Genomic DNA, 55,458 nt, shown 5'->3' on the forward strand with positions numbered 1-55,458 from the left:
CCGGAGGGGCGAGGGGATTGCTCAGTGCTCGCATTAATTTGTGGGGAACCCTCAGCCCCATGGGAGAGGGTCGGGGTGAGGGCATCAGACCGCACCTCTCCCCCAAATTTGATCCCGTCACACAATTTTCATAAAAACGCTTGCCGTGAATTTGCAGTTTATTGATAATGATTATCATTGTTACATTGATTGTTATTTATAAACATTATGTCACCGACCGATAACAGCGCGGCAACGCCAGTAAAAACACACACAGCGCCGTCCCCTGCTCCCACCGATCGCCGAATCGACAGCAAAAGCCTGTTGGGTGAGGAGGGACGGGTCATTATCGAGCATGACGGCCAGCACTACCTGCTGCGCCAGACCAATGCCGGAAAACTGATCCTGACTAAATAATCCAGACAACACATTCGCCAGCCACCCAGGTGATCCCCAGGCAGCCAGCGCTTTTCAATTCTTATGGAGAGTTGCTATGCCACACCTGCAATCCGCGTCTTTACGCCCGTCTCTTCTGGCGCTGGCAATTGTCAGCACCCTGCCGGGCGTTGCGTTTGCCGCCACAGACGATATCACCGTTACCGCCACCGGCAACGCCCGCAGCGCCTTCGAAGCCCCCATGATGGTAAGCGTGATTGACGCCACCGCGCCGGAAAAGCAGACCGCCAGCTCCGCCGCTGACCTGCTGCGCAAGGTGCCCGGCCTGACGCTGGACGGCACCGGGCGCACCAACGGTCAGGACGTTAACCTGCGCGGTTACGACCGACGTGGCGTGCTGGTGCTGGTGGATGGCGTACGCCAGGGCACCGATACCGGACACCTGAACAGCACGTTCCTCGATCCGGCGCTGATCAAACGTATCGAAGTGGTACGTGGCCCTTCCGCCTTGCTGTACGGCAGCGGCGCGCTGGGCGGCGTAATTTCATATGACACCGTCGACGCCAGCGATCTGCTGGACGCAGGTAAAAATAGCGGCTATCGCGTGTTTGCTACCGGCGCGACGGGCGATCGCAGCATCGGGATGGGCGCCAGCGCCTATGGCCGCACCGATACCCTGGACGGTGTGGTCTCCTGGTCCAGTCGCGATCGCGGCGACATTCGCCAGAGTGACGGCGCGAGGGCGCCAAACGACGAATCCATCAACAATATGCTGGCGAAAGGCAGCTGGAAAATTGATCCGGCTCAGACGCTGAGCGGCTCCCTGCGCTACTACAACAACGACGCGCAGGAGCCGAAAAACCCGCAGACCACGGATGCCAGCAGCAGTAACCCGATGACCGATCGTTCCACCATTCAGCGCGATGCCCAGCTTGGCTACCGCATTGCGCCAGCCGGAAACGACTGGCTGAACGCCGATGCGAAAATTTACTGGTCCGAAGCGCGGATCAACGCCCAGAACATCGACGCCAGCGGCGAGTTCCGTAAGCAGACCACCAAAGGCGGCAAAGTGGAAAACCGCACCCGCCTGTTCAGCGACTCTTTTGCCTCGCACCTGCTGACCTACGGCGGGGAATACTACCGTCAGGAGCAACACCCTGGCGGCGCGACCACCGGCTTCCCGGACGCTAAAATCGACTTCAGCTCCGGCTGGTTGCAGGATGAGATCACCCTGCGCGACCTGCCGGTAACGCTTCTCGGCGGGACGCGTTACGACAACTACCGCGGCAGCAGCGACGGTTACGACGACGTGGATGCGGATAAATGGTCATCACGCGCCGGGTTAACCGTGAGTCCAGCCGACTGGCTGATGCTGTTCGGCTCTTACGCCCAGGCCTTCCGCGCGCCAACGATGGGCGAGATGTATAACGACTCGAAGCACTTCTCTATCGGCAGCTTCTACACCAACTACTGGGTGCCGAACCCGAATCTGCGTCCGGAAACTAACGAAACCCAGGAGTTCGGTTTTGGGCTACGTTTTGACGATCTGCTGCTCGCCAACGACGCGCTGGAGTTCAAAGCCAGCTACTTCGACACCAAAGCGAAAGATTACATCTCCACTACCGTCGATTTTGCGGCGGCCACCACCATGTCCTATAACGTACCAAATGCCAAAATTTGGGGCTGGGACATGATGGCGACCTACGCGACCAGTCTGTTCAACCTGGACGTGGCCTACAACCGCACACGCGGGAAAGATACCGACACGGGCGAATACATCTCCAGCATCAACCCGGACACCGTCACCAGCAAGCTGGATATCCCCGTGGCGCAAAGCGGCTTCTCCGTGGGCTGGATCGGCACCTTCGTCGAACGTTCAACGCACATCAGCAGCAGCTACAGCGAGCAGCCTGGCTACGCAGTGAATGATTTCTACGTCAGCTATAAAGGTCAGCAGCAGTTCAAAGGCATCACCACCACCCTCGTGCTGGGGAACGCCTTCGACAAAGCCTACTGGTCACCACAGGGCATCCCGCAGGATGGCCGCAACGGCAAGATCTTCGTCAGTTATCAATGGTAATTCCCTTCGGGGCAACGATTCAGAAGGATAAGATTATGGATCACTACACACGCTGGCTTGAGCTTAAAGAAGAACATCCGGGTAAGTACGCCCGTGATATCGCCGGATTAATGCACATCAGCGAAGCAGAGCTGGCATTTGCGCGCGTTGGACACGACGCCTGGCGGCTGCGCGGTGAAATCCGTGAGATTCTGGCAGCGCTGGAGTCGGTGGGGGAAACCAAATGCATCTGCCGTAACGAATACGCCGTTCACGAGCAGGTCGGGGCGTTTACTCACCAGCACTTCGGCGGCCACGCCGGGCTGGTGCTGAATCCGCGCGCGCTGGATCTGCGTTTGTTCCTCAACCAGTGGGCGAGCGCGTTTCACATAAGTGAAACGACCTCCCGCGGCGAACGTCAGAGCATTCAGTTCTTCGATCATCAGGGCGACGCTTTACTGAAGGTCTACACCACGGATCACACCGACGTTGCCGCCTGGGGCGACGTGCTGACCCGTTTTATCATTGCCGATAACCCCACTCTGGCGCTAAAGGCTGTCGAGGCCCCTGCGCATTCCGACGGTGCTGATGCAGGCTCGGTGGAGAAAGAGTGGCGCGCCATGACCGACGTGCATCAGTTCTTTAGCTTACTGAAGCGCCATAACCTGAGCCGCCAGCAAGCGTTTCGTCTGGTGAGTGACGATCTGGCCTGTAAGGTGGATAACAGCGCGCTGGCACAACTGCTGGAGACGGCGCGACAGGACAGAAACGAAATCATGATCTTCGTCGGCAACCGCGGCTGCGTGCAGATCTTCACCGGTGTGGTGGAAAAACTGACGCCCATGAAGGGCTGGCTGAACATCTTCAACCCAACCTTTACCCTGCATCTGCTGGAGGAGACTATCGCGGAGACGTGGGTTACGCGTAAGCCCACGGCAGACGGACACGTTACCAGCCTGGAGCTGTTTGCTGCGGACGGCACTCAGATCGCCCAGCTCTACGGGCAGCGTACCGAAGGCGAGCCGGAGCAGAGCCAGTGGCGCCGCCAGATTGACGCTCTGACGCCAGAAGGGCTGGCCGCATGAAAAACTGGTTTGCCCTGCTCTGCGCCCTGCCGCTGGTCGCCGTCGCCGCGCCGGAGAGAATTGTCGCCCTCGGCGGCGACGTGACGGAGATCGTCTACGCTCTCGGCGCGGAGTCTTCTCTGGTTGCGCGCGACAGTACCAGCCAGTGGCCGCAGGCGACAAACGCGCTGCCTGACGTGGGGTATCTCCGCCAGCTGAATGCGGAGGGAATTCTGTCCGTACGCCCGACGCTGGTGCTGGCAAGCGACCAGGCGCAACCCTCTCTGGCGCTGAAACAGGTTGAACAGAGCCACGTCCGGGTGGTTACCGTTCCCGGCACGCCTGACCTGCGCACGATTGACGAAAAAGTGCGGGTGATAGCTCAGGCGACGCATCATGAGGTGCAAGGGGAAACCCTGCGCAACTCACTGCGTCAGGCGCTGGCGGCTCTGCCCTCAACACCGCTCAACAAGCGGGTGCTGTTTATCCTCAGCCACGGCGGAATGACCGCAATGGCGGCCGGGCAACAGACCGGCGCGGATGCGGCAATACGCGCCGCCGGGTTGCAGAACGCCATGCAGGGCTTTACCCGCTATCAGCCGCTCTCCCAGGAGGGGGTAATGGCCAGCCAGCCGGATCTGGTGGTGATTTCGCAGGACGGTCTTAACGCGCTGGGCGGCGAAGAAAATCTGTGGAAACTGCCCGGCCTGGCGCAAACGCCAGCGGGACGAAGCAAGCAGATGCTGGCTATTGATGATATGGCCCTGCTGGGCTTCAGCGTCCGCACGCCGAAAGCCATACAACAGCTGCGTGCCAGAGCGGAGCAATTGCCCTGATGTCCCGGCGCATCACGTTATCGTTATGGCTTCTGGCGGGGTTGCTTACCGTCATGACGTTCATGGCCACCGGTTTTGGGGCGTTACGCCTGCCGGTGAACGTGCTGTGGAGCGGCAGCGATGAGACGCTACGCCAGATCTGGCTTACCATCCGTCTGCCCCGCGTACTGCTGGCGCTGGTGATTGGCGGATCGCTGGCGCTCGCCGGCTGCGTCATGCAGGGGCTGTTCCGCAATCCACTGGCCGACCCGGGCCTGCTCGGGATCAGCAGCGGTGCGGCGCTGGCCGTCGCCCTGTGGGTGGTGCTCCCGCTCTCGCTGCCCGCGCTGATGATGCTTTATGCCCCGATGCTGGCGGCATTTTTTGGGGCGCTGGCAGCCACAGGCGTGATCTTCCTGCTCAGCAAGCAGCGTGACCCCTCTCTGTCACGTCTGTTGCTGGTGGGTATCGCCATCAATGCCCTGTGCGGTGCGGCAGTGGGTGTGCTTTCGTGGGTCAGCAATGACGCCCAGCTGCGTCAGCTTTCACTCTGGGGAATGGGTAGTCTCGGTCAGGCGCAGTGGTCAACGCTGCTCGCCGTGACCTCGCTGATGGTGCCTGCCGTTCTGGCGATCTGGCGTTGTGCCAGCGCATTAAATTTACTGCAACTGGGTGAAGAGGAAGCGCATTATCTTGGCGTGGACGTTGCCCTTGTACAGCGAATATTACTGTTATGCAGCGCCCTGCTGGTCGCTGCGGCTGTCGCCGTCAGCGGCGTGATTGGCTTTGTCGGACTCGTGGTGCCGCACCTGATGCGCATGTGGCTGGGCGCCGATCACCGGGCAACCCTCCCCGGCACGGTACTCGCGGGCGCTTTACTGCTGCTGGTGGCGGATACGGTCGCGCGCACCCTGGTCGCCCCGGCAGAAATGCCGGTCGGCCTGCTCACCAGTATCCTTGGCGCTCCCTGGTTCTTATGGCTCATTTTTCGTCGTGGAGAACAGCATGGCTGAACGTTATACGGCTGAAAATCTGACTTTTACCCGGTCTGGCCGCACGCTGACAGATAACGTTTCGCTGTCACTGTCGCAGGGAGAGCTGGTTACATTGATCGGCCCCAACGGCGCGGGGAAATCCACGCTGCTGCGGCTGCTGACCGGCTACCTGAAACCCGACAGCGGCGGCTGTTCGCTGGCGGGAAAAGCGCTGGATGAATGGCATCCGGAGACGCTGTCCCGCTATCGGGCAGTGATGCGCCAGCAGTCTCAGCCTGGATTTGACTGGCAGGTGGAGGAGATCGTTGGAATGGGGCGTGCGCCCTGGACGCGTCACCCGGAACCGTCGATTGTGCGTGAGGTGTTGCAGCTGACCGGTTGCCTGCCGCTGGCCGGCAGGCGTTATCATTCCCTCTCGGGCGGCGAGCAGCAGCGCGTCCAGCTCGCCCGCGCGCTGGCGCAGCTGTGGCGTGACGGAACACCGCGCGGCTGGCTGTTTCTCGACGAACCCACTTCAGCGCTGGATCTCTACCACCAGCAGCATCTGCTGCGCCTGTTGAAATCGCTGACCCGTCAGGGCCATCTTCACGCCTGCGCGGTGCTGCACGATCTCAATCTTGCCGCATTATGGTCGGACCGGATCCTGCTGTTACACAACGGCAGGATTGTTTCTCAGGGCATACCGGAGACGGTTTTGCAGGCCGACGCGCTGGCACACTGGTACGGTGCGCAGGTGCACGTCGGCAGACATCCGGCGCACGCCGTACCGCAGGTTTTTCTCGCCCCTTAGCTTGAGCAGCTCACTTCCAGCCGCTTGCCCCAGTCCGGCGGGCGGCTGACATAGTCATCCACCCGGTCAGCAAACGGCGTGCGCAGGGCGATATGCAGCCGATGCAGCTCGGCATAATCCCCCTGCTCTGCCTGCTCAATAGCCCGCTGCGCCAGCCAGTTGCGCAACACCATCGCCGGGTTAACCGCCTTCATCCGCGCCTGGCGGGTATCGTCATCAATCTGTTCCTGCTGTAAACGCGCCCGGTAAGTGGCAAACCAGTCATCAAACGCCTGTCGATCGATGAACTCGTCACGCAGCGGTGAAGCGGCGCTCTGCTGCGCAGTCTGGCTTAGCATACGGAAGGTTCGGGTATAGTCGCTGCCTTCACGCGCCATGATGGCAAACAGCCCATTCAGCAGCGCGTTATCGCCTTTTTCCTGCGTCATCAGCCCCAGCTTGTTGCGCATTAACACACCATATTCCCGCAGCAAAACCTCCTGATAGGTATCGAGCGCATCGTTCAGGGCATCGACGTCGATAAACGGCGACAGGCTTTGCGCAAGCCGCTGAAGGTTCCACAGCCCCACCGCAGGCTGGTTGTCGAAACGGTAACGCCCCTGATAGTCCGAATGGTTACAGATGTAACCCGGTTGATAGTCATCAAGGAAGCCGTACGGACCGTAGTCAAACGTCAGCCCTAACAGGGACATGTTGTCGGTATTCATCACCCCGTGGGCAAAGCCAAAGGCCTGCCAGCGGGCAATCATTGAGGCGGTGCGCGCGACAATATCACGGAACCAGAGAACATAGCAGTCCGGTTCGTCTTGCAGGTGCGGCCAGTGACGTCGAAGGGCGTAGTCGGCAAGCTGGCGGACTTTATCCGGCTCGCGGCGATAGTAGAAGTGTTCAAAATGACCGAAACGCAGATGGCTTTCCGCCACGCGGATCAGCATCGCCCCCTGCTCTATCGTCTCACGGGCCACCGGCGTGTCGCTGGTGACAATGGACAGCGCGCGTGAGGTGGGGATCCCCAGGGCATGCATCGCCTCGGAAGCCAGACTTTCACGAATGGTTGAACGCAGCACCGCGCGGCCATCCCCCATGCGTGAGTACGGTGTTAACCCTGCCCCTTTCAGGTGCCAGTCGAGCGTTTCGCCATTCGGCAGAACCTGTTCACCCAGCAGGATGCCGCGACCATCGCCGAGCTGTCCCGCCCAGACGCCAAACTGATGTCCGCTGTAGACCTGAGCCAGAGGCTTCATGCCCGGAAGCAGCGTTTCGCCGCCCCAGACACCGGCGCCCTTTTCTGGCTGAAAAAATGTCGAAGGGATGCCAAGCGAATCCGCTAATGCATCGTTATGCCAGATAAGACGCGCGTTCTGTAAAGGCGTGGGCTTAAGCGCGGTGTAAAAGCCGGGTAATTCATCGTGCCAGTGAGCAGTAAAAGACAGGTTCATAAGTCCTCCTGCTTTAAGTGTAGAGGGTTTCCCTTGACGTAAACACGGGCGAAGAAAGGGGTTATTGCTGAACGAGGGTCGTTACGCGTTCTGCCGGGACGGCAGGCCACAGGGTTCCCTGCATTGCGCCAAAATTGAAGGGCAGCACGCGTTGTAAGATGCCGTGATCGTCAATTCCCGAGACCATGACCGACTGACAATGCGGCGCGATCTGCCAGAGAATGGCGCGCATAAATGGCTCGAAAGAGAGCGCCGAGACGCGCTGATGAATAAAGTTTTTATCCAGAATCACCCGTTTGAACAGACCATCATAAACCGGTTTAAGGGATGCAGCCCCTGCACCAAAGTTAGCCAGCACTAAGGGGAAATGGATCGCCATTCTTGCAAGCGTCAGATCGTCTTTCCCGTTATTTAAACCTGGATAGTTCTCATTAACAGTAAACTCAAGAAACGGATAACGATCAAGGATTGAAACAGCGTTCTCATTAGTTAATAAAAACTCAACAATTGCAGGTGTAATATTGATCCATGCAATTAACTGATGCTGAATAAAAAATAGCTTACAGGTATCGAGTAATTGCAGTTTTTCCTGAAACAGCACTAATTCATCTTCCTGAGAAAGATGAGGGATAACCAGTTCAGTCGGGATTCGTACGTCCGTACCCACGCCAGTAAAGTTAACCAAAATCTCTAAACCTTTAAGCAAACCTGCACTATCACGCGCCGGAAGGAGTAAAAGTTCAGACTGGTAAGCATTATCTAGCGTAATAATCATCGCCCTTGTCCTGCATTAAAGATGAGAGAGAACATCCTGGAGCAATTGCAGGCACAATTCCACTGTCTTGATTTTAATAAGATTAATTTCATTCTTTCCGTATTAATTTTCAGATTTTTCCCTGAATCTAAAATAATCTTATCCTGGTTATTGAATAATAGCCAGTTTTAGATAAAACAGGCACATGCTGACAAAAATAAGTGGGCAAAAATTTTACTTTAATCCACCCGCAAGAAAAGCCTGACGTCTATTTTCACCGCCAGGCCCTCCGCACTGCATCTTTATGCAGCGGTTAAATACGCCTGGCCTGCCAGAAATTTTTACGCCAGTAAACATTATCGAGAGAGGAGCGCATCACGCCGCGGCTGGTCGAGGCATGAATGAACTGATTATCGGTGTCATAAATGCCGACATGAAGGCCGCTTTCACCGGAACCTGTTTTAAAAAAGACCAGATCGCCGGGCAGGAGCTCGTCTTTATCAATTTCAGTGCCGATTTTCGCCTGCATACGCGTTTCACGCGGAAGCTGTAGGTCAAATTTATCGCGGAAAGTCATCAGCACAAATCCCGAGCAATCCACCCCGCCCCGGCTCATCCCGCCATAGCGATAAGGGGTGCCGCGCCAGTTGCTGAGCTGATCGTTCAGGCTGGCAATGACCGTAATGGAATCGGAAAGCCGTGGGTTAGGCGGAGGTGCACGATGGCTACTGCATCCTGCAAGAAATAGCGCCGCAACAAGGAGAAACCAGAATCGCATTTCAGACGAATCCTCTGCTTTTTTTGTTCTTTCGGTAATTTAGCGTGCATCTATGCGGCTGTGCAAGAAAGGTTATTCCTGCGCCGTGGAAATGAGCATCTTGTGGCCTTCAATATCCAGCCTCCGGAACGACATGTGGTAAGCACTCGCAAGATTGGGGGCCGTCAGCACGCTGTCGCGCGTTCCGCTGGCAATCAGTTTGCCACGCGCCAGCAACCACACCCGATGCGCGTGGCGCAACGTATGGTTTAAATCATGGCTGCTCATCACAATGGCGATGCCCTTGCGACACAGCGCGCTGAGCAGAGTATCCAGCGCTGCCTGCTGGGCAACGTCCAGTCCGCTCATCGGCTCGTCCAGCAGCAGCAACCGCCCGTGAGGATTTCCCACCGGATGAACCTGAAGGATGACGGCGGCCAGACGCACGCGCTGCCATTCGCCACCGGAAAGCTGGCTGGCCTGTCGGGTGAGCTTATCGTCTAACCCGAGCGCCGCAGCAACGTCATGGAGCAATGCTACCTGATTTCTATCAGGCAGGTGCAGCATCAGGTAGTGCCAGACGGGCATTGCAAAGGGCGGAACCTGCTGCTGAACCAGATAGCTTCGACGGGAGGCGAGTGTAGAGGGTAGCCAGTTGACGAGCGATTGCCCGAGAAAGGTAATCTCCCCTTCCCCGCGGGTCAGCCCCGCCATGCGCGCCAGCAGCGTGCTTTTTCCGGCGCCGTTAGGCCCAACCAGGTGAAGGATTTCACCTGCGTTGACTGCGGCGGTAACAGGCTCAAGACGTCCCTTCCCGGCAACGCCTGTGAGCTGCATCAGCAGCGTCATTATTTCGCCAGCGCCAGTTTGATTGATTCCATCACGATAGGATCTTCAGGCGTCATGTCAGGCGAGAAACGCTGCACGACCTGACCGTCACGGCCAATCAGGAATTTTTCGAAGTTCCACAGAATATCGTCCGGATAGAGCGGCGCGCGACCTTTGCTCGCCATACGCTCATAGAAACCACTCTCTTCAGGCGCAACGGCGGTCGGCGCCGCGGCCACCAGTTTGGCATACAGCGGATGACGATTTTCCCCGTTCACATCAATTTTGCTGAACATCGGGAACGTCACACCATAGGTTGTGCTGCAAAAGGTCTTAACCTCCTCTTCGCTGCCCGGCTCCTGGCCCAGGAACTGGTTGCACGGGAATCCGAGTACGATAAAGCCGTCTTTTTCCCAGGCTTTATGAATGTTCTCCAGCTGTTCATACTGCGGCGTAAGGCCACATTTCGATGCCACGTTCACGATGAGCAGTACCTTGCCCTTGTAGCCTTCCAGCGTGGTTTTCTCGCCGTCAATGGTAGTCACTTCGGTATTCAGAATATCAGACTGCATAGCATTCCCTCAGGTTGACTTACAGGTTGTGTTTTAACGTCCAGCTTTTAATAGTAGCCAGATAAAGACCGGTGCGCCCAGCGTTGCGGTCACCACGCCTATCGGCAACTCAGCGGCCGTCAGCGCAAGCCGGGCGATGATATCGGCAATCAGCAGCGTTGCCGCCCCGGCAACCGCCGAGGCCGGAAGCAGGGTTCGGTGGTCCGTAATACCGCACAGGCGCAGCATATGCGGGATCACCAGCCCAATAAAGCCAATCGCCCCCGCCAGCGCCACGCTTACGCCCACCATCCAGCCGATAGCGATAACCAGCACGTTGCGCCAGAAGCCAATCGGCATCCCGAGCTGGCGAGCAGACGTTTCGCCCAGCGCGAGAATATTAAGCGGCTGCGCCTGGAACGCCGTCCACAGGATGACCGGGATCAGGAGCACCATCAGCCACCCCTGACGCCAGTCAACGCCACCAAATCCCCCCATCATCCAGTACATTAACTGGCGCAGATCGAAAGAGGTGGAGAAGTAGACGGCCCATGTCATCAACGCGCTACAGATGATCCCCAACGCTACCCCGGCAAGCAGCAGCCGGCTGGTGGATAAATGGCGACGAGCAAAGCGCAGAAGGATAAGGGTTATCAACAGCGCGCCAAGGATGGAGCTGAGGCTAATCCCCCAGGCGGAGAGCTCGCCTCCCCCCAGCATCACGGCGGCGATAAGCCCGACGCCTGCGCCATTCGACACCCCGAGAAGTCCGGGTTCCGCCAGAGGGTTTTCAAATAATGCCTGCATGATCGTGCCGCACAGCGCCAGCGCAGCGCCGACTAAAAGCACAGCCAGCGTCCGTGGCAGGCGGATCTGCCAGACAAAGAGCTGTCCCTCAGGCGTAAACCAGCTTTCCGGTCCCAGCCACCGATCGCCCGCACACAGGCTGACGGTGGTGGCGACAATCATCAGCACCCCGAGCAGACACAGGCGGCGGAGATCGGAGCGGTGCTGAAGACGGGCAAGATCAAGCATAGACGATAGGTTATCCGGTTGAGATATCATTGATTTTACGGCGGGTTTAGCAAATAGCGCAAAGAAAAAAGGCCGCGTGAGCGGCCTTTTTAGTTAGTTCATATTACTCTGCTTTGGGCGTTGCGTTTTCGACACGGCTTTTTAACTTCTGTCCGGGTCTGAAGGTCACCACGCGGCGGGCTGTAATGGGAATATCTTCCCCCGTCTTCGGGTTACGGCCCGGACGTTGGTTTTTGTCTCGCAAATCAAAATTGCCAAAGCCGGAGAGTTTAACCTGCTCACCATTTTCCAGAGCACGACGGATCTCTTCGAAAAACAGCTCTACCAGCTCTTTGGCATCCCGTTTGCTAAGCCCAAGCTTATCAAACAGATATTCTGACATTTCAGCTTTTGTAAGCGCCATAGGTTCAATCCCTCAATGATGCCTGGAATCGCTCTTTTAATGCCTCTACACATTTGGCGACGGTAGCGGCAATCTCCTCTTCTTCGAGTGTACGGCTGGTATCCTGAAGGATAAGGCTAATAGCGAGGCTCTTGAAACCTTCTGCTACGCCCTTGCCGCGGTACACGTCAAATAAGTTTACGCCAACTACCTGATTTACGCCAACTTTCTTACATTCGGCCAAAATATCTGCTGCGGGCACATTTTCAGCGACCACAACCGCGATATCACGGCGGTTTGCCGGGAAGCGTGAGACGTCCTTTGCCTGAGGAATGACGCGGTCTGCAACCGGGTTCCACTCCAGCTCGAATACGATGGTACGGCCATTCAGATCCAGCTTACGTTCCAGCTCCGGGTGAACAACCCCAATAAAACCAACACGTTTGCCGTCTAAATAGATCGCCGCACTCTGGCCCGGATGCAGGGCTGGAATCGCTTCTGCGCGGAATTCAATTTCGGATAATTTACCGGTCAGATCGAGAATCGCTTCCAGATCGCCCTTCATATCGTAGAAATCAACCGTCCCTTTTGCCAGGTCCCAGTGCTCTTCATAGCGGTTACCGCTAATGGCGCCGGCCAGCATGAGATCCTGACGGATGCCTAAATTGGCCTGAGTATCCGGTACAAAGCGCAAACCGCTTTCGAAAATACGCACGCGGTTCTGCTGACGGTTCTGGTTATAAACGATAGTACCCAGCAGTCCCGTCCACAGGGACAGACGCATCGCTGACATCTCGCTGGAGATCGGGCTTGGCAGGATCAGCGCTTCCTGACCCGGGTGGATCAGCTGTTGCAGCTTAGGATCAACGAAGCTGTAGGTGATCACTTCCTGGTAGCCTTTGTCGTTCAGCATGGTTTTCACACGCTTCAGTGACAGATCGGCTTCGCGATGGCTGCCCATCACCAGACCCGCCTGCACCGGCTCGTCAGGGATATTGTTGTAGCCGTACACGCGGGCCACTTCTTCCACCAGATCTTCTTCGATCTCCATGTCGAAACGCCAGGATGGCGCAACGGCTTTCCACTCATCCTGACCTTCAGTCACTTCGCAGCCCAGACGCGTCAGAATGTCGGTCACCTGCGCATCGGCAACGTGGTGACCAATCAGACGATCCAGCTTGCTGCGGCGCAGAGTAATGGTCGCACGCTTCGGCAGCGCCGCTTGGTTGGTCACATCGATAACCGGACCCGCTTCGCCGCCGCAGATGTCGATCAGCAGGCGAGTCGCACGCTCCATCGCTTTGTATTGCAGCGCAGGATCCACGCCACGCTCATAGCGGTGAGAAGCGTCAGTGTGCAGACCGTGACGGCGTGCGCGGCCGGTGATGGAGAGCGGGCTGAAGAACGCGCATTCCAGCAGGACGTTTTGCGTCTCGTCGTTGACGCCAGAGTGCTCGCCGCCGAAGATCCCGCCCATCGCCAGCGCTTTGTTGTGATCGGCAATTACCAGGGTGTCGGCGTTCAGTTTCGCTTCGCTGCCGTCCAGCAGAACCAGGGTTTCGCCCTCTTTCGCCATGCGCACAATAATACCCCCTTCGATACGATCTTTATCGAAGGCGTGCATTGGCTGGCCCAGCTCCAGCAGAACATAGTTGGTCACGTCAACCACAGCGTCGATAGAACGGATACCACAGCGACGCAGTTTCTCTTTCATCCACAGCGGGGTTGGCGCTTTAACGTTAATACCTTTCACCACACGACCGAGGTAGCGCGGGCAGGCCTCAGGCGCGTCAACCTGAATCGGCAGCACATCACTGATGGTTGCCTCAACCGGAGCGATCTCCGGCTCGTTCAGTTCCGTCTGGTTCAGCACGGCCACGTCGCGGGCCACACCGATGATGCCTAAGCAGTCGGCACGGTTTGGCGTCACGCTGATTTCGATGGTGTTGTCATCAAGCTTCAGGTATTCGCGGATATCGGTACCCACTGGTGCATCCTGCGGCAGCTCGATAATCCCGGAGTGATCGTCGGAAATGCCCAGCTCAGAGAAGGAGCACAGCATGCCTTCAGACGGCTCACCGCGCAGCTTAGCCGCTTTGATTTTGAAATCGCCCGGCAGTACCGCGCCGACGGTCGCCACGGCTACCTTCAGGCCCTGTCGGCAGTTTGGCGCACCGCAGACGATATCCAGCAGACGGTCACCGCCCACATTGACTTTTGTTACGCGCAGTTTGTCGGCGTTAGGGTGCTGGCCACACTCAACCACTTCACCTACCACGACGCCGGTAAAGGCGCCAGAAACAGGATCCACGCCATCAACTTCCAGACCCGCCATGGTGATCTGGTTAGAAAGCGCGTCGCTGTCCAGCGTGGTGTTAACCCATTCGCGTAACCACAGTTCACTGAATTTCATTGTTCTTTCCTGCCCTTATTTAAACTGTTTGAGGAAACGCAGATCGTTTTCGAAGAACGCACGTAAGTCGGTTACGCCGTAGCGCAGCATGGTAAGACGCTCCATGCCCATACCGAACGCAAAGCCGGAGTATACTTCCGGATCGATACCTACGTTGCGCAGTACGTTTGGATGCACCATGCCGCAGCCCAGCACTTCCAGCCATTTACCGTTTTTACCCATCACGTCAACTTCCGCAGAAGGTTCAGTGAACGGGAAGTAGGACGGACGGAAACGAACCTGCAAATCTTCCTCAAAGAAGTTGTTCAGGAAATCGTGCAGTGTGCCTTTCAGGTTGGTGAAGCTGATGTTTTTATCAACAATCAGACCTTCCATCTGGTGGAACATTGGGGTGTGGGTCTGATCGTAGTCGTTACGGTATACGCGACCCGGCGCGATGATGCGGATCGGTGGAGCCTGCTCCTTCATGGTACGGATCTGAACGCCAGATGTCTGAGTACGCAGCAGACGGGTGGCGTCGAACCAGAAAGTGTCGTGGTCAGCGCGTGCCGGATGATGGCCAGGAATGTTAAGGGCATCGAAGTTGTGGTAGTCATCTTCAATTTCCGGGCCAGTCGCCACGGTAAAGCCGAGCTCACCGAAGAAACTTTCAATACGATCGATAGTACGGGTAACCGGATGCAGACCGCCGTTTTCGATACGGCGACCCGGCAGAGAAACGTCAATCGTTTCTGCCGCCAGACGCGCATTCAGTACTGCACTTTCCAGCTCAGCTTTACGTGCGTTCAGCGCCTGTTGTACCTGCTCTTTGGCTTCGTTAATCACTGCACCTGCTGCCGGGCGCTCCTCTGCTGGCAGTTCACGCAGGGTAGTCATCTGAAGGGTCAGATGCCCTTTCTTGCCCAGATATTCGACGCGGACATTGTCTAACGCGGCAACATCTGAGGCCTGGTTAATGGCGGCCGTTGCACTGGCAACCAGCTCTGCGAGATGTGACATGGTTTTCCTCATTATGTCGGTGCAGACACCGAATTGTTGGACGTAATCTCTCAAATTCAGGCACAAAAAAAGCCTCCATCGGGAGGCTTATCTGGCGCTGTTTTTCGTTTCATCTTTCACGCGCTAGCCTCCTGAAGTCAGGTGCTAAAGTAAAAGAAGAAGCGGAAAATAGCACCATTCATGCTTGCGTTACCTTGTAGGGTAAAAACCGTTAAGACCTTATTGAAAAGCCTGGACGGGTAAATGTCAATCTTCTGATAAGGCGATATGAAAAGAGGGAGCAAAGCCCCCTCTTTCAACTGGCTTATGCCAGTGCTGCTTTCGCTTTTTCGACCAGAGCGGTGAACGCTACTTTGTCGAATACTGCGATGTCAGCCAGGATCTTACGGTCGATTTCAACAGAGGCTTTTTTCAGGCCGTTGATGAATTTGCTGTAAGAAATACCGTTCTGACGTGCTGCTGCGTTGATACGCGCAATCCACAGTTGACGGAACTGACGCTTACGCTGACGACGGTCACGGTAAGCGTACTGACCTGCTTTGATAACAGCCTGGAAGGCAACGCGGTATACGCGTGAACGCGCACCGTAGTAGCCTTTAGCTTGTTTCAAAATTTTCTTGTGACGTGCACGTGCAATTACACCACGTTTTACGCGAGCCATGTGTGCTCTCCTGTATCTATTCTAAGTTAAAAAAGTTAAACGTTAACGACTTATGCGTACGGCAGGCACGCGATGACCAGGCCCAGATCGCCTTTAGAAACCATGGCTTTTGGACGCAGGTGACGTTTACGCTTGGTAGCTTTCTTAGTCAGAATGTGACGCAGGTTAGCGTGCTTGTGCTTAAAACCACCTTTACCGGTTTTTTTGAAGCGCTTAGCAGCACCGCGTACGGTCTTAATTTTTGGCATTTTAATAACTTCCACTTCGCATTGTTAAATAAACGAAACATAGGCGAACAAAACCTATGGGGCCCGAAGGCTCCACAGATTTTGCTGCTTGAAGGCCTTACTGTTTCTTCTTAGGAGCGAGCACCATGATCATCTGGCGGCCTTCGATCTTCGTTGGGAAGGATTCGACTACTGCCAGTTCACTCAGATCTTCACGGACGCGGTTAAGCACTTCCATACCAATCTGTTGGTGGGCCATCTCACGACCGCGGAAACGCAGCGTGATCTTGGCCTTATCGCCATCTTCCAGAAAGCGAATCAGGCTGCGGAGTTTTACCTGATAATCGCCATCGTCGGTACCAGGACGGAATTTGATTTCCTTAACCTGGATAACTTTTTGCTTCTTCTTCTGTTCCTTAGAAGATTTACTCTTTTCATAAAGGAACTTGCCGTAGTCCATAATACGACAAACTGGCGGTTCGGCGTTAGGGCTGATTTCAACTAAATCTACTCCAGCTTCTTCAGCTTTTTCGATCGCTTCTCTCAGACTCACAATCCCCAGTGGTTCACCTTCAAGATCTGTTAAGCGAACTTCCTGGGCGCGAATCTCGCCATTGATACGATTCGGACGTGCCGTTTGAACTCGTTTTCCGCCTTTAATACCTTATTCCTCCAGTTGTTGAAGACTGCGGCTGCGAATCTCTTGTTGCAGCTTCTCAATCACTTCACTTACGTCCAGGCTCCCCAGGTCTTTACCACGGCGGGTGCGAACGGCAACTTTGCCTGCTTCCACCTCTTTATCACCACAGACCAACATATACGGGACACGACGTAAAGTGTGCTCGCGGATTTTAAAGCCAATCTTCTCATTTCTCAAGTCTGCTTTTACGCGAATGCCCGCATTTTGTAGTTTCTGCGTCAATTCTTTAACGTAATCCGCCTGAGAATCGGTAATGTTCATCACAACTACCTGCACTGGCGCAAGCCAGGTTGGGAAGAAGCCCGCGAACTCTTCAGTCAGGATGCCGATGAAGCGCTCCAGTGAACCGAGAATCGCACGGTGAATCATAACCGGCACCTGACGCTCGTTGTCTTCGCCAACATAAGAGGCGCTTAAACGCTGCGGCAGGGAGAAGTCCAGCTGTACCGTTCCGCACTGCCATGCGCGATCGAGGCAGTCATACAGGGTAAATTCAATTTTTGGACCGTAGAATGCGCCCTCGCCCAGCTGGTATTCGAACGGAATACCGTTCTCTTCCAGCGCCACGGCGAGATCCGCCTCTGCGCGATCCCATGTCTCATCGCTACCGATACGTTTTTCCGGACGCGTTGAGAGTTTGACCACGATCTTCTCGAAGCCAAAGGTGCTGTACATATCGTAGACCATACGAATACAGGCGTTAACTTCATCACGTACCTGATCTTCAGTACAGAAAATATGCGCATCATCCTGAGTAAAGCCACGAACACGCATCAGACCGTGCAGCGCACCTGATGGCTCGTTACGGTGGCAGCTACCGAACTCCGCCATACGCAGCGGCAGATCGCGGTAGGATTTCAGACCCTGGTTGAAGATCTGAACGTGGCCCGGACAGTTCATTGGCTTGATGCAGTATTCACGGTTCTCAGACGAAGTGGTGAACATCGCATCTTTGTAGTTGTCCCAGTGGCCGGTTTTTTCCCACAGCACACGGTCCATCATGAACGGGCCTTTCACTTCCTGATACTGGTACTCTTTCAGCTTGGAGCGCACGAACGTTTCCAGTTCACGGAAGATTGTCCAGCCGTCGTTATGCCAGAACACCATCCCCGGCGCTTCTTCCTGCATATGATACAGGTCAAGCTGCTTACCGATTTTACGGTGGTCACGCTTAGCCGCCTCTTCCAGGCGTTGCAGGTACGCGTTCAGGGCTTTCTTATCGGCCCACGCGGTACCATAGATACGCTGCAACATTTTATTGTTGCTGTCGCCACGCCAGTAGGCGCCTGCGATTTTCATCAGTTTGAAGTGATGACAGAAGCGCATATTCGGCACGTGAGGTCCACGGCACATGTCGACATATTCTTCGTGATGGTACAAGCCAGGCTTGTCATCATGAGCGATGTTTTCATCAAGAATCGAGACTTTATAGCTCTCGCCGCGCTTCACGAAGGTTTCACGCGCTTCATGCCAGCTGACTTTCTTCTTGATGACGTCATAGTTCGTTTCGGCGAGCTCATGCATACGTTTTTCGAGCGCGTCGATATCTTCCTGTGTCAGGGTGTGGTCAAGGTCAACGTCGTAGTAGAAGCCGTTGTCGATAACCGGGCCGATCGCCATTTTGGTGTTGGGCCACAGCTGCTTAATAGCATGACCTAACAGGTGCGCACAGGAGTGACGAATGATCTCCAGACCTTCTTCGTCTTTCGCGGTGATGATCGCAAGCGTTGCATCGCTTTCAATCAGATCGGACGCGTCTACCAGTTCACCGTTTACGCGGCCTGCAATGGTTGCTTTTGCGAGTCCAGGACCGATATCCAGTGCAACATCCATTGGGCTTACAGCGTGGTCGAAATGGCGTTGGCTGCCATCAGGAAGAGTAATTACAGGCATTTTATATCCTTATTTGCAGTGATGCCCCACACATAAGAGCATATACAAAGAAAATAATCGTGATTAAACAGTAGATTACGAAACCATCTGACCAACAATCGTCAAATTGGTTCGTCATCATGCACCTGCCGATTCAGATAAATGCGGATTTACGGCAAGCAGCGTAATGGTAACACTATTAACAGGGCGAATGCACCTTCCCGCGACCGATTTGAACCGCTCATCCTTATGTCTGCGTTCATGAACTTTTGTTGACGGGGGCTCGCAATCCGAAAGTGCTGAGCTATTCTTGATCTGGTCCTTAAACATCGAAGGGGTATCACATGAATGTATCGAGCAGAACCGTTGTGATATTGAATCTACTTTCCGCTGCTGGTCTGGTATTGATACTGGCCGACAGATTCCACTGGTTTTAAGCCGAACCGCTGTTCTGGCATAACCTGTTGTCCCGGGTAAAGCGCTTTCTGGCGCAGACTTTGGTAGACTAAGGGTATCAACTGACAAGGATTGGGTTATGCCAACAAAAAGATTTGCCGTTAAGCACTGGAAAATGGTCGTGGTGTTAATCGCTATTTGCGGCGCGATGTTGCTGCTGCGTTGGGCCGCGATGATCTGGGGCTAATATTATGTCAGCGAAAACGTGCCGTGAATTTACTGAATAAATCTTAACTATCTTTACGATAATTTATGGTCAAAACCGGTACGTCATAATCCGGTTTTCGCCAGGCTGTGACAGCGTATATATTCCATCACATGTGGCAATTGAAATATCAGGACCACTCACCCGCCACCAGCTTGTGTACATCAAATGCATCATTCATTGACTGGCCGGTAGACTGGGAGCCAGGGGCAATGTTGGAGCCTGCTTCAACATCAGAGGCTTTAGCGATCCCGACTGGGCTGTTAACGTCACTGGCAGGTTGCGTCATATTATCAGCAGCAAATACGCCAAATGAAAGTGCGGAAAGCACCATCGCTGCTGTAGCGGTTTTGATTTTTTTCATAATTCTGTTCTCATACTTAATTAATGCAGAAATGCCTGAGGCGAGTTTTTTGCCTGTGCCGTAAGTGTAGATCTGGATCACACTTTTGCCTAGTCAAATTATTTATCAAATCGTGTCAAATAAACTGAATAAGGCCTGGTCGCCTAATTATGGAGAAATTATGAAGACGAAAGCATGCCTATTATTTCAAAACGCCGTTTAATATAAATAAGCACAGTTTCAAAAAATAAAAAACAGGCCGAGAATAGTCCCGGCCCGAAGAAATTACATTTTATAACCTAAAGAAATCGTGGTTCGGCGATCGGTATGTTCCGGCGCGGAATCAGGCGGTGATGAGTTCCAGGTTACGTTGTACGCCACCTTGAGTCCAAAGTGTTCGTTGATAGCCACGTTCAACGCACTTTCAGAGTTCAGCGTTGTATCTTCAGCACCAAACACCGACACACCCTGGGTGAATTTCGCGTTGTCAGTCATTTGCCATGCGTAGGTGCCTGATGCATAACCCAGCGGCTGGGTTTCATCTTCGCCGTTGGTGTACTCGTCGTAACGGACACCCGGACCGAATTCAAAACGGAGGCTGTGCACCGGTCCATTCAGGAACTGACGACCATAACCCGCAGTCATGACATCGCGCTGGCGATAGCCGTTGTAGCGGTCAGTAAGCCAACTCGCCTGCCCAAACAGGTAGTCATAATCTGTCATGTTGTAACGGCTACGCCCACCTACCGCGTATTTCTCAGAGGAGCGTTCATCGTTAGCAGACGTGTTGCTGGCATTGCCCCACAGCGACCAGGCCGTGGTGTTGCCGTACCAGGTCAGGGTGCTGTCTGCGGTCATGGAGGAGCTTTTCGTGTTACCGGATTGCGCCAGATACCCGGCATTCACGTTACCTTCAAAGGGTTTTTTGGCAGTGGAGGGATCGTCCATGACAGTAAAAACGGTATCATCGGCGGTTGCATTCAGTGACGCAAATACGCCACCCGCCAGCATCAGTGCTGCGGGTACTGTCTTCAAAAGCTTCATTTATTTTAGGAGTCCGTACAACATAAAAAGAGACCGTCACGGTCTCGGAAACTTTCTTGCGGATCAATGACAAGGCGACCATAGAAAGGTAACAAATTATAAAAAGCCGCAAATAACATAGCAATAATTTCTTCTTTCATTTTTTGAATAAGAACGATCCCAAAACGCGATTTAATGTATATACCCGGCCAAGGTTTTTTGTCAGCATTCATTTTTAAAATCATACTGTTATTTACGTTGCCTTCCTGCCAAACGGTGCCAGGCTTAAAATAACCCATGATAAAAGGAGGTCATGATGGCTTCGATTTACACGCTGACACTCTCCCCTTCCCTCGACTCTGCGACCATGACGCCGCAAATCTATCCGGAAGGTAAGCTGCGCTGTAGCGCGCCGGTGTTTGAGCCGGGCGGCGGCGGCATTAACGTGGCGCGCGCGATTACCCATCTCGGCGGAAAAGCAACCGCCATCTTCCCCGCTGGCGGCGCCACGGGTGAGCATCTGGTTGCGCTGCTGGCAGATGAACAGGTTGCCGTAGATACCGTTGACGCCAGAGACTGGACCCGGCAAAACCTGCATGTCCATGTTGAATCCAGCGGCGAGCAATATCGTTTTGTGATGCCAGGGGCGAAGTTGAGCGATGATGAGTTTCGTCAACTGGAAGAGAAAGTGCTGACCATTGAAAGCGGCTCATTGTTGGTGATCAGCGGTAGCCTGCCGCCGGGCGTCAAAACAGAAAAGCTGACGGCACTGGTTCAGGCGGTGCTCCAGCGCGGCATCCGCTGCATTGTCGATAGCTCAGGCGATGCCCTGAAGGCGGCGTTAGAGCCCGGACAACTTGAACTTGTCAAACCTAACCAGAAAGAGCTCAGTGCGCTTGTCAATCGCGAGCTCAACCAGCCTGATGACGTGCGTACTGCCGCAGAAGAGCTGGTACGCACGGGCAAAGCGCATCGCGTTGTAGTCTCTCTCGGTCCTCAGGGTGCGCTGGCCGTCGACAAGACGGGCTGCGTGCAGGTTGTTCCACCGCCGATGAAAAGTCAGAGTACCGTGGGTGCCGGTGACAGTATGGTTGGCGCGATGGTGCTGAAGCTGGCGCAGGGCGCTTCGCTTCTGGAGATGGCACGCTATGGCGTCGCGGCAGGGAGCGCTGCCACCATCAATCAGGGAACCCGTCTGTGTTCGCTTGCGGATACTCAGAAAATTGTCGATTACCTGGCGAGAAGCTGAACGTGCTTCCCCTTCCCGTGGAGGGGGAAGTCGCCAAATATGGCTTATCGACTATGCTAAGAAAACTTTCAGGATAACAACGAGGTGAATTATGAGCAGTGGTGATATCACCCGCTACGTCGTAACCGTCAATATTCATGAAGCATCGCTAACCGAACTGAATGAACTCAACAACGCTTTCACGCGGGCGAATTTTCTGCTCACGCTGACGGACGATGAGGGCAATATTCACGATCTCGGCTCGCTGGCCTTTGGCCTGATAAGCCCGCTGAGTCAGGAGGAGGTGAAGGCGCTGGCCAGTAGCCTGGTGGAAAGCGTGACTGACAAAGCCACGGAAATTGATGTGGATAGCTGGGAAAACTGGCATAAAAAAGAACAATAAGTGCCCTGTACAAAATTAAACCGCTCAGTTGTGCGTTAGTTCCTGTTTTTTTATAGCCGTTTTGCGCTAACTTTATGATCTGGCAGACAACATGGGAGAGACATCATGTGGCAGGCTATCAGTCATCTTTTAAGTGAGCAACTGGGTGAAGGTGAAATTGAACTGCGTAACGAACTGCCAGGCGGAGAGATCCATGCCGCATGGCATTTACGTTACGCCGGGCGCGATCTCTTCGTGAAATGTGATGAGCGCGAATTGCTCCCCATTTTTACGGCCGAAGCCGATCAGCTTGAGTTGTTATCGCGCAGTAAAACAGTCAACGTTCCACAGGTTTTAGCCGTTGGCAGCGATCGTGACTACAGCTTTCTGGTGATGAACTATCTTCCGGCGCGCCCTCTGGATGCGCACAACGCCTTTATTCTCGGCCAACAGATCGCCCGTTTGCACCAGTGGAGCGATCAACCTCAGTTTGGGCTCGATTTCGATAACGACCTCTCTACCACCCCACAGCCAAACGCGTGGCAACGCCGCTGGTCGACTTTTTTCGCCGAGCAGCGCATAGGCTGGCAGCTGGAGCTGGCCGCTGAAAAGGGACTAGCGTTCGGCAACATCGACGCGATTGTTGAACACATTCAGCAGCGTCTGGCTTCGCATCAGCCTCAGGCTTCCCTTCTGCACGGTGATTTATGGTCGAACAACTGCGCGCTTGGGCCTGATGGTCCCTATATATTTGACCCGGCCTGCTACTGGGGCGACAGAGAATGTGACCTCGCGATGCTGCCGTTGCACCCTGAACAGCCGCCGCAAATTTATGATGGCTATCAGTCTGTCTCGCCGTTACCTGCGGGTTTCCTTGAACGTCAGCCGGTTTATCAGCTGTACACCTTGCTAAACCGGGCGATTTTGTTTGGCGGGAGTCATCTGGTGAATGCCCAGCGGGCGCTGGACCGTATCCTGGCGGCATAACGGGAGGGGGCGGCAATACGCCCCCTTTGACATTACAGGAAGCCGAGCAGCGTAAAGAAGAAATACCCGGCCACAATGATAATAACCGGCAGGATGTAGAGCGGGAAAAACTGCACAAAAATGGTATGACGCGGAACGACAATGCGTGATTCGATCTGCTCGCGGCTCATCCCGTCAGGGCCTTTCGCCTTCTCAAGTATCAGCTGATCTTCCACCCCTTCGCGTAAAAAGCGGGTCTGGCGACTCATGCGCGCGCCGGAGGCTTGCAACGCCATCGCGATAAAGATCAACGCATAGATTATCCAGAACCCGACATTCAGCTGGTGGTGAAAATCCGGGGTGGGAGAGTTGAACCAGAAGACGTTCAGGAATGGGGTGTTAAACCGCATCATCTCAATCATGACGTGGGCAAAATCGAGCATGACGGCATTAATGCCCGGCTGTTTTTCGCTGTGATCGTACATAAATTTAAGTACGGAGATCAGCGTTGAAATCAGGGCGGGAATGAAAATAACCCAACCAGCAATACGTTTTAAGACTGCGATGCGTCCAGCTTGTTGATACGTCATTAGTTCCTCTTCATAAAGACGCGTTATTTGTGCCTAAGTCTACCTGCTGTCGGTCATTTTCGCCCGATCTTTGAATGCAATATGCTAAATTGCTTGTGCTTAGCACCGTTCGTCTTACCCCCAAGATAAGGAGATGTTGTAATGTCGACACCGCGCCAGATACTTGCCGCTATTTTTGACATGGATGGATTGTTGATTGATTCCGAACCCCTGTGGGATCGGGCTGAACTGGACGTGATGGCCAGCCTCGGCGTCGATATCAGTCGTCGTAATGAGCTTCCCGATACCCTGGGGCTGCGCATCGATATGGTGGTTGACCTTTGGTATGCCCACCAGCCATGGGTTGGCCCGGATCGCGACGAAGTTACGGCGCGCATTATCAACCGTGCTATCTCCCTTGTTGAAGAGAATAAGCCTCTGTTACCGGGCGTACGCGACGCTATCGCCCTGTGCAAGGCGCAAGGGCTGAAAGTGGGGCTTGCCTCTGCCTCACCTCTGCATATGCTGGAAAAAGTGCTGACGATGTTCGGGCTGCGCGACAGCTTCGACGCGCTGGCCTCGGCCGAAAAGCTTCCTTACAGCAAGCCACATCCGCAGGTGTATATGGACTGCGCCGCGAAACTGGGGCTGGATCCGCTTACCTGTGTGGCGCTGGAAGATTCGGTTAACGGCATGGTGGCATCCAAAGCCGCACGTATGCGCTCCATCGTTGTGCCGGCTGAAGAAGGCCGACACGATCCCCGCTTTGCCCTCGCGGATGTCAGGCTGACGTCTCTTGAAGAATTGACTGCCCGCCATCTGCGCGGAGAGTAACGCTCTTTCAGGCAGCTTCGGCTGCCTGCATAACAAAATCAAAACAACGTTTTACTTTATTTGCTTTTCTCATTCCAGACTCCTATCCTTACGTGCAGAATGACAATAACCTGACTTCTGAGGCGCGTATGATACTGGATGCTTTTACTCTGGCAGGAAAAGTGGCGATGGTGACCGGGTGCGATACCGGTCTGGGGCAAGGCATGGCCATTGCCCTCGCCCAGGCAGGATGCGATATCGTGGGGGTAAACCGCAAGGTTCCTGACGAAACGGCAGCGCGCGTCACGGCGCTGGGACGGCGCTTTATCGCAATTCGCGCCGATCTCGGCAAGCATGAGAGTATTCAGAGCGTCGTGGATACCGCCGTCACAGAGATGGGCCGCATCGATATTCTGGTTAACAATGCCGGCACCATTCGTCGGTGCGATGCGCTGGAATTTAGCGAGAAGGACTGGGACGAGGTCATCGATCTCAATCTGAAATCGGTCTTTTTCCTCTCTCAGGCAGTAGCGAAACAGTTTATCGTGCAGGGTCAGGGCGGCAAGATCATCAACATTGCCTCCATGCTCTCCTTCCAGGGCGGCATTCGGGTGCCGTCCTATACGGCTTCGAAAAGCGGCGTCCTCGGGCTCACCCGCCTGCTGGCAAACGAATGGGCGCCGCTAGGTATTAACGTGAACGCTATCGCGCCGGGTTATATGGCGACAAATAACACCCAACAACTTCGCGATGATGAGCAGCGCAGCCAGGCGATCCTCGACCGTATTCCGGCGGGCCGCTGGGGACTTCCGGAGGATTTACAGGGTCCGGTGGTGTTTCTGGCCTCGGCGGCGTCGGATTACGTTAACGGCCATACCCTTGCCGTAGACGGTGGCTGGCTTGCGCGCTAACCGCCGGCTTGTGACAAAGAGTTACACCGTCACCTCTTTCACACACTGTATAAAAACCCTATACTGTATGGATTGACAGTTTACCGGGTTTTATCATGACGGCGGAAGGCCACCTGCTTTTTTCACTTGCCTGTGCAGTGTTTGCTAAAAACGCTGAACTGACCCCTGTGCTGGCCCAGGGGGACTGGTGGCATATTGTCCCTTCTGCCGTGCTGACCTGCCTGCTGCCGGACATCGATCATCCAAAATCATTCCTTGGTCAGCGGCTGAAGTGGATTTCAAAACCCATCGCCAGAGCCTTTGGTCATCGCGGGTTTACCCACAGCCTGCTGGCCGTATTTGGCCTGCTTACACTCTTCTATTTGAAGGTTCCCGAGAGTTGGATAGTCCCGGCGGATGCCATTCAGGGCATGGTGCTCGGCTACTTAAGCCATATCCTCGCCGATATGCTGACGCCAGCGGGCGTTCCGCTGCTCTGGCCCTGCCGCTGGCGTTTCCGCCTGCCAATCCTCGTGCCGCAAAAAGGCAACCAGCTGGAGCGCGTTCTGTGCATGGCGCTGTTTGCCTATGCCGTCTGGATGCCGCAGACATTGCCCGAAAATGGTGCAGTGCGCTGGTCATCGCAGATGATCAACTCGCTGCAATTTCAGTTCAATCGTTTTATTAATCATCAGATTGAACATTAAACCGACAATATAATCACTTTTGTCATAAACCATTCCATATGGATATAAGCGCCACATCACACTTCTGATAACCTTGCGCCAACAGGTTCGGTAAAAACCGACCGTATAATAAATCAGGAGAACGGGGATGAATTTTCCACTCATCGCGAACATTGTTGTGTTCGTCGTATTGCTATTGCTTCTCGCCCAGGCTCGCCACAAACAGTGGAGCCTGGCGAAAAAGGTACTGGTTGGTCTGGTCATGGGCGTGGTGTTTGGCCTGGCCTTACACGCTATTTACGGCTCCGACAGCCCGGTACTGAAAGATTCCATTCAGTGGTTCAACATTGTCGGTAACGGCTATGTACAGCTGCTGCAAATGATCGTTATGCCGCTGGTATTCGCCTCAATTCTGAGCGCCGTAGCCCGGCTGCATAATGCTTCTCAACTGGGTAAAATCAGTTTCCTGACCATTGGTACCCTGCTCTTCACCACGCTGATTGCGGCGCTGGTGGGTGTGCTGGTTACCAATCTGTTTGGCCTGACTGCTGAAGGTCTGGTGCAGGGTAGCGCTGAAACCGCGCGTCTGACGGCGATTGAGACCAACTACGTGGGTAAAGTGGCCGATCTGACCGTTCCGCAGATGGTGCTCTCCTTCATTCCGAAAAACCCGTTTGCTGACCTGACCGGTGCAAGCCCAACCTCCATTATCAGCGTAGTGATCTTCGCTGCGTTCCTGGGCGTGGCTGCGCTGAAGCTGCTGAAGGACGATGCGCCGAAAGGCGAGCGGGTTCTGACTGCCATCGATACCCTGCAAAGCTGGGTAATGAAGCTGGTGCGTCTGGTCATGCAGCTGACGCCGTACGGTGTCCTGGCGCTGATGACCAAAGTCGTGGCAGGTTCTAACCTGCAAGACATCATCAAGCTTGGCAGCTTTGTGATTGCCTCGTACCTCGGTCTGGGCATCATGTTTGTTGTGCACGGCATCCTGCTGGCGGTGAACGGCGTTGGCCCGCTGAAATATTTCCGCAAAGTCTGGCCGGTGCTGACCTTCGCCTTCACCAGCCGTTCCAGCGCGGCATCGATTCCGCTGAACGTGGAAGCACAGACACGTCGTCTGGGCGTACCCGAGTCTATCGCCAGCTTCTCGGCCTCCTTTGGCGCCACCATCGGGCAGAACGGCTGTGCGGGTCTCTACCCGGCGATGCTGGCCGTGATGGTTGCCCCAACCGTGGGTATTAACCCGCTGGATCCGGTCTGGATTGCGACGCTGGTCGGTATCGTGACCATTAGCTCCGCCGGTGTTGCGGGCGTGGGCGGCGGCGCGACCTTCGCTGCGCTGATCGTTCTGCCTGCGCTGGGGCTGCCGGTAACGCTGGTTGCCCTGCTGATCTCTGTTGAACCACTGATCGATATGGGTCGTACCGCGTTGAACGTGAGTGGTTCAATGACCGCCGGTACCCTGACCAGCCAGTGGCTGAAGCAGACCGACAAAACGATTCTCGACAGTGAAGATGATGCCGAACTGGCACATCGTTAATCACTGCTGAAATAAAAAAACCGCCATCGGGCGGTTTTTTTATGGCTGTTATTCTTCAACCTCTTCATCCTGGCGGGTCTGCATTGCCCATCGCTGCGCCGATTCCGGCACCGTAAACGCAGGGGAGCGACGGAAGTGCTCGCCAATCAGCACGAAGGCAACGTATTTACCCCGCAGCATCCAGACATCGCGAAAACCATCCACCTTCAGGGCATGGTCTGGCGGCGCGGGCTCAACGCGGGGTACATAGCTAATAACCTGGCGGTTTTGTTGACGAAGAGGTTTCATAAGCGACGGGTTCACTAAAGCAAATTCTTAAAGCAGGAAATTTCTATCATAGCCGATTCTCCCCCCGCCCGTCGCGCCTGACGTATCGCAGATGGCTCCTTTCGCTAATCAATATCTGAAAACGCTTAGTTCGCCTGCTAATTCTTAACATTGTTCTATCCTTAATAGGGTTTTTAGGAATGAACAAAGGAGAAGCGTGCAATGTCGAACAATGATAAACCACATCAGTCACCCATTCATGGGACTGAAGAATCTCAACCGGGAATGGACTCACTTGCCCCAGCCGACGGCTCACACAAACCATCACCGGGTCCTTCCGCACCGGGTGAACAGCCTACCGCCCCGGGCAGCATGAAAGCCCCGGAAACGGAAAACGAAAAGCTGAAATCGCTCGATCCTCACCGCAAGGGCGGTGAAGGCCATGCGCTGACCACGAACCAGGGCGTTCGCATTGCCGATGATCAGAACTCCCTGCGCGCCGGAACGCGCGGCCCGACGCTGCTGGAAGATTTCATCCTGCGCGAAAAAATCACCCATTTCGACCATGAGCGTATCCCTGAGCGTATCGTCCACGCTCGCGGCTCCGCGGCGCACGGCTATTTCCAGCCGTACAAGAGCCTGAAGGAGATCACCAAAGCAGATTTCCTTTCCGATCCGAACAAAATCACACCGGTGTTTGTGCGTTTCTCTACCGTACAGGGCGGCGCGGGTTCGGCCGACACGGTGCGTGATATCCGCGGCTTCGCCACCAAATTCTATACCGAAGAGGGCATTTTCGACCTCGTCGGAAATAACACCCCGGTTTTCTTCATACAGGACGCGCATAAGTTCCCTGACTTTGTCCATGCGGTAAAACCAGAACCACACTGGGCCATACCGCAGGGACAAAGTGCGCATGACACATTCTGGGACTACGTCTCCCTGCAACCGGAAACCCTTCACAACGTGATGTGGGCGATGTCTGACCGGGGGATCCCGCGCAGCTATCGCACCATGGAAGGCTTTGGTATTCATACCTTCCGTCTGATTAACGCTGAAGGTAAAGCGACGTTTGTGCGTTTCCACTGGAAACCGGTCGCGGGGAAAGCGTCGCTGGTGTGGGATGAAGCGCAGAAGCTGACCGGACGCGATCCGGACTTCCACCGTCGCGAACTGTGGGAATCCATTGAAGCCGGTGATTTCCCGGAATACGAGCTGGGATTACAGCTGATCCCGGAAGAAGACGAGTTCAAATTCGACTTCGACCTGCTCGACCCGACCAAGCTTATTCCTGAAGAGTTGGTGCCGGTTCAGCTGGTGGGTAAAATGGTGCTTAACCGCAACCCGGACAACTTCTTCGCGGAAAATGAGCAGGCAGCGTTCCACCCGGGCCATATTGTGCCGGGGCTGGACTTCACCAACGATCCGCTGCTGCAGGGTCGTCTGTTCTCTTACACCGATACGCAGATCAGCCGTCTTGGTGGACCTAACTTCCATGAGCTCCCAATCAACCGTCCGACCTGTCCGTACCATAACTTCCAGCGTGACGGGATGCATCGCCAGGATATCGATACCAACCCGGCGAACTACGAGCCGAACTCCATTAACGATAACTGGCCGCGTGAAACCCCGCCGGGGCCTAAACGTGGCGGATTCGAGTCGTATCAGGAGCGCGTGGACGGAACAAAAATTCGCGAGCGCAGCCCGTCATTCGGCGAATATTACGCTCAGCCTCGCCTGTTCTGGAACAGCCAGACCCCGATCGAACAGCAGCACATTATCGGCGGCTTCAGCTTCGAGCTGAGCAAAGTGGTGCGTACCTACATTCGCGAGCGCGTGGTCGACCATCTGGCGCATATTGATATCCAGCTTGCTCAGGGCGTGGCGAATAATCTCGGCATTACGCTGACTGACGAGCAATGCCATGCTGCACCGCCTAAAGACGTGAACGGGCTGAAGAAGGATCCGTCCCTGAGCCTGTACGCGGTACCTGGCGGGACGATCAAAGGCCGCGTAGTGGCTATCCTGCTGAACGATAAACCGCGCGCCAGCGACGTGCTGGGGATCATGAGGGCGCTCAAGACTCAGGGCGTACACGCCAAACTGCTTTACTCACGCATGGGTGAAGTGACGGCCGATGATGGCTCCGTCCTGCCGATTGCCGCGACCTTTGCCGGGGCACCGTCCCTGACGGTTGATGCGGTGATTATGCCGTGCGGCGACGTTGAGAGTTTGCTCGGTAACGGTGATGCCGCCTATTATCTGCTGGAAGCCTATAAGCACCTGAAGCCAATCGCCCTCGCAGGCGATGCGCGGAAGTTTAAATCGCTGCTGAAGGTACCGGATCAAGGGGAAGAAGGCATTGTCGAAGGTGATAACATTGACGATGCGTTTATGACCCGGCTGTTTGACCTGCTCGCCGCGCACCGCGTGTGGTCGCGCAGCAGCAAGATTGACCAGATACCGGCGTAAAAAAAACCGGGTGGCGCTACGCTTACCCGGCCTATATTTCGACTGATGTTGTAGGCCCGGTAAGGCGAAGCCGTCCCCGGGCTTTATTTTGCTCACAAATCCCTGAACGTCCCCAGACGATACCCACGCTCGGCAATCGCATACTTCAACGACGCCGACGTTAGCACGTCCAGTTCCGCCAGACGCGGCCAGCAGTAGGCGCTCTTACGTACGATGTTATCGACAAACGCCGGATGCGCCATTACCTCAAGCGAGCGCTCCCCTTTTGCGGCGGAGGCATCCAGCACCTTCAGGAACAGCGCTTCGTCGATATCGTCGCCATAAAATGCGCTGCTGAACCCCTCCGTTGACGTCACCGCAACGTCCGGCAGTCCGCGCACCTCCCGATCCACGCGCATCGCCACGCCTTTACGTTTGGCAAATTCTGCCACAAGCGGGAAAATCGCCGGGATCATATGCACATGATGATGACTGTCGATATGGGTGGGCTCGCGGCCAAACACATCCACAAAGCGGTTAAACTGGCAGTCCAGCTCGCGGGCAATCTCATCAAGTGGCAAAGCGTCCTGCTCCGCCATTTCCCAAATCCATTTACCCAGTTGTCCGTCGCGCGTCAGCCCCGGCATCGGTGAAAGGGGCAACCCAAGCGTCAGCACAAAGTGCATGCCCACGCCCAGTTCGGGCAGCTCACGGCTTAGCTGCGCCGCATGTTCCACCGCCTCACCGTTGATGAGCGCTGTTGTAGAGGTCACGACGCCCCGGCGACAGGCTTCGATAATGCCGTAGTTCTGCCCTTTTGACAGGCCGAAATCATCGGCATTGACGATCAGCAGGTTTTCCATCGCGCCTCCTCTTAACGGTGTGTGAGTTTCAGTTTCTCAACCGTTGCAGCAAAGTTTGGCAGCCATTTCTCATGCGCCAGGATCATCTCACTCGCGAGTTTTTCAGCGTCACGGTCAGAATGCACCAGCGGGCTCAGGTTCAGCGCCAGCAGCACGTCATTCAGCTCGCCGCTCAGGGCCGCATTGCTCGCCGCCACTTCAAAGCCTTTGATGGTATGAATCAGGCCCATCACCTTATCGTCGAAGTGGGTAATGCGGGGATGCGGTTTTGCACCCTCGCGCCCAAGGATGCAGGTCATCTCCACGGCCCAGTCTGCCGGGATATTGTCGATGTGCCCATGATGCGGAACGTTCACATAGTGCTCGGCCTGCTTGTCATTGTAAATGGCGTTGATCACTTCACACGCGGCATCTGAATAGTATGCCCCACCGCGCTGCTCAAGCTCTTTCGGTTTGACGTTCAGGTTCGGATCTTTATACAAATCAAAAAGCTGCTTCTCTACTTTCTGCACAACCTGAGCGCGTGCGCCACCTTTGTAGTATTCGCCCATTTCAATCGCCAGCATCTCTTTCTGCTTGAAGTAGTAAAGCAGATACGAGCACGGCAGCAGATTCAGGGAGCGGATCAGCCCTTCGCTGAACGGCAGATCGAAGATGTTTTTCACCGAGGCCGCGGTCAGGCGACCAGAGGCAACGCCATCAAGCAGTTCCGCAAAGCGCGATTGCCCGTTCACAATCACATCTTTGATAAAGACCATGTGGTTCAGGCCGAACAGGTCAATGGACAATTCATCGTTATCGGTTAGCGCCAGCACATCGCGGATGAACATCTTCATGCCGATCGGAATATTGCAGACGCCGATAAAGCGTTTGAAACCGGTGTGACGATAGACTGCCTCGGTGACCATCCCGGCCGGGTTGGTAAAGTTAATCACCCACGCGTTCGGGCAGATCTCCTCCACGTCTTTAATGATGTCAAAAATGACCGGAATAGTACGCAGGCCTTTAAACAGGCCACCAGCCCCGTTGGTTTCCTGGCCCAGATAACCGTGGCTCAGCGGAATACGCTCGTCCAGCTCACGCGCCTTCAGCTGGCCGACGCGCAGCTGGGTGGTCACGAAGTCAGCATCTTTCAGCGCCAGGCGGCGATCCAGCGTTTTATGCACGGTTAAAGGCACGCCTGCTTTTTCAACCATGCGTTTGCACAGTTCAAAAATAATATTTAGCTTCTCCTGACCTTCTTCAACATCCACCAGCCATAATTCGCTGACCGGTAATTCATGATAACGTTTCAGGAAACCTTCAAGTAATTCCGGGGTATAGCTGCTGCCGCCACCAATGGTTACGACTTTTAATTTCTTTTGCATAAACTCTCCCTTAGCTTATCAGGGTAATCGCCTGCAAGGTATAGCGTACTCTTCCCGCTATTTGGGCAAGCCATTACGTCAATATTCCTGGCGGATAACCGCCGAAAGTTAATTAATTACCGTTAAATTTTTGCGGTAACTGTTCGGTGTGAATGAAGTCATTTTCTTAAAGGTTTTAATAAACAGGCTGGGGCTGCTGTAACCCGATTCGTAAGCGATATCGGTGACAGAGTAGTTAGTAATTTCCAGCTGTTTTTTGGCAAAATTGATGCGGATTTCATTAATAATTTGAACAGGCGTTTTACGGTAATAGCGCTGCGTGGCACGCGTTAAATATTCCTGCGATTTACCCGACAGCGCCACCATGTTTTCCAGGGCGTTATCGCTGAACTGTCCTTTGTCGTGCATCAGCTCCACGGTACTGCGCAGCCACTGAGGAATATCATCCACCACCTGCTGTTCTTCACGGTGATGGCGAAGACGGTTCATGACGTAGAACGTCACGGTTTCAATAAATTCATCAAATTCATTGTCGCGGAAATTCAGCGAGGCGATAACCGTTTCAATCCAGGTCATAAACTCATTTTTAACGCGATAGACCTGTGACGCCACAAAGCAGAACGGAACCAGCGGCAGATAGTGCTTCTCGAAGAAACGCCTGCTCACCCCTACGTTAAGAATGCGCGTCGCACCAAACTCATAAAAGCTCTGGTGATAGGACCCCATCGGCAGGAAGACGAAATCGCCACGCTCAAGCAGGACGCGCTTACCGTTAATCTCCTGATAGTAGCGGCCGGTCAGAACAATCGTGAACTCGTAGTAGTCATGCTGGTGCAGACCGCTGGCGCTCTCCGTTTTGTTGTAAATCACCACGTGAAAATTCTTGCCATTAAACAGCTGCTGCTCATGTGCGGTTTTGATTTCCATCGTGCTGACCTCCTGGTGCCTGTTCAGACTTACTGCATCTTCTCGTGAAGCTCGATGAGCTCCGCTACCATCTCGCGCGCCAGCATGGAGGTCATCAGGTGATCCTGCGCATGTACCAGCACCAGACTCACTTTCATCTTTCCTTCGCCCTGGTCGCTTTCGATGAGTTTCGTCTGCACCAGATGCGCTTCGTTTAACGCCGTACGGGACTGCTCCATCATGGTTTTCGCGGCAACAAAATCGCCCTGCTTAGCCTGCTTAAGCGCCGCATACGCCAGGCTTCGCGCCTGCCCGGAATTGATGATGAGCCCCATCACCACCTCTTCCAAATCGTTCACTGCGGTTTCTTCGGCAACGATACTCTCTAAATCTAACATCTTTAAGCTCCTTTACGCTGGCGCGGGTTGCCCCGCGCCGTGCAATTTTAGAATTTCAGTGCGAGGGCGATATCCTCTTCGCTCTCTTCTTCATCGATAACCGTTGCAGCCTTGTTCGCAATCGCCACGAACGGCATGTAGAGCAGGGTTGCAATCCCGAGGTTGAATATCGCCAGCAGGAAGGCGGCCACGCTACCGTTGGTGTTGAAGAACGCGCCCAGACCAGCTGGCATCGTCCACGGCGCAATGTTGGTCACCGGTGGGATAATGCCCAGGTAATACGCCGTCAGCGTAATCGCGGCCAGCAGCGGCTGAACCAGGATGAATGGAATGAACATCACCGGGTTCATGATAATTGGCAGACCAAACAGGATCGGCTCGTTAATCTGGAAGATGCCTGACGGCAGGGCCAGCTTCGCAACCTGACGATGGTCGGCGCGGCGAGAGACAATAAAGACCGCGATGATCAGACCCAGCGTCGCCCCGGTACCGCCCAGGAAGATATAGGAGTCAAGCATCGGCTTCGCCCACACATGGAAGGTTTTACCGGCCGCCAGCGCCGCATCGACGGAGCCGTACTGCTGGTAAAGCGCGACGTTTTCCAGTGCCCACGGGGTCATAATACCGCTGTCCAGCGCCGCCAGTGCCAGTGAACCATGCACGCCGAAGAACCACAGCAGGGAGGTAAAGATGACATACGCCCAACCGACCACGCTACCCATCGACGCCAGCGGCGTTGAGATAGAGTCCATAATGATCTGGTGGAAGTTAGTCCCCCAGTGAGAGAGCGCCCAGGCAATAATCCCCATGATGGAGAGAATAATGAAGCCCGGTATCAACGCGGAAAATGAACGAGAAACGGAGGCCGGAACGCTATCCGGCAAGCGGATAACCCAGTTGCGGCGAATAATAAAGGTGAACATTTCGGCCACCACCAGTCCGATAATAATACCGGAAATGATGTTTGCCCCACCCAGCCAGTTGGCGCCCACGGCGTAAGCGTCGCCCACGCTGTACGGCGTGACGGTCATAAACGCGGCAATGGCCAGTAAGCCTGCCGCCAGCGGATCCACCTTACGCTCTTCCGCCAGCGCCATTCCAATAAAGAAAGGCGCCATTAGCGACATAATACCCAACGTACCATTGTATACGTTGCCGCCAATGGCTTTTAAACCATTAAGGGTTTCAATAGTGGAAGCATCTAACCTAATTACTAATGAATAAAAAAAGGAACCTTCTCCAAAGCTGAGAAAAACGTTGTTAATTAAAACGAACATTGCCCCGGCTAATGTCAACGGCATTAATTTAATAAAGCCGTTCTTAATGGCATTAACGTGAGGCTGCTTTCCTATTTTAACAGCAAAAGGAAGGAGTACCTTTTCAAGTGAAGCGATGACTTTACTCATAGGAAAATACCCTTAAATGCCGCAACGACCGTTACGGCGTATTGTGTGTGAAATAACTCTTTGACGGGAAAAATAAAAAATTAATTAGCAGCTTTTTTAATCGCCGCAACAGCAGCTTTTAATACACCTAAACCATCAATCTTGCCGTATAAAACGGAATCGATCACTTCGACCGGCTTATTAGGGAGCAAACGTTGAATTTCTGGCAGCATATAAGCGATTTGCGGCCCGAGTAAAATTACATCTGCTGTCTGACCCTTTTCGCCCGCCAGCGTTTCCGGAAACGCCTCAATCACCACAGGGACTTCATATTTTTCGGCCTGCGCGCGCATTTTTGAAACCAGCAGCGAAGTGGACATGCCCGCAGAGCAGAACAAGTAGATATGTTTCTTTTCCATGATAATTTCCCTCTTATTGGTCTGACCGCCGTCGCGCTATCACTCGACTCGCTATCCTGGCTGACGGGCAGTGTGCTGAACATTGTTTGTCGTTGAAGTGAGTATACGCAATGGTACAGGGAGGGGATAATTCTGGATAGACTCAAATTGTCTCTCATTGACCTGGCTTGTTGACTACCTTCACATTTCAGGCAAATATTTCGCGCTAAGAAATAAGATTTACGTATGCATAAACAAACCGGCCATCAGGCCGGTTTGTTAACACTTTCAGGCAAGCGCGGTTACTGCGCCTTAGGTGCCTGTGGATCGGTGTCGTATTCAGCGCAGGTCTGGTAACCCGAATTGATCACGTGACCGGTATCATCCAGGGCGACAAAGTAGGTTTCTGCCTTACCATTACGTTGACCCAGAATATAGGTCTGGCAGGTGCCACGCGCGTGGATCATAGTGACTTCTGAAGAAGGTTTACCGGCAATGGCTGCAACCTGTGAACGCGTCATGCCTTTTTTGACGTCTTTTACCACTGGCTGTGTGAACTGATCTGTGGTGCGATCGTAAGCTGTACACCCAGCCAGCATAGTCAGTACCGCCGCTGCGCTTAAAATTCCTGCTACGTTCTTGTTCATATTCCGTCCTCTTGTTTATCAGCGTGTTAACTAAGCATGGGATAAAAATTACTATTGTTCAACTTTGCGAGTTACGCCAGACGAATTTCGGAAAATTCTAATAAAACAACGATAAGCTGCTAAATCGCTGTAAAACAGTACACTCAAAACTGTGATCCTTGTCGTTTCCCCGACAAAGGGTTAGTTTTAACAGATCACACTTTCTGTTTGGTTCTGCATAGGGAGGGCGTAATGGCTCTGCAACAAGAAATTATTCAGGCGCTGGGCGCGAAACCTGCGATTAATGCCAATGAAGAGATCCGTCGTAGCGTTGATTTTTTGAAAGCTTACCTGTCCGCACACCCTTTCCTGAAGACGCTGGTACTGGGTATCAGCGGCGGTCAGGACTCCACTCTGGCCGGTAAACTTAGCCAGATGGCCATCACCGAGCTGCGTGACGAGACCGGTGACACCGCACTGCAATTTATTGCCGTACGTCTGCCGTATGGCGTGCAGGCCGACGAGCAGGACTGTCAGGATGCGATCGCCTTTATTCAGCCGGACCGTGTTCTTACCGTAAACATCAAAGGTTCGGTACTGGCAAGCGAGCAGGCCTTGCGTGAAGCCGGTATTGAACTGAGCGATTTTGTTCGTGGCAACGAGAAAGCCCGTGAGCGCATGAAAGCGCAGTACAGTATCGCAGGGATGACCAAAGGGGTCGTCGTCGGCACCGATCACGCCGCGGAAGCCATCACCGGTTTCTTCACCAAATACGGCGATGGCGGCACGGACATCAACCCCCTCTTCCGCCTGAACAAGCGTCAGGGTAAGCAACTGCTGGCGGCGCTGGGCTGCCCGGAGCACCTGTATAAGAAGGCGCCAACGGCAGACCTGGAAGACGATCGCCCTTCCCTGCCGGATGAAGCCGCGCTGGGTGTGACCTATGACAACATCGATGATTATCTGGAAGGCAAAACGCTCGACGAAGGTACCGCAAAAATTATTGAAGGCTGGTATCTGAAAACCGAGCACAAACGCCGTCCACCCATTACGGTGTTTGATGATTTCTGGAAAAAGTAAAAGCAAAACGGTAACTCAGTTTTGCAGGCCGGGTAAGGCGTAGCCGCCACCCGGCTCTTTTTTAACCACCAAACACCTGCTACACTGTATGCCTGAACAGTATATGGAGCAGTATGTGAGCAGGCGTCAATCCGCCCCGCGTCTTGAGTTTGAAGCGGCGGCTATCTACGAATATCCCGAGCATCTTCGCCCCTGGCTTGAGGCGCTGCCTAAACAGCCTGGCGTCTATTTCTTCCACGGCGACAGCGACACCATGCCGCTCTATATCGGCAAAAGCGTAAATATCCGCAGTCGGGTGATGTCGCACCTGCGTACGCCGGACGAAGCATCGATGCTCAGACAGTCCCGGCGGATCACCTGGATCGAGACGGCAGGTGAACTGGGCGCGCTTCTGCTCGAAGCCCGGCTCATCAAGGAACAGCAGCCGCTGTTTAACAAACGCCTGCGCCGCAACCGCCAGCTGTGTTCCTTGCAGGTTAACGCGGGAAAACCGCAGGTCGTTTATGCCCGGGAAGTGGATTTTTCGCATGAACCGAATCTTTACGGTCTGTTTGCCAACAAACGTGCCGCACTGCAAACTCTGCAAACCCTTGCTGATGAATTACAGCTTTGTTACGGCCTGTTAGGACTGGAAGCGACTACCCGCGGTCGCGCCTGTTTCCGCTCCGCGTTGAAACGCTGCGCCGGGGCGTGTTGTGGAAAAGAGAGCGTTGAAGAACATCATGCCCGGTTTATGGCTGGCCTAGCCTCAATCAGCGTCAACTGCTGGCCGTGGGAAGGCGCGGTGGCGTTGAAAGAGACCCGCGATGCGATGACGCACTATCACGTCATCCGCAACTGGCTCTGGCTTGGCGCGGTTGAAAGTCTGGATGACGCTGCCGCCCTGCTGCGCACACCTGCCGGGTTCGATCAGGATGGCTACAAAATTCTCTGTAAGCCGCTGTTAACCGGTAAATATGAGATAGTCATGCTCAATGACCCGGCAGCCAGGTAATTTCACTGAACAGCAGCGACCCCTTCGTTTCCAGTAGACGGAGGGTATGGCTGCCCTCTTGCCAGCTGGCGCCCTGATCGGCGGTCAGTAATTTATCGCCCAGTTGCCAGGCGCCGCTTAATACGAACGCCACGCCACCGCGTGATGCGAAGGTAGTGAACGTTCGGGTAGCAACGCGCACCTTTGCCTGGCAGTGCTCCCGTCGGGTCATGACATTGAAATCCATCGACATCTGCCCCTCCGTGAGCACGGCTTTCACCGTCAAATCGCCCGCAAAGCCGTAAGGCTGATGGTGTTTCAGGGTATGGCAAAACGCCCTCCCCGCATCCAGCGTCACCTCGCCGCCTTCCAGCAGCGTAATCACCCGGTCAACGCCCGGAAACGCGGAGAATTCGCCGTTACTGGCGATGGAGGCGATGCTGGCCCGCCAGGAAAAATCCCGCGTCGCGGGAGGGAAACAGCAAATCTCACGCGTCTCACCCGCGCCGTTACGCCAGAGACTGACGGGTATTTTACGGATATCAAAGAATTCCATGACCACTCCTGAAGGACGCACCGTGCGCCAGGGCATTTTCACAGACGTATTATCGGCAACGGTATGGCCAGACCTTAGGCATGGGGCAAAAGAAAAACCGCCGGTCCTGTCCACAGCGTTTTCGCTTGTGTAGACAGGAGCCCGGCGGTCTTAAGAGAGTGAACCGATTATTCGGCTGGTGCAGGCATTTTACCTTCCGGCGCTGCACGTTCTGTCAGACGCTTCTCAAAATTGGCATTAAATTGCTTTTTCTGTTCCGGCGTCAGAATGTTGTAAATCTTGTTCTGGGTTTCCATGTGGGCCAGCATGCGCGCTTTATGCTGCTCGGCCATTTTGTCGATCTGCGCTTCTGCTTTTGCTTTGTCGAAGCTGTCGCTGGCAATGATGTCATGCATCGCGCGGCGCTCTTCCAGCGGAGGACGTTTCATCTGGTCACGCTGACTTTTCCTGATGTCGCGGATCTGCTGCTTCTGCGCATCGGTCAGGTTCAGATCTTTAAACATCATCATCTCATGATGCATACCCGGCTTGCCTTTATGATGCATCATCATTTTGCCTTCTGCCGGCGCGGCGGTAGTGGTCGCGGTATCGGCGGCGAACGCCATGCTGGTAGCGCCCAGAGCCAGGGTAGAGGCAACAAACAGTGCAGTTAATTTACGCATAATGTCTTTCCTTACTTTCAGTTATTCTTCGGCGCTATGCCGTGTTGACGAGATTAACTTTACGGGGTTTATCGTCAATTAGTCAGAGCAACGGTAAAACAATGAAAGTATAAAAAACACGTTTTCGCCAATTATGGAGAAATTAAGGAAAAAGCGTGGAGAGATGAAACAAAAATATTCAACAGGATGATTTTAAAGAGATTATGGAGGAGTATAGCGAAGTGCCGTTTAATAATAAAGCAATTCTCCAGGAATATTCCGCAAACACTACCAGAGCGCTTTTAACGTTAAGAAATTAATTCTTCGTTTCCCCTCCGGTCTGCGCGAGGGGAGACGATCAGGGCATTTTTTCCAGCATCAACCCGGCTCGTAAACCAAACGCGACTGACGGGTTAGGAAATAAAACATATTCCGTGGGGTTCTGTACCGCATAACGCGTCTCACCATCTTCCGCCAGCAGGACGCCCTGGCGAAACGGCGTGAAGTTCAGCGTATGGGGCGCCATATGAAGCTGGAAAGCTTCGCTTTGACGCGTGATCTGCTGTACGACCCGATAGCGCACGACGGGTTCCCGGGTGGGTTCCGGCGCAACCCCTGCGAGCAACGCCCGAAGCGCCTGATGCGTAGGGGCAAAACGCGTCAGGTCGTTTTGCCCGAACGGCAGCGCTTTTCCCAGCTCCAGCGTGCAGGACAGCGCGCCGAAATTCTCGCAGGTGAAGTGGGTAAACGTGCCGCCCGGCGTCTGGTGGAAAACCAGCGCTTCCAGTCCCGCGTCGCCAAGCCAGGTCAGAAACGCCTCATCCCACGGCTGATGGCGCTGCGGTAACACGCCAAAACGTACGTGGTACGAGGCGCGGATGGCGGTATGCAGATCGAGGTGCCAGCGCGTTTCCCCCGCCCCGGCAAAAAACGCTGTGACCACCTTCTCCAGCCATTGCGCACGTGTCGTTTCATCACTCTGTGGAAATTGCGCCCAGCGGCCGCCAAACATTCGGTTGATGTCGCTCACGAGATACCGTTTGTTTTGCGCCAGCGCAGGCGGATTTCCCAGTACCACCAGCAGACGACAGTGCAGCGTGATCTCTGCGCGATACAGCGCGCGCAGCAACAGATCGACAATCTCCACAGGCGCGGTTTCATTCCCGTGAATGCCGGTAGAAAGCAGCAGCGACAGGTTATATTGCCCCGTCGGCGTCAGTTCAAGCACGCCCGGCCCCAGCCATCGCCAGTGGAACGAGGGGCCTTCCCCCTCGTGCCGCTCCGGTGTCTCTTCAGCCAGCGTCAGCGCCAGAAAATTTTCCATATCGTCTCCTTAGCGCTGGAACGGATAAACCGATCCCAGTTGCAGGATGGTCGATAATGCATCCAGCGCCTCGCGGCCTTCGCGCAGCAGCTGCGGATCAACCAGATCGGCCTGAACCAGACGGTCACGATAGTAGCGGTCCACCCAGTCATTGAGGGTATTGAACAGCGTGTCGTTCATCATCACCGACGGATTCACGGCCTGCATTTCCTCCGGCGTTAACACCACGCGCAGTCGCAGGCACGCCGGTCCCCCGCCGTTAGCCATACTTTCCCGCAGATCAAACACGCGCAGTTCATCAATCGGGTTATCCGCCTGCACCAGTTCGCTGAGATAGCGCCAGACACCCTGATGGTTGCGGGACTCCTGCGGCAGCACCAGCATCATGCTGCCGTCATCCCGGCTCAGCAGCTGGCTGTTGAACAGATACGTTTCGACCGCATCCTGCACGCTTACCGCCTGCGTGGGCACCTGAATCGGCATAAATCCCGGCACGCGTTCGCGCAGCGTGGCCAGCAACTTTTCCTGATGGGCAAACGCCTGCTCGTGGCAGAACAGCACCTGACGGTTGGAAACGGCAATCACATCGTTATGAAACACGCCCTGGTCGATCACCTGCGGATTTTGCTGGGCAAAAATCACCTGAGTAGGATTAACCTGGTTCAGCCGTGCAACCGCCTGGCTTGCGGCTAAGGTTTGTCTCGCCGGATAACGAACCGGCGCGGCGTGGCCGCCCTCTTCCCGTCCATAGATAAACAGCTGCAAGCCTGGATCGCCGTAATCGCCACCCAGACGGTTGTGGTTTGCCGCCCCTTCGTCGCCAAACATCGCGACCTGCGGCAGCGCCGAATGCACCTCAAAATGCGCATCATGATTAAAAATGGCGCGCAGCACGCGCCCGGTGGTCTCCGCTTCGCTGGCGCGGTGGAATTTGTTGTTCAGGTTAGCGACGGTCAGATGCACTTTGCCGTCCAGCGTATCCGCCGACGGCGCGACGGTGGCGGCATTCGCTACCCACATTGAAGAGGCTGAACTGGCCGCGGAAAGCAGCTGTGGGGACTGCGTACCGGCTTTTTCAACCACCTGTTCATCCGTACCGCTGAAGCCCAGCTGGCGCAGCACGGCCACGTTCGGCCGCTCCTGCGGCGGGATCACCGCCTGCGGGAAACCGGCATCGGACAGCGCCTTCATTTTCAATAGCCCCTGCTTCGCCGCCAGCTTCGGGTTTGAGACCTGGAAACGGTGCTTCGTCGAGGCTTCATTGCCGAACGACAGCCCGGCATAGTGGTGCGTCAGCCCCACCAGCCCGTCAAAGTTAACCTCACGCGCTTTCATGGGCGTCACCCTCTGTAAAATCCAGCCCCGGATTCAGTGTCTCCGGCAGCGTCAGCGCCGGGGTTTCCAGGCTTGCCATCGGCCACGCGCAGTAATCGGCGGCATACCAGGCGCTGGCGCGATGGTTGCCCGATGCCCCTACGCCACCAAACGGCGCGGTGCTCGCCGCGCCGGTCAGCGGTTTGTTCCAGTTCACGATCCCGGCGCGCGCTTCCAGCAGCAGCTGGTCGAATTTCTCGCGATGCGGGGATATCAGGCCGCTCGACAGGCCGTAGCGGGTGTTGTTGGCCATCTCGATCGCCGATGCAAAATCGTCATAGCGCCAGACGCACAGCAGCGGGCCAAAGACCTCTTCATCCGGCACGTTGCTCGTCGCACTCATCTCAATAATCCCCGGCGTCAGCAGCGATGTGCCCGGCTGAACCAGCTTCGGCTCCAGCAGGGTTTTCGCCCCGCACGCCACGTGCTCCTGCCACGCTTTCAGCACGTTCAGCGCCGCCTGCCCGGAGATCAGCCCGCCGATAAACGGCTGCGGCTCGGTATCCCATTTCGCGGGAACCAGACGCCCGCTCACCTCCACCAGACGCTTAAGAAACGCATCCCCCTGCGCGCCGCGTTTAACCAGCAGGCGGCGGGCGCAGGTGCAGCGCTGTCCGGCGGTAATGAATGCCGACTGAATGGTCAGGTGGACCGCAGCATCGATATCATCCGGATCTTCCACAATCAGTGGGTTGTTGCCACCCATCTCCAGCGCCAGAATTTTTTCCGGCTGCCCCGCCAGCTGACGATGCAGCTGATAACCCGTTCCGGCACTGCCGGTAAACAGCAGACCGTCAATGTCGCTCAGCGCACTCAGCGCCTGACCGGTTTCACGTCCGCCCTGCACCAGATTCAGCACGCCCGGCGGCAGCCCCGCCTGCTCCCAGAGTTTTACTACTGCTTCTCCGGTTAAGGGGGTTAACTCACTCGGCTTGAAGATGACGGTATTTCCCGCCAGCAGCGCAGGCACAATATGCCCGTTCGGCAGATGCCCGGGGAAGTTGTACGGGCCAAACACCGCCAACACCCCGTGCGGACGGTGGCGCAGCGTGGCGGCGCCGTCCGGCATCCCGGTATGCTGCTCACCGGTGCGGGCGTGGTACGCCTTCACCGATATACCGATTTTATTGATCATCGCCGTCACTTCGGTTGTTGCCTCCCAGCGCGGCTTGCTGGTTTCGCAGGCAATGATGCGGGTCAGCTCTGCTTTATTGGCCTCCAGCAGCGCAGCAAATTTCTCAACCAGCGCCTGGCGCTCGGAGAATGGCCGTTTCGCCCATGCCGGAAACGCGCGGCGTGCAGCCTGGCAGGCCTGCTCAACCTGCCCGGCGCTGGCGTCGCTCCCCGACCAGAGCACCTCCTGGCCGACCGGGTTAGTTTTTGTCCGCGCATCACCTTCGCCCGTTACCCAGTCACCGTTAATCCATAGAGTCATGCTGTTTTCTCCTCAGGGCAGAGCCGCACCAGGCGAACCGTGTCGCCAGCGTTACATTTCAGGGCATCCAGTTGCGCAGCCGTCAGTACCAGACGCTCGCATGTTGGGTTGGTTCGCACCAGCATGGCGCGGAAGTTGGCGTAATTCTCGTTCGAGACCAGGCAGGCTGGCCACTCGCCCGGCGCGGGCTGGCCTTCTGAAACCTCAACCAGGCGGCTTTTACGGATGGCGCGTACGCGGTCAATATCGCATTCCAGCGTCGGGCCGCCGTCAAAGATGTCGACGTAATTGCGGTAGCGAAAACCCTCTTTCTCCAGCACTGCACGGGCCGGGGCGGTTTGCGGGTGAACTTCGCCGATCACCGCCTGCGCTTCCGGCGTTAAGAAATGGGTATAAATAGGATGCTTCGGCATTAACTCGGCGATAAACGCCTTCTGACCGGTACCGCACAGGTAATCCGCCCGGCTGAATTCCATGGAGAAGAAGCGTTCGCCCAGGCTCTCCCAGAACGGCGAGTAGCCCGTCTCATCAATTACGCCGCGCATCTCCGCGACCACTTTTTCGTTGAAGCGGTCGCGAAAGGCGGCCATAAACATGAAGCGCGATTTGGAGAGCAGATAACCGTTACCCTCTTTGCGCCAGTCCGGATCGAGAAACAGGGTGCAGAGTTCGCTGGCGCCGGTATGGTCATTACAAAGAAAAAGCGTCGGCAGCGCGTTGTAGACGTTCAGCTCTTTCGAGGCGTGGACCATCGTGCCGACGCGGTAGTTGTACCACGGATCGTTGAGCCCGACGGCCACCTCGATGGCGCAAATCCCCGCCACGGTTCCCGTGTCGGTCTCTTCCAGCACGAACACATAGCCCTGTTCGCTTTTTGGCAACGTCCCCTGCCAGGTTTGCAGGGCGCGCTCAATGCGCGCCGACAGCGTTTTTTCATCGGCAGGCAGCGAGGTCAGCCCGCCCCCTGTCTTACCGGCAAGCTGCATAAGCCCGGCGAGATCGCCGTGCGCAACGGGACGGATGACCATCATGATGACACCCCGGACTTCACCTGTTCGCAGGCCAGCGCAAAACGATCTAACCCGGTTCTGACCTCTTCCTCACTGACGATCAGCGCAGGGGCAAACCGCACCACGTTAGCGCCGGCAATCAACACCATCACGCCCTGCTTTGCCGCTTCCTGTGAAATCAGCTTCGCTTTGCCAGCAAACTCAGGGGCAAGCTCACAACCTATCAACAGCCCCAGACCGCGGATCTCTTTGAACATGCCGGTCTGGTTATTGATGGCGGTAAGACGCTCAACAAACCACTGGTGACGCTGCTTCACGCCGCTAAGCACCTCAGGAGTGTTGATGATATCCAGCACCTGTCCGGCGACAGCGGTTGCCAGCGGGTTACCGCCGTAAGTGGTGCCATGGGTGCCCACGGTCATCACGCTGGCGAATGTATCGGTGGTCAGCATCGCCCCCACCGGGAAGCCGCCGCCGAGCGCTTTGGCTGTTGAAAGCACATCCGGGGTCACGCCATAGTGCATGTAGGCGTACAGCTCACCCGTGCGGCCCACGCCGGTCTGGACTTCGTCAAAAATCAGGACCGCGTTATGCCGATCGCACAGCTCGCGCAGCCCTTGCAGGAACGCTTTCTGGGCGGGCATGACGCCGCCTTCCCCCTGCATGGGCTCGACAATCACCGCACAGGTGGTGTCGTCAATCAGCTCGCTGGCAGAGTGTAAATCGTTATACGCCGCATGACGGATATCCGGCGGCAGCGGCGCAAAATCCTGAGAATATGAGGGCTGACCACCCGCACTGACGGTAAACAGCGTGCGGCCATGGAAGGCATTTTTAAAGGCTACGATGCCGCTCTTGTGCGGGCCGAATTTATCGTGCGCATATTTGCGCGCCAGCTTCAGCGCCGCTTCGTTCGCTTCCGCGCCGGAGTTACAGAAAAAGACTTTTTCTGCGAAAGTGGCGTCGATCAGCTTCTTCGCCAGACGCAACGCCGGTTCGTTGGTATAACCGTTGCCGGTATGCCAGAATTTCGCCGCCTGATCATTCAGCGCCTGCCGCAGCGCCGGGTTTGCATGCCCCAGCGCATTCACCGCAATCCCACCCGCAAAGTCGATATACTCTTTGCCCTGCTGATCCCACAGGCGAGAGCCCTCCCCACGTACCGGAATAAAAGCCGCCGGAGCGTATACCGGCATCATCCATTCATCGAAATTTTCACGCGTAACTGACAGAGACATAGCGACCTCATCCGGTAAATAAAAGGTTGTTTAAATGTTAAACAATTGAGTGTTTGCACTGTGAATGTAGATTGCAGCGTTCGTGCCAGCCAGCGATAAAAATGCATAAACGGATTTGGGCAACACAATATCAATGAGTTACAATATGGAGTTATTCACTGTTAATGCATAAATAGTGAATATTTTCACGACAAGCGGCGCTTTGCCGCACGAAAACAAGAAAGAGTATGCACATGCCAAATATAATTCTGGAATTGTGATCGCTCGCGAAATTTATCGGTCCTTTACGCCCTGTTCGAGGGCAAAACGCGTCGAAATGGTGCAAATATTGCACCGTCGGCATTATCTGTCGCAGTAATTGGGCGAAGCGGATAACAGACGACGTAAATTCTGCTACCATCCTTGCACTATTCACCTTGCATTGGCAGCGACTATGAAATTTGTCTCTTTTAATATCAACGGCCTGCGTGCCCGCCCTCACCAGCTCGAAGCGATTGTTGAGCAACATCAGCCAGATGTGATCGGCTTGCAGGAGACAAAAGTTCACGACGATATGTTCCCGCTCGAAGAGGTAGCGAAGCTGGGCTATAACGTTTTTTACCACGGTCAGAAAGGCCACTACGGCGTTGCGCTGCTGACCAAAGATACGCCGGTGTCGGTGCGTCGTGGCTTTCCGGGTGACGGTGAAGAAGCACAGCGTCGTCTCATCATGGCTGAGCTGCCTTCCCCGCTGGGTAACATCACAGTGATTAATGGTTACTTCCCGCAGGGTGAAAGCCGCGACCACCCGACCAAATTCCCGGCCAAAGCCAAATTTTATCAGGATCTGCAAAACTACCTTACGACCGAACTCAACAAAGATAATCCGGTGCTGGTCATGGGGGATGTGAATATCAGCCCGACGGATCTGGACATTGGCATTGGCGAAGACAGCCGCAAGCGCTGGCTGCGCACCGGGAAATGTTCCTTCCTGCCGGAAGAGCGCGAGTGGATGCAGCGCTTGCTTGACTGGGGGCTGGTGGATACCTTCCGCACCGCTAACCCGGAGACGCAGGATCGCTTCTCGTGGTTTGACTACCGCTCAAAAGGCTTCGATGACAACCGGGGCCTGCGTATTGATCTGCTGCTGGCGAGCGCCCCCCTGGCCGAACGCTGCATCGAAACCGGTATCGACTATGATATTCGCAGCATGGAAAAACCGTCCGACCATGCGCCGGTATGGGCAACGTTCAAGCTGTAATCCTCAGTGAATATAAAAAAAATCAGTCTCCTGTGCGCCCTTCTGGGCGCATTTGTTTTAATCGTTGTTTTGCTTCCTCCGGGCATGCTCTCCCTCGACACGCTAAAAATACACCAGCAAACGTTGCTCGATCGTGTGGAGCAGGCGCCCCTTCAGAGCGCGCTGATCTATTTTGCGGTTTACGTTCTGGTCTCTGCGCTGTCGATACCCGGGGCCGCGCTTCTGACGCTGCTCGGCGGGGCGATTTTCAGCCTGTGGGAGGCGATGCTGTTGGTGTCATTGGCCTCGACGCTCGGCGCCACGCTTGCCATGCTCGTCAGCCGTTATCTGCTGCGTGACTGGGTGCAACGGAGCTTTGCCGCACAGATGAACACGATCGATGTGGGGATGGTTCGCGATGGCGCGCGCTACCTTTTTGCCCTGCGCCTGATGCCGTTGTTTCCGTTCTTTCTGGTCAATTTGCTGATGGGGCTAACACGTATCCAGGTGCGTCACTACTGGTGGGTCAGCCAGCTTGCGATGCTACCTGCCACCGTCATTTATCTGAACGCCGGACGCGAGCTGGGAAAACTCACCACGCTGCGCGATATTGTGTCGCCGGGACTGCTGTTCGCCTTTACACTATTAGGGTTATTACCGCTGGTCACTCGCTGGCTGTTTTCCCGTTACATCCCTTCGATTAAAAAGTGAGGCATTATGCGCCGGGTGCGTTTTTGCGCGTTTCTGACGAGTCTGCTGCTGGCAACCTCTGCCTTCGCCGCAGAAAGCTGGCAATCCATTCAGCAACAGGCCACCGGGCAGACCGTCTGGTTTAACGCCTGGGGTGGTGACGAGGCCGTTAACCGCTACCTCGACTGGGTGAGCGGCGAGATGAAAACGCACTATGCCATTAACCTGAAGATCGTTCATCTGGCCGATGCCGCCGATGCGGTGAAGCGGATCCAGACGGAACAGGCCGCAGGACGTAGCAGTAACGGGTCGGTGGATCTACTCTGGGTAAACGGGGAAAACTTCCGCACGCTGAAGGAGGCAAACCTGCTGCTCACCGGCTGGGCGCAAACCCTGCCCAACTGGCGTTACGTCGATACCCGTAAACCGGTCACGGAAGATTTTGCCATCCCGACCGATGGGGCGGAATCCCCATGGGGCGGCGCGCAGTTAACCTTCATCGCCCGTAAAGCGAGTATGCCGACGCCTCCGGCAGATCCCCACGCGCTGCTGGCTTACGCTCAGCAGCACCCTGGCAAGGTGAGCTATCCGCGACCGCCGGATTTTACCGGCACGGCGTTTCTTGAACAGCTTCTGCTGGCACTGACCGCCCATCCGGAGGCGTTAAAAAACGCGCCGGACGGCACCTTTGCAGAGATCACCGCGCCGCTGTGGAACTATCTTGATACGCTACATCCCCTGCTGTGGCGCGAAGGGAACGATTTTCCGCCATCGCCTGCGCGCATGGATACGCTGCTGGCCAGCGGCAACCTGAACCTGTCGCTCACCTTTAACCCCGCCCATGCGATGCAAAAGGTGGCGAGCGGTGAACTGCCTGCCGACAGCTACAGTTTCGGCTTTCTCAAAGGCATGATCGGCAACGTCCATTTTGTCGCTATCCCGGCAAATGCCAGTGCGAGCGCAGGGGCGAAAGTGGTGGCAAATTTCCTGCTGTCACCGCAGGCGCAGATCCGCAAAGCCGATCCTGCCGTCTGGGGTGACCCGAGCGTGCTGGATGGTGCCAAACTACCTGCGAAAGCGGCAAAACAGCTTCATGCCTTTACCCCTTCAGGCACGCCTGATGTACTTCCCGAACCGCACGCCGCCTGGGTTAACGCCCTGGAGCAGGAATGGCTTCGCCGCTACGGAACCCGCTAAGCGGGCTGGTATGGGCGGCAATGGCGGTCATCTATCTGCCACTGCTTCCCGCCAGCGGCATGCTGCTGGCCCCGGCGTTTTCTCTCAGTAACTGGGCGGCGCTGTTTGCCGACCCGCAGCTGCCGCAGGCGCTGGCCGCTACGCTGGTATCAACCCTCATCGCGACGCTGGGTTCACTGTTTATCGCCCTGAGCCTGCTTGCGCTTCTCTGGCCGGGTGATGGCTGGCAGCGCCTGAGCACCCGTCTGCCGTGGTTGTTAGCCGTGCCGCACGTCGCCTTCGCCACCAGCGCGCTGCTGCTGTTTGCGGAAGGCGGTCAGTTTTACCGGATCTGTACAGTCTGTTCGCCGCAGCTTGACCGCTACGGTATCGGGCTTGGCCTGACGCTTGCGGTCAAAGAGAGCGCGTTCGTTCTGTGGGCAATCTACGCCGCGCTGCCTGAGAAGCGCCTCGCACAGCAGAAAATTGTCCTGCATACCTTCGGCTACGGACGAATGCAGGCGCTCAACTGGCTCGTCCTCCCGGCTATCGCCCCCGCGCTGGGCGCCGTGATGCTGGCGGTGCTCGCCTGGTCGCTTTCCGTGGTGGATGTGGCGATCGTGCTCGGGCCGGGCAACCCACCTACGCTGGCGGTGCTGGCCTGGCAGTGGCTCACCCAGGGCGATGCGCAGCAGCAGACAAAAGGAACGTTGCTGTGTCTGGTGTTGCTCCTGCTGCTGGCCGCACTTGCCGCGGTGGGATACAGCCTCTGGACGGCTTGGCGGCGCGCCCAGCCTGACGTCTCGGGGGTACGTCGCGCTTCGCATACCGCGTTGCCCGCACGGACGCTGGGCGGGTTACTGCCGCTGTGCGGCGTGCTTTGTGCGCTGGTTCTGCTGATGCTGGCACGCCGGGGCGACATCGGCCCCGTCAGCGACAGCCTTTCACTGGGACTGCTGTCCAGCCTGACAGCGCTGGCCATCCTCATGATCTGGCTTGAGTGGGGACCCCAGCGCGGCGCGGTGTGGATCTGGCTGCCGCTTGCCCTCCCGGCGCTGCCCCTCGTGTCCGGGCAGTATGCCGTGGCGCTGTGGCTGGGCATCGACGGCCAGTACGCTGCGGTGCTCTGGAGCCATATGCTCTGGGTTCTCCCGTGGATGCTCCTGGTGCTGCAACCGGCCTGGCGCAGGCTCGATCCCCGGCTTATCCTCACCGCCAGAACGCTGGGCTGGCGACAGGCGAAAATTTTCTGTTTAGTGAAATGTCCCCTGATGGTTCGTCCGGCCCTGCTGGCCTTTGCCACCGGCTTTTCCGTGAGCATGGCCCAGTACATGCCCACCCTCTGGCTGGGAGCGGGTCGTTTTACTACTCTGACGACGGAGGCGGTCGCCCTCAGCAGCGGCGGCAGCGTTCCGATCCTCGCCAGCCGGGCGCTGGGTCTGTTGCTGTTGACCAGCAGCGTATTTGCCCTTGCCGCGCTGCTCGCCCGGCTCGTGGGCCGTCACAGACAAGGATTACGTTAATGCTGAACGTGAAAAATCTCACCATTGCGCCACTCTTACGTGAGGTCAACTTCCGCGTCCCGGCAGGGGAGATTCTCACGCTGATGGGACCCTCCGGGAGCGGGAAATCGACCCTTTTCGCCTGGATGGTGGGCGCGTTATCCGCTGATTTTAAGGCGCACGGCGAGCTGTGGCTGAACGATCGACGCTGCGATCTGCTCCCCGTGGAAACGCGCGGGATCGGCATTCTGTTTCAGGATGCCCTGCTGTTTGACGCCTTCAGCGTGGGGCAAAACCTGATGCTGGCGCTGCCGGCGCACGTTGCCGGACGCGCGCGGCGCGACGCGGTAGAGCAGGCTCTTGAATCTGCCGGGCTGGCAAACCTCTACGCCAGCGATCCGGCGACCCTTTCCGGCGGCGAGCGCGCCCGGGTCAGCCTGCTGCGCGCCCTTCTCGCCCAGCCGCAGGCATTGCTGCTCGACGAACCGTTCAGCCGACTGGATAAAACGCTCCGCGCCTCATTCCGGGCGTGGGTATTCGAAACCACTCGCCAGCGCAAGATCCCGGTGGTGCTGGTCACGCATGATGAGGAAGATATCCCGCCCGGCGGAGAGGTGATTGAGATTTCTCGCTGGCAATAATGTGCTAACGCAATGTTTTTGGCTTCAGGAGAGACGACAATGCCACCCTCTTTTAATGACGTCAGGTTTTTCGATGAAACGTGTTTCTCAACTGACCGCGCTGGCTCTGATCTGCGGCCTCGCCTCACTCTCCTCCATGGCGGCTGATATGCCCCACTCCCTCACGCTGGACCAGCTCCGGGCGCAAAACGGCGCGGTAATTGATACGCGCGTCAGTGCGTTCTATAACGGCTGGCCGCAGACGCTGCGCGGAACGTCCGGGCATGAACCCGCCGCGCTTAATCTCTCTGCAGGCTGGCTTGGGGCAATGAGCGATGAACAGCTCAGCGGCTGGGCAAAACAGCATCGGATTACGCCCGACATGCCGGTTGCGCTCTATGGCAACGATGATGACAACCAGACCGTCAAAACGCGGCTGGAAAAAGCGGGTTTTACCCACGTTTCCATCCTGAGCGATGCCCTGCAACAATCCGACCGTTTGCAACGTCTGGCACATTTTGAACAGCTGGTTTATCCGCAGTGGATCCACCTGTTGCAGCAGGGCAAACCCGTTACTGCCGCACCAGCCGGAGAGTGGAAGGTGATCGAGGCTGGCTGGGGTGCGCCGAAGCTTTATCTCCTGAGCCACATTCCCGGCGCGGGCTACATCGACACCAATGAAGTGGAAAGCGAACCGCTGTGGAATAAGGTCGCTGACGAAAAGTTGAAAGCGATGCTGGCGAAGCACGGGATCCGTCACGATACCACCGTCATTCTGTACGGTCGCGACGTATATGCCGCCGCGCGCGTGGCGCAGATCATGCTCTACGCGGGCGTGAAGGATGTGCGAATTCTGGACGGCGGCTGGAAGGCATGGTCAGACGCCAGCCTGCCCGTTGAGCGCGGAACGCCTGAGAACGTGAAGCCAGCCCCTGATTTTGGCGCGCCGATCCCGGGCCAGCCCCGGCTGATGGTGGATATGGAACAGGCCCGGGGAATGCTGCACCGTCAGGATGCATCCCTGGTGAGCATTCGTTCCTGGCCAGAGTTTATCGGTGAAACCAGCGGCTACAGCTATATCAAGCCAAAAGGTGACATTGCCGGTGCGCGCTGGGGCCATGCGGGTAGCGACGCGACCCACATGGAAGATTTCCACAATCCGGATGGCACCATGCGCAGCGCCGATGACATCGCCGCCATGTGGAAGACGTGGAATATCCTGCCGGAGCAGCACGTTGCGTTTTACTGCGGCACCGGCTGGCGCGCGTCTGAAGCCTTCATGTACGCCCGCGCCATGGGCTGGCAAAACGTTGCCGTCTACGACGGCGGCTGGTACGAATGGAGCAGCCATCCGCAGAACCCGGTCTCCACCGGGGAGCGTGGACCGGAGAGCGCACGCTAGCGGGGGAGTGACTTCAGCGTCACGTAACCGCTCCAGATGCGCGTTGTGGTGGTCAGCCAGCACAACGCGCCAAACGCCCAGGCGAACAGCGTGAAGTGTGCCGGAAACAGGCAGCACAGCACAAACAGCGCGATGGTCTCCGTTCCTTCCGTTAATCCTCCAATGTAATAAAGCGACTTGTGCGCGTAGCCGGGGTTGTCGATATTATGCTTCCCCGCCAGCGCGGCAAAGGCCAGGAAACTGCTGCCCGTCCCCATAAACGCGAACAGCAGCCAGGCGGCGGCGATCGCATTGTCAGCCGGAGCGGCCAGCGCGAAGCCAAACGGTACCAGCGCGTAAAACAGGAAGTCGAGGGCGATATCAAGAAATCCTCCCGCGTCCGTCAGGCCACGGCGACGCGCCAGCGCACCGTCCAGACCATCCAGCAGCCGGTTCAGCACAATGGCGACCAGCGCTGGCAGATACCAGCCCAGCGCCAGAAACGGTAACGCCAGTACGCCAATCGCAAACCCGGCGAGCGTTAACCCATCAGGCGTAATAAACGGTTTATCCAGCGCGGCGGCCAGCTGATTTAACCCGGGCTTCAGCCGTGGATGCAGATGTTTATCCAGCATGCGGTTTACCTTTAAACGTGGCACACAGGCCCTGAGCCGGGATATCCAGCGCGGCGTTAAAGCGGGCGGAAAGGTTCTGAAAGGCAATCAGAGCCGTCATTTCGGTGATAGTCTCTTCGCTAAAGTGGCGCTTCAGCTGGTTTTTGATATTTTCATCCACCTGAGGCGGCGTGGCGGTGACCGCTTCCGCATAGGCCAGCGCCGCGCGCTCCTCTTCGCTGAACAGGGTGGAATTTTGCCAGTCGTTGACGGCCTGCACTTTATCCAGCGCCCCGCTCCGCTCGGCCAGACGCAGGCTGTTGGCATCAATACAAAATGCGCAGTGGCAGATCTGCGAGACCCGCGTCATTAGTAACGAACGCAGAACCGGCGTCAAACGCGCCTTGCGCCGCTCCAGATAGCCGACAAATAGCGCTACCAGCCAGAAAAGACGCGGCATACGCCCCCACCAGCGCGTGGGGTTCAGCACCGCGCCGAAGTGTTTTTTCTGCATGGCAGCAATGGGCTTGAGGCTGACGGGAAGGGTTTCCATGGGCGCAACCCAGGCGGCTGTCTCTTTCACCTGATTCTCCTGATGACTGGACTCTTTGGCAGGGCACGATAATATGTCGTTTTTCGCTATTAATTATTGACGAACATGCTGAAAACACTCGATGTTGTTGCGGCCATCCTCGAAAAAGAGGGCAAGATCTTGCTGGCGCAGCGTCCCGAACATGCCGATCAGCCAGGAATGTGGGAATTTGCGGGCGGAAAGGTTGAAGCCGGTGAGACCCAGCAGGAAGCGCTGATCCGCGAACTACGCGAAGAGCTCGGCATTGAAGCCGTGCCCGCGCGGTATGTGGCAAGCCACCAGCGGGAAGTGTCGCAGCGGCTGATCCACCTCCACGCCTGGCACGTGCCGGAATTTAGCGGCGAGCTGAAGGCGCACTACCACTCGGCGCTGGTGTGGTGCACGCCAGAAGACGCGTTCTCGTATGATTTAGCCCCGGCGGATATACCGCTCCTGGAAGCGTTTATTCTTTTACGCGACGCCAGACCAGCGGGTTTGTACTGAGGGTGCGTTCATCACGCTGGCACTGCAACAGCACGCCATCCGCCCTGACCACTGCGCCTTCGGAATAGTTTTGATCCTGATAGATACAGCACTGATTACACGGCTGCGCACGCTGGCCGCCAGCGCTAAAAACCTCTGGCGGCACGTTAACTTCGACATCCGGGCGAATGCGATCAGCCTGTGCCCCGGCGGACACCATCAAACATAACGCGGCCATTGCGAAACGGTTCATAGACTTAATTTCCTTTGCATCGTTTATATCTATAACGGTAGATCCTGACGGGATCTTTAATTTATCTCGTCATCGCTTTTGGTTATGACGCGCGCCTTGTCATTAATTTCCCTTTCGGCCTAAATTTCTGCTTGCCTCTCAAAGCGGTGCGGGTGGTATAGTCAAAAAAACGACACAAAACATCTCCGCCACACGCATAAATTATTATAAGAGGTTCTTATATCTATGGATCAGACACGCTCTCTGGAAAGCTTTCTTGCCCATGTTCAGCAGCGCGACCCGCACCAAAGCGAGTTTGCCCAGGCCGTTCGTGAAGTCATGACCACCCTGTGGCCCTTCCTTGAGGAAAATCCGCGCTACCGCCAGATGGCGCTGCTTGAACGTCTGGTGGAGCCGGAGCGCGTCATCCAGTTCCGCGTGGCGTGGGTGGACGATCGCAATCAGGTACAGGTCAACCGCGCGTGGCGCGTGCAGTTTAACTCCGCCATTGGGCCGTTTAAGGGCGGGATGCGCTTCCATCCCTCGGTGAACCTGTCGATTCTGAAATTCCTCGGCTTCGAGCAGACCTTTAAAAATGCGCTCACTACCCTGCCGATGGGCGGTGGTAAAGGCGGGAGTGATTTCGATCCGAAAGGCAAGAGCGAAGGCGAAGTGATGCGCTTCTGCCAGGCGCTGGTCACTGAGCTCTATCGCCACCTTGGGCCGGACACCGACGTTCCTGCCGGGGATATCGGCGTGGGTGGTCGTGAAGTGGGCTTTATGGCCGGGATGATGAAAAAGCTCTCCAACAACAGCGCCTGCGTCTTTACCGGCAAAGGTCTGTCGTTTGGCGGCAGCCTG

The 55,458-nt window shown here is 55.8% G+C and carries 62 protein-coding genes and 1 other annotated feature (1 of these 63 only partly in view); of the genes, 26 read left to right on the forward strand and 36 right to left on the reverse strand.

Going from position 1 to position 55,458, the window contains the following annotated elements:
- Positions 1-207: 207 nt before the first annotated feature.
- From hemP to ACOT0L_RS20915, 6 genes are all read left to right on the forward strand, one after another.
- A complete protein-coding gene (hemP, locus tag ACOT0L_RS20890) occupies positions 208-396 on the forward strand; it encodes a hemin uptake protein HemP (RefSeq protein ID WP_022647850.1) in 189 nt (62 codons plus the stop codon).
- Positions 397-472: 76 nt separating this feature from the next.
- Entirely contained in the window at positions 473-2,455 is a 1,983-nt protein-coding gene (locus ACOT0L_RS20895) for a TonB-dependent hemoglobin/transferrin/lactoferrin family receptor (RefSeq protein ID WP_126504178.1), read from the forward strand.
- Between the two features lie 35 nt (positions 2,456-2,490).
- On the forward strand, positions 2,491-3,519 hold the full coding sequence (chuS, locus tag ACOT0L_RS20900; protein ID WP_126504176.1) for a hematinate-forming heme oxygenase ChuS: 1,029 nt from the start codon (positions 2,491-2,493) through the stop codon (positions 3,517-3,519).
- Complete coding sequence (locus ACOT0L_RS20905) at positions 3,516-4,334, forward strand: heme/hemin ABC transporter substrate-binding protein (protein WP_126504174.1); 819 nt, start codon at positions 3,516-3,518, stop codon at positions 4,332-4,334. Before chuS ends, ACOT0L_RS20905 begins: the two co-directional genes overlap by 4 nt.
- Positions 4,334-5,326 (forward strand): FecCD family ABC transporter permease, encoded by a 993-nt coding sequence (locus ACOT0L_RS20910; RefSeq protein WP_126504172.1) that lies wholly within the window; start codon positions 4,334-4,336, stop codon positions 5,324-5,326. Before ACOT0L_RS20905 ends, ACOT0L_RS20910 begins: the two co-directional genes overlap by 1 nt.
- Complete coding sequence (locus ACOT0L_RS20915) at positions 5,319-6,098, forward strand: heme ABC transporter ATP-binding protein (RefSeq protein ID WP_126504170.1); 780 nt, start codon at positions 5,319-5,321, stop codon at positions 6,096-6,098. The genes ACOT0L_RS20910 and ACOT0L_RS20915 overlap by 8 nt, the downstream gene beginning before the upstream one ends.
- Here ACOT0L_RS20915 and selO read toward each other — a convergent pair.
- From selO to thrS, 14 genes are all read right to left on the reverse strand, one after another.
- Positions 6,095-7,537: a protein adenylyltransferase SelO gene (gene selO, locus ACOT0L_RS20920; protein WP_126504168.1), complete on the reverse strand. Its 1,443-nt coding sequence runs from the start codon at positions 7,535-7,537 to the stop codon at positions 6,095-6,097. The two genes, ACOT0L_RS20915 and selO, sit on opposite strands and share 4 nt — an antisense overlap.
- Positions 7,538-7,598: 61 nt before the next feature.
- Positions 7,599-8,312 (reverse strand): EAL domain-containing protein, encoded by a 714-nt coding sequence (locus ACOT0L_RS20925; RefSeq protein ID WP_022647843.1) that lies wholly within the window; start codon positions 8,310-8,312, stop codon positions 7,599-7,601.
- 292 nt (positions 8,313-8,604) lie between these two features.
- A complete protein-coding gene (locus ACOT0L_RS20930) occupies positions 8,605-9,069 on the reverse strand; it encodes an NlpC/P60 family protein (protein ID WP_015570730.1) in 465 nt (154 codons plus the stop codon).
- A 72-nt stretch (positions 9,070-9,141) separates the two neighbouring features.
- Complete coding sequence (gene btuD, locus ACOT0L_RS20935; RefSeq protein ID WP_058677258.1) at positions 9,142-9,897, reverse strand: vitamin B12 ABC transporter ATP-binding protein BtuD; 756 nt, start codon at positions 9,895-9,897, stop codon at positions 9,142-9,144.
- The gene (locus ACOT0L_RS20940; RefSeq protein ID WP_126504166.1) at positions 9,897-10,448 is read right to left on the reverse strand and encodes a glutathione peroxidase; all 552 of its coding nucleotides are present in this window, start codon (positions 10,446-10,448) and stop codon (positions 9,897-9,899) included. Before ACOT0L_RS20940 ends, btuD begins: the two co-directional genes overlap by 1 nt.
- Before the next feature lie 33 nt (positions 10,449-10,481).
- Positions 10,482-11,462 carry a vitamin B12 ABC transporter permease BtuC gene (btuC, locus tag ACOT0L_RS20945; RefSeq protein ID WP_126504164.1) on the reverse strand — a complete coding sequence of 327 codons (981 nt, stop codon included), beginning with the start codon at positions 11,460-11,462 and terminating at the stop codon, positions 10,482-10,484.
- Between the two features lie 103 nt (positions 11,463-11,565).
- The gene (ihfA, locus tag ACOT0L_RS20950) at positions 11,566-11,865 is read right to left on the reverse strand and encodes an integration host factor subunit alpha (RefSeq protein WP_003857805.1); all 300 of its coding nucleotides are present in this window, start codon (positions 11,863-11,865) and stop codon (positions 11,566-11,568) included.
- Positions 11,866-11,869: 4 nt separating this feature from the next.
- Positions 11,870-14,257 carry a phenylalanine--tRNA ligase subunit beta gene (pheT, locus tag ACOT0L_RS20955; protein ID WP_046618268.1) on the reverse strand — a complete coding sequence of 796 codons (2,388 nt, stop codon included), beginning with the start codon at positions 14,255-14,257 and terminating at the stop codon, positions 11,870-11,872.
- A gap of 15 nt (positions 14,258-14,272) precedes the next feature.
- Positions 14,273-15,256: a phenylalanine--tRNA ligase subunit alpha gene (gene pheS, locus ACOT0L_RS20960; protein WP_022647837.1), complete on the reverse strand. Its 984-nt coding sequence runs from the start codon at positions 15,254-15,256 to the stop codon at positions 14,273-14,275.
- A 62-nt stretch (positions 15,257-15,318) separates the two neighbouring features.
- Positions 15,319-15,443, reverse strand: a sequence feature (Phe leader region).
- Positions 15,394-15,438: a pheST operon leader peptide PheM gene (gene pheM, locus ACOT0L_RS20965; RefSeq protein ID WP_221765953.1), complete on the reverse strand. Its 45-nt coding sequence runs from the start codon at positions 15,436-15,438 to the stop codon at positions 15,394-15,396. It overlaps the preceding feature by 45 nt.
- A 117-nt stretch (positions 15,444-15,560) precedes the next feature.
- Entirely contained in the window at positions 15,561-15,917 is a 357-nt protein-coding gene (gene rplT, locus ACOT0L_RS20970; protein WP_000124850.1) for a 50S ribosomal protein L20, read from the reverse strand.
- A gap of 50 nt (positions 15,918-15,967) precedes the next feature.
- Complete coding sequence (gene rpmI / locus ACOT0L_RS20975; RefSeq protein WP_001124225.1) at positions 15,968-16,165, reverse strand: 50S ribosomal protein L35; 198 nt, start codon at positions 16,163-16,165, stop codon at positions 15,968-15,970.
- Positions 16,166-16,262: 97 nt separating this feature from the next.
- On the reverse strand, positions 16,263-16,805 hold the full coding sequence (gene infC, locus ACOT0L_RS20980) for a translation initiation factor IF-3 (protein WP_059443439.1): 543 nt from the start codon (positions 16,803-16,805) through the stop codon (positions 16,263-16,265).
- A gap of 3 nt (positions 16,806-16,808) precedes the next feature.
- Entirely contained in the window at positions 16,809-18,737 is a 1,929-nt protein-coding gene (gene thrS / locus ACOT0L_RS20985) for a threonine--tRNA ligase (RefSeq protein ID WP_006809077.1), read from the reverse strand.
- A 323-nt stretch (positions 18,738-19,060) separates the two neighbouring features.
- Between thrS and yncL the strand changes: the two genes are divergently transcribed.
- Together yncL and yniD are read left to right on the forward strand one after the other, a co-directional pair.
- The gene (gene yncL / locus ACOT0L_RS20990; protein ID WP_071785204.1) at positions 19,061-19,153 is read left to right on the forward strand and encodes a stress response membrane protein YncL; all 93 of its coding nucleotides are present in this window, start codon (positions 19,061-19,063) and stop codon (positions 19,151-19,153) included.
- Between the two features lie 98 nt (positions 19,154-19,251).
- Positions 19,252-19,359, forward strand: a complete 108-nt coding sequence (yniD, locus tag ACOT0L_RS20995) for a small membrane protein YniD (protein WP_003857815.1) — start codon at positions 19,252-19,254, stop codon at positions 19,357-19,359.
- Positions 19,360-19,507: 148 nt separating this feature from the next.
- On the opposite strand, the gene ACOT0L_RS21000 is transcribed toward yniD, so the two are convergent.
- The 3 genes from ACOT0L_RS21000 to ACOT0L_RS21010 form a co-directional block, all read right to left on the reverse strand.
- Positions 19,508-19,741, reverse strand: coding sequence for a hypothetical protein (locus ACOT0L_RS21000; protein ID WP_032622263.1), 234 nt, complete (start codon positions 19,739-19,741; stop codon positions 19,508-19,510).
- Between the two features lie 264 nt (positions 19,742-20,005).
- Positions 20,006-20,764 carry a DUF481 domain-containing protein gene (locus ACOT0L_RS21005; RefSeq protein ID WP_022647833.1) on the reverse strand — a complete coding sequence of 253 codons (759 nt, stop codon included), beginning with the start codon at positions 20,762-20,764 and terminating at the stop codon, positions 20,006-20,008.
- Positions 20,765-20,769: 5 nt separating this feature from the next.
- Complete coding sequence (locus ACOT0L_RS21010) at positions 20,770-21,042, reverse strand: hypothetical protein (RefSeq protein ID WP_022647832.1); 273 nt, start codon at positions 21,040-21,042, stop codon at positions 20,770-20,772.
- Positions 21,043-21,059: 17 nt separating this feature from the next.
- Between ACOT0L_RS21010 and pfkB the strand changes: the two genes are divergently transcribed.
- The 3 genes from pfkB (at position 21,060) to ACOT0L_RS21025 (ending at position 23,340) form a co-directional block, all read left to right on the forward strand.
- A complete protein-coding gene (gene pfkB, locus ACOT0L_RS21015) occupies positions 21,060-21,992 on the forward strand; it encodes a 6-phosphofructokinase II (RefSeq protein WP_022647831.1) in 933 nt (310 codons plus the stop codon).
- A 91-nt stretch (positions 21,993-22,083) separates the two neighbouring features.
- Positions 22,084-22,374: a type V toxin-antitoxin system endoribonuclease antitoxin GhoS gene (gene ghoS / locus ACOT0L_RS21020; protein ID WP_003857822.1), complete on the forward strand. Its 291-nt coding sequence runs from the start codon at positions 22,084-22,086 to the stop codon at positions 22,372-22,374.
- A gap of 105 nt (positions 22,375-22,479) precedes the next feature.
- Complete coding sequence (locus ACOT0L_RS21025; RefSeq protein ID WP_022647830.1) at positions 22,480-23,340, forward strand: fructosamine kinase family protein; 861 nt, start codon at positions 22,480-22,482, stop codon at positions 23,338-23,340.
- A gap of 32 nt (positions 23,341-23,372) precedes the next feature.
- Here ACOT0L_RS21025 and ACOT0L_RS21030 read toward each other — a convergent pair whose 3' ends face one another.
- Entirely contained in the window at positions 23,373-23,909 is a 537-nt protein-coding gene (locus ACOT0L_RS21030; protein ID WP_015570741.1) for a YniB family protein, read from the reverse strand.
- Positions 23,910-24,050: 141 nt separating this feature from the next.
- On the opposite strand from ACOT0L_RS21030, the gene hxpB reads away from it, so the two are divergent.
- From hxpB to tcyP, 4 genes are all read left to right on the forward strand, one after another.
- Positions 24,051-24,722: a hexitol phosphatase HxpB gene (hxpB, locus tag ACOT0L_RS21035; protein WP_022647828.1), complete on the forward strand. Its 672-nt coding sequence runs from the start codon at positions 24,051-24,053 to the stop codon at positions 24,720-24,722.
- Positions 24,723-24,850: 128 nt separating this feature from the next.
- The gene (kduD, locus tag ACOT0L_RS21040; RefSeq protein ID WP_023299906.1) at positions 24,851-25,612 is read left to right on the forward strand and encodes a 2-dehydro-3-deoxy-D-gluconate 5-dehydrogenase KduD; all 762 of its coding nucleotides are present in this window, start codon (positions 24,851-24,853) and stop codon (positions 25,610-25,612) included.
- A 95-nt stretch (positions 25,613-25,707) separates the two neighbouring features.
- Complete coding sequence (locus ACOT0L_RS21045) at positions 25,708-26,298, forward strand: metal-dependent hydrolase (RefSeq protein ID WP_015570742.1); 591 nt, start codon at positions 25,708-25,710, stop codon at positions 26,296-26,298.
- A 127-nt stretch (positions 26,299-26,425) separates the two neighbouring features.
- Positions 26,426-27,817 (forward strand): cystine/sulfocysteine:cation symporter, encoded by a 1,392-nt coding sequence (gene tcyP / locus ACOT0L_RS21050; RefSeq protein ID WP_022647826.1) that lies wholly within the window; start codon positions 26,426-26,428, stop codon positions 27,815-27,817.
- 48 nt (positions 27,818-27,865) lie between these two features.
- Here the strand turns inward: tcyP and cedA are convergent, their stop codons facing one another.
- Positions 27,866-28,105, reverse strand: a complete 240-nt coding sequence (gene cedA / locus ACOT0L_RS21055) for a cell division activator CedA (RefSeq protein ID WP_022647825.1) — start codon at positions 28,103-28,105, stop codon at positions 27,866-27,868.
- 201 nt (positions 28,106-28,306) lie between these two features.
- Between cedA and katE the strand changes: the two genes are divergently transcribed.
- Positions 28,307-30,556, forward strand: a complete 2,250-nt coding sequence (gene katE, locus ACOT0L_RS21060) for a catalase HPII (protein WP_023299905.1) — start codon at positions 28,307-28,309, stop codon at positions 30,554-30,556.
- Between the two features lie 92 nt (positions 30,557-30,648).
- Here the strand turns inward: katE and chbG are convergent, their stop codons facing one another.
- The 7 genes from chbG to osmE all read right to left on the reverse strand — a co-directional run bounded on the left by chbG (position 30,649) and on the right by osmE (position 36,499).
- Positions 30,649-31,398: a chitin disaccharide deacetylase gene (chbG, locus tag ACOT0L_RS21065; RefSeq protein WP_038415892.1), complete on the reverse strand. Its 750-nt coding sequence runs from the start codon at positions 31,396-31,398 to the stop codon at positions 30,649-30,651.
- An 11-nt stretch (positions 31,399-31,409) separates the two neighbouring features.
- Positions 31,410-32,765 (reverse strand): 6-phospho-beta-glucosidase, encoded by a 1,356-nt coding sequence (locus ACOT0L_RS21070; protein ID WP_022647822.1) that lies wholly within the window; start codon positions 32,763-32,765, stop codon positions 31,410-31,412.
- A gap of 108 nt (positions 32,766-32,873) precedes the next feature.
- A complete protein-coding gene (gene chbR / locus ACOT0L_RS21075) occupies positions 32,874-33,719 on the reverse strand; it encodes a transcriptional regulator ChbR (RefSeq protein ID WP_255248587.1) in 846 nt (281 codons plus the stop codon).
- Between the two features lie 2 nt (positions 33,720-33,721).
- Complete coding sequence (gene chbA / locus ACOT0L_RS21080; protein WP_022647820.1) at positions 33,722-34,069, reverse strand: PTS N,N'-diacetylchitobiose transporter subunit IIA; 348 nt, start codon at positions 34,067-34,069, stop codon at positions 33,722-33,724.
- 47 nt (positions 34,070-34,116) lie between these two features.
- The gene (gene chbC / locus ACOT0L_RS21085) at positions 34,117-35,475 is read right to left on the reverse strand and encodes a PTS N,N'-diacetylchitobiose transporter subunit IIC (protein WP_126504162.1); all 1,359 of its coding nucleotides are present in this window, start codon (positions 35,473-35,475) and stop codon (positions 34,117-34,119) included.
- A gap of 80 nt (positions 35,476-35,555) precedes the next feature.
- On the reverse strand, positions 35,556-35,879 hold the full coding sequence (gene chbB, locus ACOT0L_RS21090) for a PTS N,N'-diacetylchitobiose transporter subunit IIB (protein WP_225303350.1): 324 nt from the start codon (positions 35,877-35,879) through the stop codon (positions 35,556-35,558).
- 275 nt (positions 35,880-36,154) lie between these two features.
- A complete protein-coding gene (gene osmE, locus ACOT0L_RS21095) occupies positions 36,155-36,499 on the reverse strand; it encodes an osmotically-inducible lipoprotein OsmE (RefSeq protein ID WP_022647818.1) in 345 nt (114 codons plus the stop codon).
- Between the two features lie 231 nt (positions 36,500-36,730).
- Here osmE and nadE point away from each other — a divergent pair, with 231 nt between their 5' ends.
- Positions 36,731-37,558, forward strand: coding sequence for an ammonia-dependent NAD(+) synthetase (gene nadE / locus ACOT0L_RS21100; RefSeq protein WP_022647817.1), 828 nt, complete (start codon positions 36,731-36,733; stop codon positions 37,556-37,558).
- A 115-nt stretch (positions 37,559-37,673) separates the two neighbouring features.
- The gene (gene cho / locus ACOT0L_RS21105) at positions 37,674-38,552 is read left to right on the forward strand and encodes an excinuclease Cho (protein ID WP_074129358.1); all 879 of its coding nucleotides are present in this window, start codon (positions 37,674-37,676) and stop codon (positions 38,550-38,552) included.
- On the opposite strand, the gene ves is transcribed toward cho, so the two are convergent.
- The 7 genes from ves to astC all read right to left on the reverse strand — a co-directional run bounded on the left by ves (position 38,530) and on the right by astC (position 46,109).
- On the reverse strand, positions 38,530-39,087 hold the full coding sequence (gene ves, locus ACOT0L_RS21110) for an environmental stress-induced protein Ves (RefSeq protein WP_022647815.1): 558 nt from the start codon (positions 39,085-39,087) through the stop codon (positions 38,530-38,532). The genes cho and ves overlap by 23 nt on opposite strands.
- 167 nt (positions 39,088-39,254) lie before the next feature.
- Positions 39,255-39,749 carry an ATP-independent periplasmic protein-refolding chaperone Spy gene (gene spy, locus ACOT0L_RS21115; protein WP_022647814.1) on the reverse strand — a complete coding sequence of 165 codons (495 nt, stop codon included), beginning with the start codon at positions 39,747-39,749 and terminating at the stop codon, positions 39,255-39,257.
- A gap of 337 nt (positions 39,750-40,086) precedes the next feature.
- A complete protein-coding gene (gene astE, locus ACOT0L_RS21120) occupies positions 40,087-41,052 on the reverse strand; it encodes a succinylglutamate desuccinylase (RefSeq protein WP_038415886.1) in 966 nt (321 codons plus the stop codon).
- A 9-nt stretch (positions 41,053-41,061) separates the two neighbouring features.
- Positions 41,062-42,387 carry an N-succinylarginine dihydrolase gene (gene astB, locus ACOT0L_RS21125; protein WP_045307971.1) on the reverse strand — a complete coding sequence of 442 codons (1,326 nt, stop codon included), beginning with the start codon at positions 42,385-42,387 and terminating at the stop codon, positions 41,062-41,064.
- Positions 42,374-43,861 (reverse strand): succinylglutamate-semialdehyde dehydrogenase, encoded by a 1,488-nt coding sequence (astD, locus tag ACOT0L_RS21130; protein WP_046618292.1) that lies wholly within the window; start codon positions 43,859-43,861, stop codon positions 42,374-42,376. The genes astB and astD overlap by 14 nt, the downstream gene beginning before the upstream one ends.
- Positions 43,858-44,892, reverse strand: a complete 1,035-nt coding sequence (gene astA, locus ACOT0L_RS21135; RefSeq protein ID WP_022647810.1) for an arginine N-succinyltransferase — start codon at positions 44,890-44,892, stop codon at positions 43,858-43,860. Before astA ends, astD begins: the two co-directional genes overlap by 4 nt.
- Entirely contained in the window at positions 44,889-46,109 is a 1,221-nt protein-coding gene (gene astC, locus ACOT0L_RS21140; RefSeq protein ID WP_022647809.1) for a succinylornithine/acetylornithine transaminase, read from the reverse strand. The genes astA and astC overlap by 4 nt, the downstream gene beginning before the upstream one ends.
- A 433-nt stretch (positions 46,110-46,542) precedes the next feature.
- Here astC and xthA point away from each other — a divergent pair, with 433 nt between their 5' ends.
- The 6 genes from xthA (at position 46,543) to ACOT0L_RS21170 (ending at position 52,718) form a co-directional block, all read left to right on the forward strand.
- Entirely contained in the window at positions 46,543-47,349 is an 807-nt protein-coding gene (gene xthA, locus ACOT0L_RS21145; protein ID WP_302215032.1) for an exodeoxyribonuclease III, read from the forward strand.
- 6 nt (positions 47,350-47,355) lie between these two features.
- The gene (locus ACOT0L_RS21150; RefSeq protein ID WP_048966325.1) at positions 47,356-48,039 is read left to right on the forward strand and encodes a TVP38/TMEM64 family protein; all 684 of its coding nucleotides are present in this window, start codon (positions 47,356-47,358) and stop codon (positions 48,037-48,039) included.
- Between the two features lie 6 nt (positions 48,040-48,045).
- Positions 48,046-49,215 (forward strand): ABC transporter substrate-binding protein, encoded by a 1,170-nt coding sequence (locus ACOT0L_RS21155; RefSeq protein ID WP_400211766.1) that lies wholly within the window; start codon positions 48,046-48,048, stop codon positions 49,213-49,215.
- Positions 49,188-50,717, forward strand: coding sequence for a thiamine ABC transporter permease (locus ACOT0L_RS21160; protein ID WP_126504160.1), 1,530 nt, complete (start codon positions 49,188-49,190; stop codon positions 50,715-50,717). The genes ACOT0L_RS21155 and ACOT0L_RS21160 overlap by 28 nt, the downstream gene beginning before the upstream one ends.
- Positions 50,717-51,337, forward strand: a complete 621-nt coding sequence (locus ACOT0L_RS21165; protein ID WP_126504158.1) for an ATP-binding cassette domain-containing protein — start codon at positions 50,717-50,719, stop codon at positions 51,335-51,337. The genes ACOT0L_RS21160 and ACOT0L_RS21165 overlap by 1 nt, the downstream gene beginning before the upstream one ends.
- Positions 51,338-51,410: 73 nt before the next feature.
- On the forward strand, positions 51,411-52,718 hold the full coding sequence (locus ACOT0L_RS21170; protein ID WP_126504156.1) for a sulfurtransferase: 1,308 nt from the start codon (positions 51,411-51,413) through the stop codon (positions 52,716-52,718).
- Here the strand turns inward: ACOT0L_RS21170 and ACOT0L_RS21175 are convergent.
- Together ACOT0L_RS21175 and ACOT0L_RS21180 are read right to left on the reverse strand one after the other, a co-directional pair.
- Positions 52,715-53,332, reverse strand: a complete 618-nt coding sequence (locus ACOT0L_RS21175; protein ID WP_023299894.1) for a CDP-alcohol phosphatidyltransferase family protein — start codon at positions 53,330-53,332, stop codon at positions 52,715-52,717. The genes ACOT0L_RS21170 and ACOT0L_RS21175 overlap by 4 nt on opposite strands.
- Positions 53,322-53,894, reverse strand: coding sequence for a carboxymuconolactone decarboxylase family protein (locus tag ACOT0L_RS21180; protein WP_023299893.1), 573 nt, complete (start codon positions 53,892-53,894; stop codon positions 53,322-53,324). The genes ACOT0L_RS21175 and ACOT0L_RS21180 overlap by 11 nt, the downstream gene beginning before the upstream one ends.
- Before the next feature lie 75 nt (positions 53,895-53,969).
- On the opposite strand from ACOT0L_RS21180, the gene ACOT0L_RS21185 reads away from it, so the two are divergent.
- Positions 53,970-54,386 (forward strand): pyrimidine (deoxy)nucleoside triphosphate diphosphatase, encoded by a 417-nt coding sequence (locus tag ACOT0L_RS21185; protein ID WP_126504154.1) that lies wholly within the window; start codon positions 53,970-53,972, stop codon positions 54,384-54,386.
- Here the strand turns inward: ACOT0L_RS21185 and ACOT0L_RS21190 are convergent.
- Positions 54,346-54,618 carry a YnjH family protein gene (locus ACOT0L_RS21190; protein WP_022647799.1) on the reverse strand — a complete coding sequence of 91 codons (273 nt, stop codon included), beginning with the start codon at positions 54,616-54,618 and terminating at the stop codon, positions 54,346-54,348. The two genes, ACOT0L_RS21185 and ACOT0L_RS21190, sit on opposite strands and share 41 nt — an antisense overlap.
- Before the next feature lie 225 nt (positions 54,619-54,843).
- On the opposite strand from ACOT0L_RS21190, the gene gdhA reads away from it, so the two are divergent.
- Positions 54,844-55,458 carry the start of an NADP-specific glutamate dehydrogenase gene (gene gdhA, locus ACOT0L_RS21195; RefSeq protein ID WP_015570765.1) on the forward strand. 729 nt of this gene lie beyond the right edge of the window, so only the first 615 of its 1,344 coding nucleotides appear in the window; its start codon is at positions 54,844-54,846; its stop codon lies beyond the right edge, outside the window.

Source organism: Enterobacter cloacae complex sp. XAL002 (genome assembly GCF_049236805.1).
GTDB lineage: Bacteria > Pseudomonadota > Gammaproteobacteria > Enterobacterales > Enterobacteriaceae > Enterobacter > Enterobacter intestinihominis.

Coding starts and splice junctions, on each gene's coding strand:
- hemP (WP_022647850.1), top strand. CDS start 208: ATGTCACCGACCGATAACAGCGCGGCAACGCCAGTAAAAACACACACA.
- ACOT0L_RS20895 (WP_126504178.1), top strand. CDS start 473: ATGCCACACCTGCAATCCGCGTCTTTACGCCCGTCTCTTCTGGCGCTG.
- chuS (WP_126504176.1), top strand. CDS start 2,491: ATGGATCACTACACACGCTGGCTTGAGCTTAAAGAAGAACATCCGGGT.
- ACOT0L_RS20905 (WP_126504174.1), top strand. CDS start 3,516: ATGAAAAACTGGTTTGCCCTGCTCTGCGCCCTGCCGCTGGTCGCCGTC.
- ACOT0L_RS20910 (WP_126504172.1), top strand. CDS start 4,334: ATGTCCCGGCGCATCACGTTATCGTTATGGCTTCTGGCGGGGTTGCTT.
- ACOT0L_RS20915 (WP_126504170.1), top strand. CDS start 5,319: ATGGCTGAACGTTATACGGCTGAAAATCTGACTTTTACCCGGTCTGGC.
- selO (WP_126504168.1), bottom strand. CDS start 7,537: ATGAACCTGTCTTTTACTGCTCACTGGCACGATGAATTACCCGGCTTT.
- ACOT0L_RS20925 (WP_022647843.1), bottom strand. CDS start 8,312: ATGATTATTACGCTAGATAATGCTTACCAGTCTGAACTTTTACTCCTT.
- ACOT0L_RS20930 (WP_015570730.1), bottom strand. CDS start 9,069: ATGCGATTCTGGTTTCTCCTTGTTGCGGCGCTATTTCTTGCAGGATGC.
- btuD (WP_058677258.1), bottom strand. CDS start 9,897: ATGACGCTGCTGATGCAGCTCACAGGCGTTGCCGGGAAGGGACGTCTT.
- ACOT0L_RS20940 (WP_126504166.1), bottom strand. CDS start 10,448: ATGCAGTCTGATATTCTGAATACCGAAGTGACTACCATTGACGGCGAG.
- btuC (WP_126504164.1), bottom strand. CDS start 11,462: ATGCTTGATCTTGCCCGTCTTCAGCACCGCTCCGATCTCCGCCGCCTG.
- ihfA (WP_003857805.1), bottom strand. CDS start 11,865: ATGGCGCTTACAAAAGCTGAAATGTCAGAATATCTGTTTGATAAGCTT.
- pheT (WP_046618268.1), bottom strand. CDS start 14,257: ATGAAATTCAGTGAACTGTGGTTACGCGAATGGGTTAACACCACGCTG.
- pheS (WP_022647837.1), bottom strand. CDS start 15,256: ATGTCACATCTCGCAGAGCTGGTTGCCAGTGCAACGGCCGCCATTAAC.
- rplT (WP_000124850.1), bottom strand. CDS start 15,917: ATGGCTCGCGTAAAACGTGGTGTAATTGCACGTGCACGTCACAAGAAA.
- rpmI (WP_001124225.1), bottom strand. CDS start 16,165: ATGCCAAAAATTAAGACCGTACGCGGTGCTGCTAAGCGCTTCAAAAAA.
- thrS (WP_006809077.1), bottom strand. CDS start 18,737: ATGCCTGTAATTACTCTTCCTGATGGCAGCCAACGCCATTTCGACCAC.
- yncL (WP_071785204.1), top strand. CDS start 19,061: ATGAATGTATCGAGCAGAACCGTTGTGATATTGAATCTACTTTCCGCT.
- yniD (WP_003857815.1), top strand. CDS start 19,252: ATGCCAACAAAAAGATTTGCCGTTAAGCACTGGAAAATGGTCGTGGTG.
- ACOT0L_RS21000 (WP_032622263.1), bottom strand. CDS start 19,741: ATGAAAAAAATCAAAACCGCTACAGCAGCGATGGTGCTTTCCGCACTT.
- ACOT0L_RS21005 (WP_022647833.1), bottom strand. CDS start 20,764: ATGAAGCTTTTGAAGACAGTACCCGCAGCACTGATGCTGGCGGGTGGC.
- ACOT0L_RS21010 (WP_022647832.1), bottom strand. CDS start 21,042: ATGGGTTATTTTAAGCCTGGCACCGTTTGGCAGGAAGGCAACGTAAAT.
- pfkB (WP_022647831.1), top strand. CDS start 21,060: ATGGCTTCGATTTACACGCTGACACTCTCCCCTTCCCTCGACTCTGCG.
- ghoS (WP_003857822.1), top strand. CDS start 22,084: ATGAGCAGTGGTGATATCACCCGCTACGTCGTAACCGTCAATATTCAT.
- ACOT0L_RS21025 (WP_022647830.1), top strand. CDS start 22,480: ATGTGGCAGGCTATCAGTCATCTTTTAAGTGAGCAACTGGGTGAAGGT.
- ACOT0L_RS21030 (WP_015570741.1), bottom strand. CDS start 23,909: ATGACGTATCAACAAGCTGGACGCATCGCAGTCTTAAAACGTATTGCT.
- hxpB (WP_022647828.1), top strand. CDS start 24,051: ATGTCGACACCGCGCCAGATACTTGCCGCTATTTTTGACATGGATGGA.
- kduD (WP_023299906.1), top strand. CDS start 24,851: ATGATACTGGATGCTTTTACTCTGGCAGGAAAAGTGGCGATGGTGACC.
- ACOT0L_RS21045 (WP_015570742.1), top strand. CDS start 25,708: ATGACGGCGGAAGGCCACCTGCTTTTTTCACTTGCCTGTGCAGTGTTT.
- tcyP (WP_022647826.1), top strand. CDS start 26,426: ATGAATTTTCCACTCATCGCGAACATTGTTGTGTTCGTCGTATTGCTA.
- cedA (WP_022647825.1), bottom strand. CDS start 28,105: ATGAAACCTCTTCGTCAACAAAACCGCCAGGTTATTAGCTATGTACCC.
- katE (WP_023299905.1), top strand. CDS start 28,307: ATGTCGAACAATGATAAACCACATCAGTCACCCATTCATGGGACTGAA.
- chbG (WP_038415892.1), bottom strand. CDS start 31,398: ATGGAAAACCTGCTGATCGTCAATGCCGATGATTTCGGCCTGTCAAAA.
- ACOT0L_RS21070 (WP_022647822.1), bottom strand. CDS start 32,765: ATGCAAAAGAAATTAAAAGTCGTAACCATTGGTGGCGGCAGCAGCTAT.
- chbA (WP_022647820.1), bottom strand. CDS start 34,069: ATGTTAGATTTAGAGAGTATCGTTGCCGAAGAAACCGCAGTGAACGAT.
- chbC (WP_126504162.1), bottom strand. CDS start 35,475: ATGAGTAAAGTCATCGCTTCACTTGAAAAGGTACTCCTTCCTTTTGCT.
- osmE (WP_022647818.1), bottom strand. CDS start 36,499: ATGAACAAGAACGTAGCAGGAATTTTAAGCGCAGCGGCGGTACTGACT.
- nadE (WP_022647817.1), top strand. CDS start 36,731: ATGGCTCTGCAACAAGAAATTATTCAGGCGCTGGGCGCGAAACCTGCG.
- ves (WP_022647815.1), bottom strand. CDS start 39,087: ATGGAATTCTTTGATATCCGTAAAATACCCGTCAGTCTCTGGCGTAAC.
- spy (WP_022647814.1), bottom strand. CDS start 39,749: ATGCGTAAATTAACTGCACTGTTTGTTGCCTCTACCCTGGCTCTGGGC.
- astE (WP_038415886.1), bottom strand. CDS start 41,052: ATGGAAAATTTTCTGGCGCTGACGCTGGCTGAAGAGACACCGGAGCGG.
- astB (WP_045307971.1), bottom strand. CDS start 42,387: ATGAAAGCGCGTGAGGTTAACTTTGACGGGCTGGTGGGGCTGACGCAC.
- astD (WP_046618292.1), bottom strand. CDS start 43,861: ATGACTCTATGGATTAACGGTGACTGGGTAACGGGCGAAGGTGATGCG.
- astA (WP_022647810.1), bottom strand. CDS start 44,892: ATGATGGTCATCCGTCCCGTTGCGCACGGCGATCTCGCCGGGCTTATG.
- astC (WP_022647809.1), bottom strand. CDS start 46,109: ATGTCTCTGTCAGTTACGCGTGAAAATTTCGATGAATGGATGATGCCG.
- xthA (WP_302215032.1), top strand. CDS start 46,543: ATGAAATTTGTCTCTTTTAATATCAACGGCCTGCGTGCCCGCCCTCAC.
- ACOT0L_RS21155 (WP_400211766.1), top strand. CDS start 48,046: ATGCGCCGGGTGCGTTTTTGCGCGTTTCTGACGAGTCTGCTGCTGGCA.
- ACOT0L_RS21160 (WP_126504160.1), top strand. CDS start 49,188: ATGGCTTCGCCGCTACGGAACCCGCTAAGCGGGCTGGTATGGGCGGCA.
- ACOT0L_RS21165 (WP_126504158.1), top strand. CDS start 50,717: ATGCTGAACGTGAAAAATCTCACCATTGCGCCACTCTTACGTGAGGTC.
- ACOT0L_RS21170 (WP_126504156.1), top strand. CDS start 51,411: ATGAAACGTGTTTCTCAACTGACCGCGCTGGCTCTGATCTGCGGCCTC.
- ACOT0L_RS21175 (WP_023299894.1), bottom strand. CDS start 53,332: ATGCTGGATAAACATCTGCATCCACGGCTGAAGCCCGGGTTAAATCAG.
- ACOT0L_RS21185 (WP_126504154.1), top strand. CDS start 53,970: ATGCTGAAAACACTCGATGTTGTTGCGGCCATCCTCGAAAAAGAGGGC.
- ACOT0L_RS21190 (WP_022647799.1), bottom strand. CDS start 54,618: ATGAACCGTTTCGCAATGGCCGCGTTATGTTTGATGGTGTCCGCCGGG.